The organism is Streptomyces sp. NPDC001796 (genome assembly GCF_042892355.1).
In the GTDB taxonomy this organism is placed as follows: domain Bacteria; phylum Actinomycetota; class Actinomycetes; order Streptomycetales; family Streptomycetaceae; genus Streptomyces.
On the sequence record NZ_JBIAUC010000001.1, the window covers coordinates 1 to 57,671 of the forward strand.

Sequence of the window (57,671 nt, forward strand, 5' to 3'; positions counted from 1 at the left end):
GCCTGGGCGTCGGTCAGCCTCCTCACCGATGCGATCCGCGCGGCTGCCTCGCACTCCTACACCTCGGTCTCCGTCCCGGCCGCTGAGGACCAACCAGCCCGAACCTTCCGCTGGGGCACCCAGCTCGACGTCCGGCCCGTCAAGGCGTTCGGTGACGGCTCCGACATCACCGAACAGGCCGTGGCCTCCTACGTCGCCAAGTACGCCACCAAGGCCGCCGAGAACACCGGCACCCTGGACCGCCGCATCGGCGAACTCTCCGAACTCGACCGCCACCAGGTCCCCGACCACACCCGCCGCCTCATCGCGGCCTGCAAGATGCTCGACCCGCTGTACCCGGACCGCCGCCTGTGGGCCTGGGCCCACATGCTCGGTTTCCGCGGCCACTTCAGCTCCAAGTCCCGCCGCTACTCGACCACGCTCGGTGCTCTCCGCCAGGAACGCGCCGAGTATCGCGCCGCGCAGGAACGCGAAGCCCTCGGCCTGGACGACACCGAGCCGGACACCGTCCTCGTCCTCGCCGACTGGCAATACGCCGGACACGGCCACACCCCCGGCGAATCCGCCCTCGCCGCCACCATCGCCCGCGACCTCCAACTCAACCGTGAAACAGCCCGCGAAGCCTTGCTCAGCGAAGGGAGCGCACCATGACCACCGCCACCGGATCGCGCACGATGCTCACCCTTGCTGAAGTCTGCGAAGAGCTGAGCATCTCGCGCTCAACCTTCTACGACTGGCGAGCGAAGAGGCGTGCACCGCGCTGCATCAAGCTCCCCAACGGCGACCTTCGAATCCGGCGGAGCGACCTCGAGCACTGGCTCGACGACCGTGAGGACGCCGCCTGATGGAGACGACGTACGACGTAAAGGTCTACAAGATCCTGACGTACAAGGGAGCCCGGAAGAACACGTACACGGTGCGCTGGGTGGTCGCCGGGAAGCGCTGGCGTGAGCCCTTCGACACCGTCGCGCTTGCCGAAGGCTTCCGCTCCGAGCTCATCCAGGCCACAGGCAAGGGAGAGGCGTTCGTCGTCGCCACCGGTCTTCCGGTGTCCCATCGCTCCAAAGCGGCTGCCATGAGCTGGTACAAGTTCGCCGTCGAGTATGTGGATGCCCGTTGGCCTCAACTCGGCGGCAACAGCCGCAAGAACATCGCCAAGACCTTGACCGCGACCACCATCGCACTGTTGCGGGCCAAGCCCACCCAGTTCGCCCCTGCGGCCGTGCGTACCGCACTGCGTGAGTGGGCGTTCAACACGAACCGACGCCCGAACGCGCCCCGAGACGTGGTGGCCATCCTCAAATGGGTCGAGCGGAACTCCCTTCCCGTCTCGGCCTGGGAGGACCCGGAGAAGGTCGACCAGGTCCTGCAAGCCATCGACACGCGCCTCGACGGCAAGCAGGCGGCGGCCTGGTCCCGGAAGCGCAACCGCCGGATCCTCAACGTCGTCATGAAGTACGCGATCCGGCGGCGCATCCTCCGGGCCAACCCCCTTCCCAAGGGCAAGGACTCGACGGCCGCCACCAAGACCACGAACGCCGTGGACAAGCGGTCCTTGCTGAATCCCGAGCAGGCGGCGGCGATCCTCGACTGGATACGGCGCCGGCCGCGCGGCGGCAAGCGGCTTCACGCCTTCTTCGCCACGCTGTACTACTGCGGCCCCAGGCCCGAGGAAGCCGTAGCCATGCGTGTGGAGGACGTGACCCTGCCCGAGCCTGACGCTGACGACCAGTGGTGTGAGCTGCTGATCCATACGGCGACCCCGGAGATCGGAAAGCAGTGGACCGACACGGGGGAGATCCACGAACATCGCGACCTAAAAGGCCGCGCGGAGGGCGAGACGCGCACGGTGCCGGGGCACCCGGCCCTGACGCGCATCCTGCGGCAGCACATCGAGGACGAACAGCTTCAGCCGGGTGATCTGCTCTTCCAGGGGGAGTCGGGCGGAATCCTCGCTGGCTCCGTCATCCGCCGGGCGTGGCGCAGCGCCCGCAAGGCCGTGCTGCCCCCGCACGTCTTCGAGTCGCCTACCGGGCGGCGCGTGTACGACAACCGGAACACGCGGCTGACGAAGTGGCTCAACGACGGAATCCCGCCCGCCCAGGTTGCGGAGTGGGCTGGCAACAGCGTCGCCGTGCTCCTGGCGACCTACGCCCGATGCATCGAGGGCCAGCTGCCCGACCTGAAGAGGCGGCTTGAAGCTGCCGGAGATCTCCCCGAGCGGCCGTCCGGCGACTGACCCCTCGGCCCAGAACTTCGACACGCATTCGACACAGCCACCCGCGGAAACCCGGTGACAGCCGGACAGCCCCGGAACGCGCCCTTGATCATCGAAGGGGTGTCCGGGGCTGACTCGCGCCGAGCCGCACCTGCTCTGACCAGCAAAAAGCCCTCCCCGAAGGGAGGGCGGAAACTGGCGCCCCCGGCAGGACTCGAACCTGCGGCCAAGCGCTTAGAAGGCGCCTGCTCTATCCACTGAGCTACGGGGGCCTGTGTGGTGGCCTGTCGTGGGGCCCGGACGGGCTGATCCGTGACCTTGCCGGGGACAAGGATAGGGCTCCCCGGGCCCTTGTCCCTGTTGCTTCGCCTCCGTGGCTCCGTGTGGAGGTTCGGTGAAGCGGTCCGATAATCGCAGGCAGGTGCGAATCCTGCATCGCTTTTGGCGTTCCAGGACCCGGGTGTTGTGCACTCGTTATGCCTGCGCCCCAGTCGCCCCTTCCGTCCCGTCTGTCCTTCGGCGCGCAGACATTGCCATATGCTTCAGAAAGCGTCCAAAATTGGGCATTCTTCGCATGTGGTGACCTTGGACGTACGGCCTCAGCTGCTCGACGCACTCTCCGCCCTGCGCGAACGTGTCGCCGCCGCACGCTTCCCGCTGCCCCTTGCCGGGGCTCCACGCGCGCGTGCGAACCGCGACGAGCTTCTCGCACAGCTCGACGACTATGTGGTGCCCCGGCTGAGAGAGCCTGAAGCGCCCCTGCTGGCCGTCATCGGGGGATCGACCGGGAGCGGCAAGTCGACGCTCGTCAATTCCCTCGTCGGGCGCAAGGTCAGCGAGGCGGGCGTACTGCGGCCCACCACCAGAACGCCCGTACTCGTCTGCCATCCGGGGGACCACCACTGGTTCAGCCGTATGCGCATCCTGCCCACCCTTCCGCGCGTGTGGGTGCCCCAGCAGGAGTCCGGCGACGATCCGCGCGCCGCCGTCGGCCGCGAGGAGCGGGTGCTGCGCATCGAGACCGCCGACACGCTTCCGCGCGGGCTCGCCCTCCTGGACGCGCCCGACATCGACTCCCTGGTCGCGGGCAACCGGATCCTCGCCGCCGAGCTGATCTGCGCAGCCGACGTCTGGGTCCTGGTCACCACCGCCGCCCGCTACGCCGACGCCGTGCCCTGGCACCTGCTGCGCACCGCCAAGGAGTACCGCGCGACCCTCGTCACCGTGCTCGACCGGGTACCGCACCAGGTCGTGTCCGAGGTGTCGCGGCAGTACGGCGCCCTGCTCACCAAGGCCGGGCTCGGTGACGTCCCCCGGTTCACCGTGCCCGAGCTGCCCGAGTCCGCCTGGGGCGGGGGACTGCTGCCCGCCACCGCCGTCGAGCCGCTGCGCCTGTGGCTCGCGAACCTGGTCCAGGACCCCGTTGCCCGGGAGGCCGCCATGACCCGGACTGCCCAGGGAGTCCTCGACTCGCTCAGGGCCCGGCTGCCCGAACTGGCCGGCGCCGCCTCCGCCCAGTACGCCGCCGCCCTCCGGCTCACCGCGGCCGTCGACACGGCGTACGACAGCGAGTACGCGCGCGTGCGGGAGCGTCTGGAGTCCGGAGCCGTCCTCGCCGGCGACGCCCTGAAGCGCTGGCGCGGTCACCCCGTGGACTGCACCGCTGGGGAACTGCTGGACGCCCTCGTCGACAGCCTCGGCGCCCTGCTGCTGTGCGCGGTCACAGCCGCCGACGAGCGCGTCGAGGAGGCCTGGCGGCGAGAACCCGCCGCTGCGGCCCCGGAACTGACACAGCGCGACCCCACACTGGAAAGCGCCGAGCACCGCATCGGGATGACCGTACGACGCTGGCGGCGCGTCCTGGAGGAGTACTCCGAGGAAGCGGTGCGCGACCTCGACAAGAGGGCCGCCCCGGACGCCGAGGAGGTGGCCGCCCTCGTCGCCACGGCCCTGCTCGGCGGACGGCGGGCGCAGGCGGCCGGGGAGGGGCTCGCCGAGCGGATCGGCGCACATAGGGCGCTGCGTTTGCGCGACCGCGCCGCGCGGCTGCTCTCGGAGTATCTCGACCGCGCCCTGCGCACGGAACGCGAACGCCGCCTCGCCCCCCTCGACGGCCTCGACGTCCATGCCGAGCCCCAGGCCGAACTCATCGCCGCGCTGTCCGTACTCGAGAAGGAGAGGTGACCGCGGTGACCGCTGCCACTGATCACACCGATCACACCGATCACACCGATCGCGCAGATCACGCAGATCGCGCAGACCGCGCCGATCTCGTCGCCACCGCCCAGGATCGGGCGGGCGACGGACGGTCAGCCGGCGAGTACGCGCGCCCGGAGCACGATTCCGCGACGGAGGAGACCGGCGCGGACACCGGCGTGCCGCACGGCTCCCCGACGGGCGTCCTGAAGGCGACGCCCCCGACCGGGGGCCCGGCGGACGACGACCGGCACGCGCGTGTGCAGCCCGGCGACCCGGCGGCCCGTACGGCGCATACGGAGTCCCTGGCCGTCTGGGACGACGGACTGATCGCCCGCCGCATCCCCGGTACGGTCGTCCCGCCGGACGGCACCACACGCGGCGAGCCCGGTGACGCGGCCGTACGGCAGCCCGCGCTGCTCGCCTACGACGGGCCCCTGCGCTCCCGGCTGGACGCGCTGCGCGAACTGATGGGTCTGTCGCGGACCCGGTTGGACAGCCGCACGCTCGCGGAGGCGGGCCGGGTACTGGACGAGGCGGCCGCGCGTCGCAGGCTCTCCGGGGAGCACACCGTGGTGGCCGTCGCGGGCGCCACCGGCAGCGGGAAGTCGACGCTCTTCAACGCGCTCGCCGGCGTGCCGCTCTCCGAGACCGGGCTGCGCCGGCCGACCACCGCCGTGCCGATCGCGTGCAGTTGGAGCGAGGGCACGGGCCCGCTGCTCGACCGCCTGGGCGTTCCGGGGCGGCTGCGCCGACGCCCGCTGCCGAGCCCCGACGGCGAGGCGCCGTTGAGCGGCCTGGTCCTGGTCGACCTGCCCGACCACGACTCCGCAGCCGTGGAACACCGGCAGCAGGTCGACCGCGTCCTGGCCCTCGTGGACGCCGTCATCTGGGTCGTCGACCCCGAGAAGTACGCCGACGCCGTCCTCCACGAGCGCTATCTGCGGCCCCTGGCCGGGCACGCCGAGGTCATGTTCGTCGTCCTCAATCAGGTCGACCGGCTCCCCGGGGAGGCCGCCGAGCAGGTGCTCGACGATCTGCGGCGGCTGCTCGACGGGGACGGGATCGCCCTGGGGGAGTACGGCGAGCCGGGCGCGACCGTGCTCGCGCTGTCCGCGCTCACCGGCGAGGGTGTGGGCGAACTGCGCGAGGCGCTCGGACAGTTCGTGGCCGAGCGCGGGGCTGCCGTGCGCCGTGTCTCCGCGGACGTGGACGCGGCCGCCGCCCGGTTGCGGCCCGTCTACGCCACCGCGGGCCGCGCCGGGCTCACCGAGGAGACACGCGAGGAGTTCGCCGGGCGGCTCGCGGACGCGGTCGGCGCGACCGCCGCGGGAGAGGCCGCCGAGCGGGCCTGGCTGCGGCACGCCAACCGCGCGTGCGGCGCGCCGTGGCTGCGGTTGTGGCGGTGGTACCGGGACCGGCGCGAACCGTCCACGGGACGTCTGCCGGTGCCCGTGTCCCCGGACGAGGAGGCCACCGCGCGGCAGCGCGTGGAGCAGGCCGTGCGGACGGTGGCGGACCGGGCGACGGCCGGGCTGCCGGCGCCCTGGGCCCAAGCGGTGCGCGAGGCCGCGGTACGGGGCGCGCGGGGGCTGCCGGAGGCGCTGGACGAGCTGGCGGTGCGTACCACCCTGCCGCCGGGCCGGCCGCCCCGGCCCGGCTGGTGGCGGATCGCCGTGCTCGCCCAGGCGTCGATGACGCTTCTGCAACTCCTGGGGTCTCTGTGGTTGGTGGGGCAAGTCGTCGGGGTCATGCACTCGAGCCTCTGGATGCCGCTGCTGCTGTTGCTGGTCGGCCTGGCCGGTGGTCCGGCGGTCGAGTGGGGCTGCGGGGTGGCGGCTCGCGGACCGGCCCGGCGGTACGGGCTCGAGGCGGAACGGCGGCTGAGGGACGCGGCAGCGGCGTGCGGGCGGGCCCGGGTGCTGGATCCGGTGGCGGCTGAACTGCTGCGGTACCGGGAAGTGCGGGAGCAGTACGCGAAGGTGGCGGGGGCCGGGCTGGGGGCGCGGGTGGGGTGAGTGCCGTGCGGCCGCCTCGCCAAGAGCCGACGGAGGCGTCGGCCAGGCGCGGGAAGGGGCGGAGGCACTCGTTCGGGTGGCGGAGTTTTCCACAACCGTGCGGTAGCCCACAGCACGCAGCGGGCTCGGGCCGACGGAGGCAGTCTGGCTTCGCGGCGATCGCGGACGACGCGGTCGCCGCACGGCGGCGGCAGGCGACGGGCGTGGCCGCCGCGGCAGACGCATCCGTGCGGGACAGGCCCGTACGCGTTCCGCTCCGGCGCGCGGCCGGGGCGAAGGAGGGGATTCGCCATGAACGAGACGATGGTGTGCGTGGTCGGCAACGTCGCCACACAGCCGGTGTACCGGGAGTCTCCGACAGGACCCACCGCCCGCTTCCGGCTGGCGGTCACGGCGCGGTATATGGACCGCGAGAAGAACGTGTGGACGGACGGGCACACCAACTTCTTCACGGTGTGGGCCCGGCGCTCGCTGGCCACGAACGTCGCCGCGTCGGTGGCGGTGGGGGATCCGCTCCTCGTCCAGGGGCGGTTGAAGGTGCGGACCGAGCAGCGCGACGGGCAGGGCTGGCTGTCGGCGGACCTCGACGCGGCGGCGATCGGCCACGACCTGTCGCGCGGCACGTCGGCCTTCCGGCGGTCGTCCCGGCCCGAGGCGCAGACCGGGGGGACGATGCAGTCGGAGCCCAACTGGGAGACGGAACCGGCGAGTCGGACGCGGGAGGAGGCGCAGCCCCGCGAAGAGGCGGAGCAACCGCACGCGGAGCCAGCAGGAGTGACGTGAAGTCAGACACAGCCGGTCGTCCGTCCTGGCCCAACTGCCGCTTATCACCGCAAGTGTCGGTCGATATCCCGACGCTTCCTGCCCAAAGGACTATAGACGCAGCTCACAGGCTGTGTGAGCGATAACGATTACGAGTCGGATCGGCTGTTGGGTCACATGATCGGGGAGCGGGGTGCGCGGCGTCCTTAGGATGCCGGGCATACTCTCGGGGCTTCTGATTCTGCTGGTGGGACCACACCCCCCACGTCAACGGGTCCTGCTCGAAGGGGAATTCTGTGTTTGCTGCGTTCTCTGCGCCGTCCGCGCGCAGGCGAGGAGCCGCCCGTCTCGCTGCCGCGACGCTGGTGTCCGGACTCGTCGCGGCGGGCCCGCTGGCCGCCGCGAGGGCGGCGGCCGCCGACGGGACGCCGCAGAGCGAGGGCGGGGCGACCGCGACCGTCGGCGGCCTCAAGACCTACGGGGCCGCTGTCGTCCACGGCGGCGGCACGGACGAACAGGTGTCGGCGGGCCTGTTCGAGATGTCCGTCGACAACGGCGGCACCCTGCAGACGTACGGCATCGACATCCACAACCCCACGCAGAAGGACGCCAGGTACCACGAGACGTCCTGGAACGGCACCTCCCTGAGCGGCAACAGGAACGCCGGAAAGATCCGCTGGATCGTGCAGAACTCCTACCCGCAGGTGAACGACCTGGCGCGGCTGGCGGCCGAGGCCGGGGCCAAGGGCCTCACCGAGCAGGACGCGGCGGCCGGCACCCAGGTGGCGATCTGGCGCTTCTCGGACGGCGCCGACGTGGACGCGGTCGATCCGCAGGCCGAGAGACTCGCGGACTACCTGGAGGAGCACGCGCGGAACCTCCCGGAGCCCGCGGCGTCCCTGACCCTCGACCCGCCGGCCGTCGCGGGCCACCCGGGCGAGCGGCTCGGCCCGGTCACGGTGCACACGAACGCGGACAGCGTGACGGTGACCCCGCCGGCGGACGCCGCCACCACCAGAGTGAAGATCGTCGACAAGGACGGCAAACCGGTCACGACCGCGGCCGACGGCAGCCGGATCTACTTCCAGGTGCCGAAGACGGCGCAGGACGGTTGGGCAGAACTGACCGTCCAGGCATCGACCACCGTGCCGGTCGGCCGGGCCCTCACCTCCGAGACCCGTAGCCAGGCACAGATACTCGCCGGCTCCAGCGAGTCCACCGTCTCGGCCACGACCACGGCGGCCTGGGCCAAGAAGGGTGCCGTACCGGCCCTGTCGGCCGAGAAGAACTGCGCCGAGGGCGGGGTGGAGATCACCGCGCTGAACAAGGGCGACAAGGCGTTCACGTTCGATGTGATGGGCGCCGAGCACACGATCCCCGCAGGTGCGTCGCAGAAGGTGACCATCCCGTTGCAGGAGGACCAGCCCTACGACTTCACGATCAAGGGCCCGGCAGGTTACAAGAGGTGGGTCAAGGGTGTCCTCGACTGCAAGACGGAGACCGCCACGGGCGGCCTGAAGATCCAGACGCTCAGCGAGCCCAGCCCCGCTGCGGCGGGCGGCACGGCAACGGACACCAACCTCGCCGAAACGGGCACGTCGAACGCCACCCCGCTCATCGCGGGCACGGCGATATCCCTGGTCGTGATCGGCGGCGCGGCGCTGCTCCTGGTCCGCACGAAGCAGACGGGGAGGCATGACTGAGCGACACGACGCGGTCATGGTCATGGGATGTCATGGGGAGACGTCCTGAGGTGACAGATAGGACCAGAAGACGCCGTCCGGGTCGTACGTCGCCCTGAGACTCTGCAGTCGCTGCCAGTCGTCCGCGACGAAGGACCGGCGGGCACGGGACGACGCGGCGGTGAGGTCGGCCTCGGCGATGTAGTGCCCGGTCCCCAGGGGTTCGACCGCGTGCATGGCTTGACGCAGCCAGTTGATGTTGACTGCGTCTTGGCGGGGGTCCTGCCAGACGGCGTACAGAGCGAGGTAGCTGTCCCCGAGCGCGGAGAAGGCCATGTCCTTGGGCGGTCGGCCCGCCGGTGAGACCGGCGCCAGAACCAGCGACCTGCTCGACGGCGCCGCGTCGAAGACGTCGGCGAGCCGCCCGAGCAGCGTGGGGAAGTCGGCGTCCGACCACAGCGTGTCCGCCGCATAGCGGTGCTCCGGACCCCACAGAGTGGCGGAGACGTCGTACAGGGTCTCGAACGTCATTGGCTCGTCCAGCCGGTGGGAGAGGGAGCGTTCGGCGAGGGGGCAGGTCCGGAGCGGTCCCAGCAAGTCGTAGGCCTCCTGCCGTGAACGGGCGAAGGCGGTCCCCGTCACGGTCACCACTTTCGGGCCCGGCGCCGGGCCGGGGTCCGCCGTGGCGAGGGAGAAGCTCAGCTCGACGCTCGGGGGGATCTCAGAGGACGCCCCCATGGCCCAGTGCGTCACCTCGACGACGTCCGCGAGGGGGAAGGTCCATGTGGTACTGATGACCGCCTCGGGGAGCGGATACAGCCTGAGGCGGAAGGCGGTGACCGCGGCGAAGAAACCGGGCCCTGCCCCCCGCGCCGCCCAGAACAGGTCTCGGTGTTCCCGCTCGTTGCAGATGACGGGCTCGCCGTCCGCGGTGACGGCTTCGATTTCCATGACGTCGGCGCAGGCCGGTCCACGGACACCGGAGTTCCATCCCAGTCCTCCACTGAGGAGGTACCCACCAAGGGCGACCGACCCGCAGTGTCCCGTGGGGAAGGCGAACCCGTGACCGCCGAGCTCGGGAGTGAGCTCCCGGCCCGTGATCCCGGGCCGCACCGTCGCCGTCGCGGAGACGGGGTCGACCGCACACGTGCGGAGCCCGGACAGGTCGATCAGCATGCCGCCGTCGCGCAACGGTGACCCGCACCAACTGTGTCCCCCCGACCGCAGGGCGACCTGGAGTCCCTGGGCGCGGGCCAGGCGGATCGCCTCCCGGACGTCGTCGGGCGAGGCCGGGCGGACGATGACGTCCGGGAACCGCGCCGGTGTGAGCCCGTTCCACACCGCGGCGCTGCGGATGTCTTCGTAACCGGCGTCGTCTCGTCGCACCGACATTTCCGCGAGACGGTGAGTTCGTGTGTGCCGGTTCATCACCTGTGCTCCTCACCTCGGCACGTCACGTGGTGAAGCCGAAAACAGCGAGGAGCCCCGCGTAGCACGCCATCACCATGACAGCTCCCGCCAGCTCGACGCGTCGTGAACGCGGCCGGTCGGGCGCCAGCCAGAAGGTCAGGGCGCGGTTCACCAACGGCATCAGCACCCACGTCAGAATCGCGACACTCAACACGTTTCCGATGAACAGGCCGAGGTACCCCGGAACGTCGGCATCGGTGAGGGCACGGCCCACGCTGAGGTTGAGCACCACGACGGTGGGATAGAGGGCGAGGAGAACGGACATGGCCTGCTTCCAGTTGGGCGGGACACCCGCCTCCTCTCCGCCGAAACGGAACCACCCGCTGAAGGCCGACGCGATCTCGCGCACCTCGAAGCCGGCGAAGTAGTCACGCCCCTCGTCCAGCAGTTTCCTGCGGACGTCCGACTCCAGCCAGCGGTCGAGGTGTTCACGGGTGTCGAACCGGAACGCGACGACCCAGCGATCCTGGATCCCCTCGACCGGAGCGAAGAGCTCGGACCCCTTGAAGCCCCGGTACTTCTGCTGAGCCTTCAGGACCTTGTCCTGCCAACGCAGGAAGTCCTGCTCGCGGCCGGGCTTCACATCGTGGGAGACGACCGCCGTCACGGCTTCCCGGGCCGGTCGCCCTCCGCTGAGAACCTCCTGGGAGGGCTGCCCCTCGAACAAGTCGCGGCCGTCGTGCAGAAGTTCCCGGCGTGTCGCAGACTCGAGCCAGGCGCTCAGCTGGTCGACGCCCGAGAAACGGAACACCACGACCCACTGGTTGTCCTCGGCGGATTCGGGCGGGTACAGCTCCGTGCCCTCGAAGCCGTCGAAGTCCCGTACGGCCTGGTTCATCTGCTCCTGCCAGCGCTTGTAGTCCTCCTCACGACCGTGGAGGACCCTTTGCGTGACCACCACGGTCGCTCCGGCTCCACCAGGGGCGCGGTTTGCGCTGGCGTTCATACGGCGTAGCCTAATCTGAAAGGGATTTGAGGGGCAAATTGGAAGAATTTTAATAATGTTGACCGTTGGGCCATGAAATGGCGAGAAGCGGAGGTCGTCATGGGGCACAAGGAGTTCCTGGAGGAAGCGGTACGACTGGCCACGGAATCGGTCGAGCATGGATGGGGCGGCCCGTTCGGCGCCGTCCTCACCCGGGACGGCGAGATCCTCGCCCGGGGGCAGAACCGCGTGCTCCTGACCGGTGACCCGACCGCACACGCCGAGGTGGAGACCATCCGCAAGGCGTCCCAGCTCCTCAACCCCCAGGCGCCCACCATCTCGGAAGAGCACCAGAACGAGGGCACCCTGCAATATGTGCCGCGTCCGGAAGGCTCCCCCGACCTGGTTCCCGAGCGTGCCCGGATGCTCCAGGGCTGTTCGATCTACATCAGCGGCGCACCGTGTCCGATGTGCATGAGCGCCATCTACTGGTCACGTATCGACAACGTCTACTTCAGCTGCGACCTGGACGCCACGCGGAATATCGGCTTCGACGACGCTTTCCAGTACGAGGACTTCCAGAAACCGCTGGACCAGCGTCGGATCCACATCGAGCAGATCCACCCCGAGCTGGGTGCGACGGCATACGAGGCCTGGGAGACGAAGCCCGACCGGCACCCCTACTGAGCGCGCAGGACACACAGCCACGGGTCGCGTACGCAAGTGATCGAGCTGCGTGGCCAGTACCGGTCGGGCCCGCAGCGCGGAGATGGCTTTCCGGCGCGGGCTGAGTGTTGTCAGTGGTCGTGGCGATCGCAGCGATCATGTCGCCCGTCGTGCCCGTCGTGCCCGTCGTGCCCGTCGTGCCCGTCGTGCTTGATCGTGGTGGTGTCGGTGGCGATGTGGGTGATGGTGTCACCGCCTCCAGCGACGGTAGCGGTGTTGGTGACCCGTGCACGGGCGTTGCAGGAGACGTCGACCTTCAGGGTGACGGGCGGGTAGCTGTGTCCGGCAGGCAGGACGTCGCTGCGTGTACAGGTGAGGGTGGCCGGAGTGCAGTGCCAACCCCTGCCGGTGATCCTGTCGGCCCGAAGACCTGCGGGGAGGATGTCGTGGACGGTGACCGTGGTGCCATTGGTCGGGCCGGCCGCAGTGACGTTACCCACAGTGATGGTGTAAACGCCGTCCTCGCCCCGGGTGAAGGTGTCCGCGTGACGCTTGGCGATGGTCAGGGAGGGTTGGCCGACTGGGATGACCGTAAATGTGACACCGGTACTGCCGGTGCTAGCGGTGCTGGTGCTGCTGGGGTCTGTAGTGGCGATGCCGCTGCGTTCGGTGAGGCCGATGGTGAAGGTGTCGTTCACCGGCACCGTCCCGTCCTTGACCTGGATAGGGGCGCGCTGGTCCGTGGCGTTCCAGGCTGCGGCCAGGACGATCGCCGGGACGGCCAGCCCAGCCGCCACGACCGTCCCCGTCTTGGGGGCCCGCACCCTCAGCCACAGTCGAAACATGCCGCCCTTAACTCCCGTGCCGCGGCTTGCTCCAGCCCGCCCGCTTCCATGCCTGAACACGGACATCTCCGCTTCCAAACCGTCGATAACAAGGCGTAGATACTCACCGTGACATTAAGATCACTTTACGCTGGTGCGAGTGGGCGCGCGTGAATACGACACGACGGTGATCGCGGCGAGCACACGAGAGTCGGCAAGCACAGCGGGTGGGCGAGTGGTGCGCCGAGGTCGGAGCGCCGGCGAGGATGGCACCGGCGCAAAAGGAGCGGTGACGCGCTCGATGACGACCGTCATGCGTCGCCCGCGGAGCAGATCAACCGGCTGCGGGGGCGGGGCTCGGTCGGAGTGGTCACCGGCGGCGCCGGAGGACGTTGGACAGCGGAAGGCACAGAGCGGCGAGGACAAGGGCTGAAAGCCCGGCGACCACGGGGGTGGGGAAGTGCCCTTGCTGGGCGGCCGACGCGGCGACCGCTCCAGCGCTACCGGGAGTCGTCGGGAAGGTGATGGTGGCGCGCGTGGTGTGCTCGACCAGGCCGCTTTTGAGCGTGAGCGCCACGGTCCACGGGCCGTCCGGCAGCCGTGCGTCCAGCGGGACGACCGCCTCCGCAAGGTCGCCCGGAGCCAGGGTGGTTCCCTTCCTGGCCGAGAACGGTCCAGCGCGCAGTCCGACCGGCCCGTCGAAGAGGGAGAGTGCCCCACTGATGTCCAGGGCACGGCCCCCCGTGTTGTGGATCCGGGCGCGAACCTCCCCCCGCCCGTCGCGGGCTCGGGTCGGATAGAGCCGCTCGATCTTGAAGTCCGAGGGTGGCTCACCACCTGGACCGACGTCGATGTACATGCGGACGCCCACCCGGCCCAGCATCGTCATGATGTGCGAGCGGTCCGTAAGGGCGCCGGTCTGCGCCCAGATGACGCCGTATCGCTCCCCGGCGGCGGCGTCCCTGGGCACCCGGATGACGGTGCGTACCCGCGCCGTTTCGGAGGCCGCCAGATCAAGGTCCGCCGTATCGAGTGACGTCCAGCCGGTCAGCTCGTTGGGGGTGCGCTCCGGCGCGAAGGTGAACTTACCGTTCGCGATGGTGGCCGCCGCGGCGTAGACGTTGACGTGCATCGGTGTGGACGACTCGTTGGTGACCTCCACCCGCCGCTCGATGGTCGAGCCGGGCGCGACGTGGTCGACGATGTAGGCGTGCGCCCTGGGATCGGCACGGCGGCTTTCTGGAGCGTCGAGCAGCTTGATACCGATGATCCTGCCCGCAGCCGGGTTCCGGGGGAAGGGCGCCCCGTGCCCCGCCGCCGGCATCACCCCGGCCGCCTGTACGAAGGCCAGCACCAGCAGTAGAACCCAGTACCGGCGCGCACCCTTCATTCCGTCAGGCAACGGACTGGGTGAGCGTTCCGTTGTAGACCCCGCCGATGGCGCCGGCGGGCAGGCTGACGGTGACTTTCGGGTTCCAGGTCGCGGTGTTGTCTCCGACACCGTTGCTCCCGGTGACCACCGGCGTCGCGGTGTGGCTCAGCGTCACGGGCGTTCCGGTGGCGGTGATGGTACCGGTCGTCGTAATCGACCCGGGATCGTAGGCGGCGCTGCCGGCGGGTAGCGTCGCCCCACCGGTCGTGAAGTCCGTCTCCGACGCGGTCACCGTCCAGGAGGCCGAGGCGAGGGCGCGATCGTCGGTGACGGCCACGGTGCCGATCTTGCCGCTGATCTGGGTACCGGGCCTTCCCGAGCCGAGGTCGGCGCTGGCCGGTACCGACAGCGTCAACTCGCCGGACGTGATGGCGAACGTGACTGCGGTGCCGGGGTCGGCCGCCGCGACGGTGAGGCCCGGCTGGACCAGGACGAGAGCAGCGACTGCGGCCGCGACAGACAGGCTTTGTGCGCGCACGGTAACTCCCGAAGTAGCCGCCCGCCAGCGGACATCCTGGCCGACAGCGGACATGCTGGCTGACGTGACGCAGACAATCGGGCGCGGCCCGTTCACACAAGCCGACGCGCACCGCGCTCCACCACACGTATGACTACATTTCAGCCGGAGCGAGGTGACCTGCGGCGTTGAACGCCAAGCTAAACGCCGAGCTAAGCGACGAACGAGGCTGTGACGTGTCGATGACAGCGAAGCGGCCGCAGCCCCGCACGTGCGCACGCCTCTGCCTCGCAGCGCTCGTAGCCCCACGGCACAGGCATGGAGTCGTAGGCAGGCCGCTGCCTGCGCCGGCCCGCCCGAGAGATTTCCGCGGACGGGCCACCGGCCGACGGCGGCGGTACAGCAGCGAAGTACAGCAACCCAGCAACCAGCGGCGATTCGCACCGGCCCTCATGGGCGTGGCGGCAGCCCGGATGACCTTCAACGACCGAGCTACGGATCGGAAGGCCTCTGACTGCTGCCGGTCAGGGTCAAAGGTCAGGGAGAGGACGCCCATGATGGCGGTACCGCCCGACCTCGGGAGGCCCTGGGGCCGCTGGGCCGTCTGTGGGCCGTCCGAGGTTCCGCGATGCCGACCAGCGGTGACCGAGAGTGACAGACGAGCCGAGGCCGTCAGCGTCGAAACCCCAGGTCACAGCCCCCGGCCCTAACGGGTTTCCGCCCAGGGGTGGCCGTACGGCAAGATGGGGTGTATCTGCCCACTGCCAGATTTCAAGCTGCCGGACGGTTTCTCTTGGCTGAGTTCATTTACACCATGCGCAAGGCGCGCAAGGCGCACGGCGACAAGGTGATTCTCGACGACGTCACCCTGAACTTCCTGCCGGGTGCCAAGATCGGCGTCGTCGGTCCGAACGGTGCCGGTAAGTCGACCGTGCTGAAGATCATGGCGGGGCTGGAGCAGCCGTCCAACGGTGACGCCTTCCTCACGCCCGGCTACAGCGTCGGCATCCTGCTGCAGGAGCCCCCGCTGAACGAGGAGAAGACCGTCCTGGAGAACGTCCAGGAGGGTGTCGCCGAGATCAAGGGCAAGCTCGACCGGTTCAACGAGATCGCCGAGCAGATGGCGGTCGAGTACACCGACGCGCTGATGGAGGAGATGGGCAAGCTCCAGGAGGACCTCGACCACGCCAACGCGTGGGACCTGGACTCCCAGCTGGAGCAGGCCATGGACGCCCTGGGCTGCCCGCCCGGCGACTGGCCCGTCACCAACCTCTCCGGTGGTGAGAAGCGCCGCGTCGCGCTCTGCAAGCTCCTCCTCGAGCAGCCCGACCTGCTGCTGCTCGACGAGCCCACCAACCACCTCGACGCCGAGTCCGTGAACTGGCTGGAGCAGCACCTGGCCAAGTACGAGGGCACCGTCGTGGCGATCACCCACGACCGGTACTTCCTGGACAACGTCGCCGAGTGGATCCTCGAGCTGGACCGCGGCCGCGCCTACCCCTACCAGGGCAACTACTCCACCTACCTGGAGACCAAGGCCACCCGTCTGAAGGTCGAGGGCCAGAAGGACGCCAAGCGGCAGAAGCGCCTGAAGGAAGAGCTCGAGTGGGTGCGGTCGAACGCCAAGGGGCGGCAGGCCAAGTCCAAGGCACGTCTGGCCCGCTACGAGGAGATGGCCGCCGAGGCCGAGAAGATGCGGAAGCTGGACTTCGAGGAGATCCAGATCCCGCCGGGCCCGCGCCTGGGCAACGTCGTGGTCGAGGTCAACGACCTGCACAAGGCCTTCGGGGAGAAGATCCTCGTGGACGGGCTCTCGTTCACGCTGCCGCGTAACGGCATCGTGGGTGTCATCGGCCCGAACGGCGCCGGCAAGACCACCCTCTTCAAGATGATCCAGGGGCTGGAGACGCCGGACTCCGGTGACATCAAGGTCGGCGAGACCGTCAAGATCTCCTACGTCGACCAGACCCGCGCCAACATCGACCCCAAGAAGACGCTGTGGGAGGTCGTCTCCGACGGGCTCGACTACATCAACGTCGGGCAGGTCGAGATGCCGTCCCGGGCGTATGTCTCCGCCTTCGGCTTCAAGGGGCCGGACCAGCAGAAGCCGGCCGGTGTCCTCTCCGGCGGTGAGCGCAACCGCCTCAACCTCGCGCTCACCCTGAAGCAGGGCGGCAACCTGCTGCTCCTCGACGAGCCGACCAACGACCTCGACGTGGAGACGCTGTCCTCGCTCGAGAACGCGCTGCTCGAGTTCCCCGGCTGCGCCGTCGTCGTCTCCCACGACCGGTGGTTCCTCGACCGTGTGGCCACCCACATCCTCGCCTACGAGGGCGAGTCCAGGTGGTTCTGGTTCGAGGGCAACTTCGAGTCGTACGAGAAGAACAAGATCGAGCGGCTCGGTCCGGACGCGGCCCGTCCGCACCGTGCCACCTACCGGAAGCTGACCCGGGGCTGACCTTGCGGCACATCTACCGCTGCCCGCTGCGCTGGGCGGACATGGACGCATACGGCCACGTCAACAACGCCGTGTTCCTCAGCTACCTGGAGGAAGCCCGGATCGACTTCCTGAGCCGCCCGGACAAGCAGTTCAGGCAGGGATCCGTGGTGGCACGCCACGAGATCGACTACAAGCGGCAGCTCGTCCACCGGCCCGAGCCGGTGGACATCGAGCTGTGGGTGACGGAGATCAAGGCGGCGTCCTTCACGGTCGCCTACGAGGTCAAGGACGGCGACCTGGTCTGCGTCCGGGCCTCGACGGTGGTCGTGCCGTTCGACTTCGAGGCACAGCGGCCCCGCCGGATCACGGCGGAGGAGCGCGCGTTCCTCGAGGACTACCGGGACGACGAGGAGGAGGCCGTCGCCGCATGACGGTGCTCCACCTCGCCGACGACGGGGAGGCGGCGGACCTCGCCGCCTTCCTGGCCCGGCTGCTCCGCTACGACCGCGGCGCCGCGGTACGTCTGCAGGCGGCCGGGACGACGCTGGCGGTCTTCGGGCGGCCGCCGTCGTTCGAGGTGCTCGCGGTCCGCGCGGTGCGGCTCGCCAAGCCGTATGAGGACGGGCTGGAGGTCCAGCTCGATGTGACCGTGTCGGCGGGTGAACTCCTGGAGTCCGTCGACGAGTCGGCGGCCACGGCGGCGGTACCCGCCACCGTCACCGGGCCGCCCTGGGCGGGAGTCCTGCCGCCGCGCGCCGGATGGCGGCCCGAGCCGGGGCTTGCGGCGCCCGACGCGCTGCGGGCGACCGTGGCGGCGGCGGTGGCCGAGTTCAGGTCCCGTACGGAGGAGCTGCCGGCCGAGCGGCGCACCCGTGCCGAACTCGACCGGATCGGCCGGGAGATCTGGTCCCGCACGGTGGGGGACACGGGGCTGCCGGTGCGGGCCGTGCACGCTGCGCAGTCGCTGGGCTTCCTGCGCCCGGCCCCGCAGGCGTCCACCGAGGAACCGGTCGCGCTGCTCTCCTGCGGCGCGTGGCTCCGGTTGCGCACGCCGTACGGGTCGATCGCCGTGCGCAGGGCCGGACTGGGCGCGCTGAACGTCAGCGTCCGCTGACGTTCGGCGGACCCCGACCCCAAGGCTCACCCCGGGGTGTTCACCATCGTCGCGGCGGCGTACGTCAGGTAGTTCCACAGCGTGGTCTCGTGCTCCTCGGAGAGGCCGAGTTCCTCCACCGCGACCCGCATGTGCTTCAGCCAGGCGTCGTGCGCGGCCTGGTTCACGGCGAACGGGGCGTGGCGCATGCGCAGACGGGGATGTCCGCGCTGCTTGCTGTACGTCGTCGGGCCGCCCCAGTACTGGATCAGGAACAGGACGAAGCGCTCTTCCGCCGGGCCCAGGTCCTCTTCGGGGTACATGGGCCGCAGGATCGGATCCTCGGCGACTCCCTCGTAGAAACGGTGGACCAGGCGGCGGAAGGTCTCCTCCCCGCCGACCTGCTCGTAGAAGGTCTGCTCCTGAAGCGTGCCGCGCCGAATTTTTTTCACATGCCCCATGGTCTCAGACACGCCGACCGAGGACGCAAGGCTTAGGACCAGGGGGCCAGAGGGGCGGATTCCGGATCCGGCGCGCGGCGTGCTCGCCTCGGGAGTGTGTGCCGCAGCACAGTGGAGGTATGGCCACGCACGCTCTCGACCAGGATCTGGAGAACCTCGCCGCGTCCGCACGGGCGGAACTCGTGCGGGAGATCGACGCGAGCGGCGTCTGGAGCGCGGATCCCGTGTGGCGTGAGGCGTTCGAGGCGGTGCCGCGCCATCTCTTCGTGCCGTACTACTACATCGGCGTCAGGGGCGGCTACGAACGCCGATGGTGCGGCGACCCGGACCCCGGGCGCAGGGAACAGTGGCTGCGCGGCGCGTACACCGACACCCCGCTGGCCACCCGTGTGCGCGACGGCGAGCTGGTCTCCTCCAGCAGTCAGCCCTCCCTGATGGCGGAGATGCTGACCGAGCTGGAGGTCGAGGACGGGAACGCCGTACTGGAGATCGGTGCCGGCACCGGCTACAACGCGGCCCTGCTCGCCCACCGCCTCGGCGACGACCGGGTCACCACCATCGACCTGGACCCGGAGATCACCGAGTCCGCCCGGCAGCACCTGACGGCCGCTGGACGCCACCCGGCCGTGGTCACGGGCGACGGCGCGCGCGGCGTGCCGGAACGCGCCCCCTTCGACCGGGTCATCGCGACCTGCTCGCTGAGTTCGATCCCATGCGCCTGGCTCGCGCAGTGCGCTCCGGGCGCGCGCATCCTCTCACCGTTCGCCACGGGGCTGGTCGCCCTGCGGGTACGGCACGCGGGGCACGCCGAGGGGCGTTTCCTGCGTACGCCCGCCTTCTTCGTGCCGTTGCGCGGGGGCACCCGTGCCGAACCGGAGCCGCGGGATCTGGGCGGGCTGCCGCAGCGGGCGCGCGGCAACGACCGGTTCCGTTTCCTGCTGGCCCTGACCCGGGGCAGCCTCGATCCGTACGAGGCGTACACGCTGTGGGAGCGCGAGGAACAGCCCGGTCGGGAGCGGTACGGCATCACGGTCGGCGGTGACCGCTCCTGGGCGTGGCTGGACGACCCGGAGGGGCCTTACGCCTGGCCCCTCCCCTGATCGTCGGTTCCTTCAGCCCTTTTCAGCCCCGCCGGATGGTGATCGTCGTCCAGGCGCCCACGTGCACCCGGTCCCCGTCCTGCAGGGGCACCGGCACGAAGGGCTGGATGGGCTCCTCGGATCCGTTGACCGTGGTGCCGTTGGTGGAGTTCTGGTCGACGATCGCCCAGGATCCTTCCGGCTGCTGCACCAGCACCGCGTGCTGGTGCGAGACGCCCGGGTCCTCCGGCGGCACCGACAGGTCGATGTCGGGGGTGTCGCCGGTGGAGTGGCGGCGGCGGCCGATGGTGACCTGGTTGCCGGTGAGCGTGCGCTGCTGTTCCGGGGAGTACGCGGGCAGGTTGAGGCCCGCGGCCTCCGGACCGGAGCGCTGCATCATCGCCATGAAGTACTCGCGGTCCGGACCGATGGTCGCGGTCCAGGTCGCCGGCTGCTGCTCGTACGGGCGCGGCGGGGCCTGGGTGGCACCGGGCTGCGGGTACCCGTAGGCACCGCCCTGACCGCCACCCGGGCCACCCGGGCCACCGGGACCGCCCGGGCCGCCGGGCGCCGGGGCGGACGACGGCGGTGAGATCACCCAGTCGTCGTCACCGCCGCCGAAGGACGGACCGCCCGACTGCGGCGGAGCGGGGGGCGGGAAGCCCTGGGTCGGCGGCGGGGGAGGAGGCGGACCGGGCCGCTGGAAGGCGGAGGGCGGTGCGCCCTGCGGGAAGCCCGACGGGGCACCCGGAGCCGTGGTCTGCGGACCACCGGACGCGCCGGGCCCGCCGGGACCCCCGGGGCCACCGGGGCCGCCCGGGCCACCGGGGCCACCGGGCGTGGGCCCGGGCGGCGGCGGAACCGGACGCGACGGATCGGCGCCGAAGCCGGGCGGACCCGCGGGACCTGACGGGCGTGAGGTGTCCGGGCCGAACCGCGTGGGCCCGGACGGCTCGCTGCCGAACGGCGGCGGCGGAATCGGTTCGGCAGGCCGGTTGACCTGCGACGGCCGGGACCTCTCGTAGTCGTAGGAGTCCGGGCCGGGCCCGGCCGGTCCGCCCTGCTGGAAGTGCGGCGGCAGACCCGGCGCAGGCGGGCGCGGGGCGGCGGGGGTGTACGAGGTCGCCGTGTTGGTCAGGAAGTTCCACCGGCACTCCTCGCAGAACGGGGCGCCGCCCTCGCGGGGTGTACGGCACTGCGGGCACAGTTCCGGCTCGGCATCCGGTACGGCGGACAGCGGGCGTCCCCCCGGGCGGCCGCCCGCGCCCGGAGGCGGCGGGGGCGAACCCGGCGGCGGGTAGCCGTAACCGGCGGCGGGCGGCGGCGGAGGCGGGGGCACGGCACCGGCCATACGGTGACCGCAGACCTCGCACCAGTCGTCGGAACCCGACTGGTGTCCGTTCGGGCAGGTCGGCATGTCGGCGCGTCCCCCTCTCCTTCTTCCGGTCACCGGGACCGGCGTGGTTCTCCAACCCCTGGGGGTCGGGCTGGCTGTTATGTCACTTCTTTACACGAACAGTCTTTGTGGACCGTGTCTCGAGTGTCATCTCGTCGGCCTCAGCGACCTTCGCCTTCAGTCGCACAGTACCTGTCGCGGCATCGACCACGTCCACCACCTTCGCAAGCAGTTTCGCAGTATCCGCGTTCCCTGAGGCATTCGCGAGCTGAACGGCGCGGCCCAGCTTGGCCGTTGCGCCATCGAAATCACCCTGTTTGCGCAGATCCAGTCCCTGTTGGATGACTTGGGCGAGTTCGGCCTGCCCTGTGTAGTGTGCGACCTGGGGGTTGATGGACGTGGACGCCGCCATGTCGTCGGTCCACACGGCTCGTACGAGCCCCTGGGCGCCCAGGCTCTGGGCACTTCCTCCCCCACTCCCCGCCACGCTCGAGCGGGAGGTGCCCCCGGCCTGCGGTATGACCAACGACACGCGCGCGGCCAGCATCTCCTGGCCGATGTTCGCGGACGGGACCTGGACGCAGACGTGGTAGTCGCGGGACTCGTCGCCCCAGGAGCCGGTGGGGTAGTCCCCGGCGCGCGGACCCGCCTCGATCCGTCGGGCGGTCAGGTCCTCGACGGTGGGCGCCACCTGCTTGACGAATTTGATCTCCGTGCCGACGGGTGTCCACAGCCGCAGCGTGACGTCCGCGACCTCCTTGCCCATGGCCGTCTCCATCATCTGGGTGAAGTCGGCGGCGAGGGCTGCCGGATCGGCGACGATGTCGGCGGTGCCGAGCAGCGCTGAGGCGATCCCGGTGACCTCCTTGACCTCCCAGTCGGTGCCCACTCCCCGCGCGTCGCAGGTGAACCGGCCGGCGCAGGCGTCCAGCGTGGCCTTCAACGCGTCGGGGGACTCGTGCTCGTTGCGGCCGTCGGTGAGCAGGATGCCGTGGCGTATGGAGACGTCCGCCGAGGACAGCAGCCGGTCCGCGAGCCGCAGCCAGGTGCCGATCGCGGTGCCGCCGCCCGCGCTCAGCCGGCGCAGCGCCTGCTTGGCCTGGCCGCGGGTGGTCGCGTCGGCGACCGCGAGCCGCCCGCCGCCCGGGTAGACCTCCTTGGCCACATGGGTGCCGCCGATCACCGCGAAGTGCACGCCGTCGCGCAGGGTGTCGACGGCGGCGGAGGTCGCCTCGCGCGCGTTGCGCATCTTGGTCGGCGGGTAGTCCATCGACCCGGAGCAGTCGACCATGATCGCCACCGCCGCGTCAGGGCCCTGTCCCGGCCCGTAGAGGTGGGGCGCCGTGACGGCGCTTCCGATCGTGCCGCCACCGGTCGCCGTCACCGTGACGATGGCGTTGACCTCGCGGCCCCCCTCCGGCAGGTACTCGTTCTGGTAGACGTCCACCGAGAACTGCGGCACGTTCGACTTCGAGAAATTGGCCATGGCCGTATCGGATCCCCCTTGAGAACCCCACCGCGGTGGGTGATGACTGATGGCGGACCGGTCCCCTCCGGTCCTGGGCCCTGCCGTCCAACTCCCACGACAGCACCCAGGGCCGACCCCCGGCCGGCCCCTGGCGTGCCCGGGGGCGCCGTCACGGTGCCCCCGGCACACCTCTCAGGCGGATCCTGCCCCCTGCGGCAGTGCCGGGAACGGGAGGACCGCCACTGTTACGTTGTCGTGCCCGCCGCCGTCCAGGGCGTGGCCCAGCAGTACCCGGGCGGCGTGCAGCGGGCGGAGCCCGGCGTCGAGCGGCACGACCTCGGCCATCTCCTCGGCGGCCTCCGCGTAGTTCCACAGCCCGTCGGTGCACACCACCACGACACCCGGCCGGTCCGGCTTGAACGACGCGGTGTGCGGGTCCAGTTCGTAGGCGTCCGCGCCGAGCCAGCCCGTGATCGCGTGGGCACGCTCGTCGGCGTACGCCTGGGCCTCGCTCATCAGGCCCGCGGCGACCATCTGCGCGGCCCAGGAGTCGTCCTCGGTGAGCCGGGCCGGCGGCGCGGCGCGGTCCACCGGGACCCAGTAGGCGCGGCTGTCGCCGACCCAGCCGACGACGAGCAGACTCGCGGTGACGACGGCGCCGACCAGGGTGCACGCGGGGGCGTTCTGGTGCGGGGCGTGCTCCTGGGCCGTCTCGGGCTCGGCGGCCAGGGAGTTGACGGCGTGCGAGGCGGCGACGATCGCGTCGTGCATGGCCTGCTGCGGGTGAGTGCCGCGCGGCAGGGCGTCCAGGAGCGCCTCGTTCGCCGCCCGGGCGGCGGCCAGAGAGGCGTCGTCGGGGCGGGTCGCCGAGGACACGCCGTCGCAGACGATCGCGACGACCGCGGGCGAGCCGTCGGGCAGCGCGGTGGAGGAGACCGCGAACGCGTCCTCGTTGCGGTGGTGGCGCAGGCCGCGGTCGCTGACCGCCGCGACCGCGCTCAACTCCTGCTCCAAATGGTCGCGTTCGCGCGGCTGGGCGTGGCCGCAGTTCTCGCAGTAGCCGTCGCTGTCCACGGTGCCCGCGCGGCAGGCCACGCAGACCTTCGTGCCGGCGGGAGGCGTCGACGGCACGGCGGTGCGCGGGTCGACCGGCTGAAACGGGGGTCCCCCCTGCCCATGGGGGTCACCCGGCTCGAGCGAAGCCGAGAGTGGGGGAGAAGCCGAGCGCTCGGGGGAGGCGAGGTGGTAGTCGCCGGGTTCCGCGGGACGGTCGAACCGCACGCCCCTGCCGGCGGGCGTGCCGGGCGGCTCCGCGCCGCTCAGGTCCGTGCCCGGCAGGTCGGTCGGCAGGTGCACCGGGGCGGGCGCCTGAGGGCCGCCCGTCGGCGGGGCGGCCGGCCAGTCCACCGGGGGCGCCTCCGAAGAGGGCCGCGGCACCGTGCCGTTCATGGTCAGCGTCGGGGGGTCGGACGGCGGGGCGGGCACCACCGACAGGTCGTACCCGCAGGCGCCGCAGTAGAGGTCGCCCGACTCCAGGGGCTCCTCACAGCTGGGGCACCGCGAAAGCGCCGTCGACCGGGGCATCTGCGACATCGATCACACCCACGTCCGGGGGCGGTAACGGTTTGCACGTTCCACCAGGTCGATCCTCTCCTCGCCGCCCTGTGCGAGCCTGGCCAGCGTCCGGTACGAGCGCTCCAGACCGAAGCGCAGGCCGCGCTCGTCCAGATCGCTGCCGAGCAGCGCCCGTCCGTCGGCCGCGGGCGGCGCGGAGCCCTGGCCACCGGAGAGTACCCAGTCCAGGGCACAGCCCAGGACCTCTGTGGACAACTGCTCGCGCCGCACGGCGTCCAGACCGTACGCCTCCAGCGCCTGCACCTGTCCCGCGGCGGCCACCAGGTCGTCCAGGAAGGCCGGGTCCGGTCCCCGGCCGGTGCGCTGCCGCAGCCGCGCCCGGACGGCGGCGACGCGGGCGGCGGTGTAGTGGATGGACGCCTCCGGCACGGACTCCAGGGTACGCACGGCGCCCTGGCGGTCACCGGCGGCGAACTGGACGCGGGCCAGACCGAAGGCCGCGCTGACGTAGCTCGGGTCGGTCGTCCACACGAGGCGGTAGTACTCGGCGGCGTTGTCGAGCTGGCCGAGGACCTCCGCGCACAGGCCGAGGGCCAGCTTGGGCGCGGGCTCGCCGGGGAAGGCGTCGTAGACCGCGTCGAAGGAGAGCGCGGCGGCCTCGTGGTCACCCGTGACGAGCGCGGTGACGCCCCGGTACCACACGACCCGCCAGTCGTCGGCGTGGTCCGCCTCCAGGGCCACGAGGGCCTGCCCGGCACCGGCCGTCTCACCCATCTCCAGCCGGGCGCGCAACTCGCGCAGCCGCAGTTCCGGGGAGGCGGCGGGTGCGGTACGCAGAGCGACGATCAGCTCGGCGGGCGCGGAGGCCATGAGGCCGGCCAGGAAACCGGCGTTGGGGTCGCCGGGGTCGACATGCGGGACGGGCAGTGCGAGCGCGGCGGCAGCGGCGTCGACCGGCTTGACGACGGCGGGGGCGCCGGCGGCGGCCGCGCCACCCGTGCTCCCGGCCGCTCCCGGACCGGTAGCTGCGGCGGGGGAGCCGGCGACGGTGGGGGCGGAGAGAGGGGCGGCTGCGACGGCAGGGGCGGACGCGGCCCCCACGGCGACGGAGCCCGGCGTGGCGGGCAGCGCACCCACGGTGCCGGAGCCCGCCGTTCCAGGCGTGGCGGCCGGGGCGCCCCCGGCCGCTCGGCGCGGGCGGCGCGCCGGCACCACCCGTGCCCCCAGCCGTGACACCTCCCCGGCCTGCCTCGGGAACAACTCCGTGTCCGTGACCTTCAGTTCCGGACCGAACAGCGTCGACAGCGCGGGCCTGGGACGGCCCGTCCGAAGCGCGACGACCTCCCGCAGCACCCCCGTCAGCTGCTCCGACATCTCCTGCGCGGACGCGAACCGGCGCGCGGGGTCCGGGTCGGTGGCGCGGACCAGCAGCCGGTAGAAGGACTCGTACCGGCGGAAGACCTCGATGGTGTCGGGGTCGGGCAGACAGTCCGCGTAGGCGTTCGTGTAGCCCTGGAAGTCGAAGGTGAGCACCGCCAGGGTGCGAGCGACCGTGTACAGGTCGGAGGCCACCGACGGTCCGACCTCCGCGACCTCGGGCGCCTGGTAGCCGACCGTGCCGTAGATGGCCGACTCGTCGTCGTCCATCCTGCGCACCGCGCCCATGTCGATCAGCTTGAGCTGGTCCTCGGTCTGGATGGCGTTGTCGACCTTGAAGTCGCAGTACAGCAGGTTCCGGCTGTGCAGATGGCCGAGCGCCTCCAGCGCCTCGATGCCGTACGCGCACGCCTGCTCCACCGGCAGTGGATCGCGTCGCCCGTCCGGTGCGCGACGCTCGTTGGCGATCTCCTTCAGCGACTTGCCGCCGACGTACTCCATGACGATGTAGCCGTCGAGCGAGCCCGTGCGCTGGTCCAGGTGCTCGACGAAGTTGTAGATCCGCACGATGTTGGCGTGCTCGATCTCCGCGAGGAAGCGCCGCTCGGAGATCGCCGCGGCCATCGCGTCCTGGTCGCCGGTGTCCAGCAGGCCCTTGAGGACCACCCAGCGGTCGGAGACGGCGCGGTCGACCGCCAGGTAGATCCAGCCGAGCCCGCCGTGCGCCAGGCAGCCCACGACCTCGTACTGGCCGTGCACGATGTCGCCGGCCTTCAGCTTGGGGACGAACGAATAGGGGTGGCCGCACTTGGTGCAGAAGCCCTCCGTGCGCCCGGGCCGGTCACCGCGCGACCGCCCCACCGGGGCCCCGCAGTCCGAGCGCGAGCAGAACCGCTTGCGCTCGGGCACCTCCGCGTGCTCCAGCACCATGGCGCGCGGGTCGGGCCGCGGCACCGCCGGGACCTGCACGAGGCCCAGGCCGAGCCGGCTGCGACCCGAACTTGCCGCCGTGGAACCGGAGCTGCGCACCGACACCGATCGGCCGGTGGACTTCCCGGACAGCCGGCCCGACACCGAGCGCCGCGACTGCGACGACCGCCGGGACTGCGACGACCGGGACGACGCCCCGGAACCGGGCCGCGCGCCGCCGGTTCCCGAGCCCTGGGAGCCCTTGCCGTCCGCGGCACCCCCCGCGGGCGGCGAGCCCTCCGCGCCCTTCGCCGAGACGACCGGCGCGAGCCCGCACGTGTCGCAGTACAGCTCCCCGCCGCCCACGTCCTCGTACGACCCCTCGCAGCCGGGCCGCTGGCACGTCCGCCCCGCCTGGCTCATGCCTCCCCCCTCCGGTCGACCGGTGCGCCCGGCTCGGGCACGCGCGCGCCGAGCAGTTCCGCCGCCGCCCGCTGGTAGCGCAGCACCGCCTGCTCGGCGGCCCTCAGGTCGCAGGGAGCGCTCCACAGCATGCGGCGGGCCGTGTCGTACCGCTCGACCAGCAGCGGGTCCTCCGCCAGGCCGTGCCGGGCCACCTTCGCCTTGTACGCGTCGAGGCGGCCGCGCAGCTCGGCGCGGACCGCGAGCGGCGCGGTGACCGCCGTCAGCGATTCGCGGGCGCGCTGGAGTTCGTCCTCCGCCCGCTGCTCCAGCGAGTCCAGGAGCGGCGAGAGGCGGTGCCACTGGGCGTGCCTGCGGTACTCGGCGGCCGTCGCCAACTGCTCCTGAAGCGCGGTGGGCGGACCGCTGACCGCGGGCACCTCCGAGGCGGCGATCTTCGCCAGCACCTCACCGCGCGCGCTGCGGGCCTCGGCCAGGGTGCGGTCCGCGCGGCTGAGCACGTCGCGCAGCCTGACGAGCCGTTTCTCGGCATCCTGACGTACCGTCAGCACCGCGTCGATCTCCCGGCGTACGTCCTCCAGGGCGCGCGCCTGACGGTCGTACACCGTGGTGTCCGGCCTGCCGCCGCCGGGCGCCGAACTGCCCTGGGCCGGGACCCAGTACGCCAGCGGGTCGGAGACCACCTGCTCGCGCAGCCTGGTCAGGGTGCGGGTGATGCGCTCCAGGTCGTCGCCCGCCGGATGCTCGCCGGGGCGTACGCCCACCGAGTGGGCGAGCTGACGCGTCCGCTGCAACTCCGCGGCCAGTAAATCGATCCGGGCGGGCAGCGCCGACCAGACGGCGTCGGCGGCGACGACCATGTCCAGGGAGGACGCGTACAGGTCGTTCATCCGGTCCACGAGCTGCTCCAGGGTGAACTGCTCGCTCAGCCGGCCGGTGCCCGCCAGGGTCGGCGCGTTCGCCGTCGCCGTGGCACCGCCCGCGACGGTGACGCTCGGGCCGCGCAGCAGTTCGGTCAGCTCGGCCAGGTCCTCGCGGCTCGACCAGCGCCTGCGGGAGCGGATCTCCCGGGCGGTGCGCAGCGTGTCCGTGTAGGCGTCGAAGTACGCCCACAGCAGGGTGATCGACGCCTCCGCCGACGCCCACCGCTCCTTGGTGACGCCGGTCAGTTCGGCGCCCTCGAGGAGTCTGCGGCCCGCGTGGTCCTGCAGGGCCAGGAGCGAGGTCTCTATGGCCTCGTGCTCCGCACCGAGCCGCGCCAGCGCACGGTCCACCTCGTCCCGGTCCAGCACCGGCCCGGTGGGTCCCGTGACGCCCATCGATCACCTCTCGCTCTCGTCGTTCCCCGCGCGCGTGTCCGGTGCGCCGGGGCAACTCTCCAGTGGTACCAGGTCGGTTGCGCCGGTTCAGGTGGAAGGCGGCTGTGACGGCGTCGAGTCCTTGCCCAGCGTCTGGGACAGCCACCTGGTGTACGAGGCCTGCCAGCCGTTCCTGCGGTAGTCCTCGAGCACCTGGTTGACCCGGCGTACCAGATCCTTGTCATCCTTGTTCATCGCCACGCCGTAGTACTCGGTCGTGAAGGGCTTCCCCTTGAGTTCGACGGTCGGGTCCTGGGCGGCCTGGCTCGCGGCGAGCGCGCCGTCGGTGACCACCGCGTCGACCTCGCCGAGTTGCAGTTTCACCAGGCAGTCGAGCTGGTTGGGGACGGTGGTGGAGATGTCGGCGGACGCGGCGAGCCGGCCGGACTTCCTGTCCTCGCCCAGCTTCGCGTTCGCGGTCGAACCCTGCGCCGAGCAGATCCTCCTGCCGGCGAGCGAGGTGTCATAGCCCGTGATCGGGGACGACTTGGGCGCGAGCACCTGCTGGCCGGTCGTGAAGTACGGCTCGGAGAAGGAGACGTCCGCCAGCCGGTCGCAGGTGATCGTCATGGTGCGCACCACCATGTCCACCTGGTGGTTCTTGATCGCCGGGATCCGCTGGTTGGTGGGGATGGCGTGGAAGCGGACGGCGTCCGGGCTGCCGATGATCTGCCGGGCGATCTCGCGGGCGAGGTCGATGTCGAAGCCCTCGAGGTCGCTGCCCTTGGTGTTGGGGTCGCGGTAGCCCCAGTGGTAGCTGTTCTGGTCGACGCCCACCGAGAGATAGCCGCGCTGCTTGATGGCCGTGACCGCCGGGCCGCTCTCGTCGCTCGACGGCGGCGGGCTCATCCGCTCCGGGTGGCCCCCGCAGGAGTCGTCCTTGGCCTGTGTGGCCCTGGCGAGGCCCGGGCCGCCGGTGCCCGTCTGACCGTTCCCGCGCGGGTGGGTCAGCGGCAGCTGAAGCGCGAGGACCAGGGCGAGCGCGCAGGCGACGAGCATCGCCGCCACACCGCCCCAGCCCTTCAGGCTCGCCCGCAGACGCCGTGCGATCATCGCCGCTCCCCCTCTCACCGGTACTCCGACAGCCTGCGCCCGATGCCGAGCACCGCGCCGGACGCGCCCAGCACGGCCAGGACGGCCGCACCCAGCGGGAGCCCGGCCATGGCGTCCCGCCCGCCGCTCGCCGCCTGCACGAACTCACTCTCCTCGTGGTCCAGCGCCTTCGCCAGGTTCGCGTCCACGCTGTCGAAGCACTCGCCGGTGGGCTGGTCCGCCCTGGACCCGATGATCTTGTTCAGGGCCGCCTGGTAGTTGCCGTCGTCGTCGGCCGCCCGGGCCTGCTTGTGGCGCTCCTGCCACACCTTCATGTTGCCGGTGGCGGCCTTCACGGGCTGCTCGCCCGCCTGGTCGTCGGCGAGGGAGGACGCCTTGGCGAGGCTCGTGCCGAGAGCGTCCATGTCCTGCTGGAACGCGTAGTCGTAGGCGTCCTCGACCGCCCCGCTCGGCAGCTTCTTGGTCTCGGCGCCGCGGCTTACCAGGGTCAGGTTCTCGTTGCCGCGCGCGTTCAGGGACGCGATACGGGCGTCGTGCAGCACGTTCAGGGAGCGGACGCCGTGCGCGTACGAGGAGTTCAGTCCCGCGCGGGCGACGCTGTGGCCGGCGACCAGCCACAGCAGGACGATCGCCGAGGCGGCCGTGGCGGCGACCAGACCGTGGTTGAGCACCCGGTTGGTCCGCAGGTAGTGGCGGCGCTGCGCCCAGCCGAGGGCGGCGAGCGCGAGGACGCCGAGGGCCAGGGCGAACCAGGGGTACGGGGTCGCGTCCGCGTAGTCGGAGCGCAGCCGCTGGTTCTCCTTGGTGTACAGGTCCTGGGCGGCCGGCAGCATCTCCTGCTGCATCTTCTCGTTCGCCGCCCGCAGATAGGCGCCGCCGACCGGGAAGCCCTGGCGGTTGTTGGCGCGGGCACGTTCGATGAGGCCCTTGTACTCCGGGAGCAGCGTGTTGAGCTTGGTGATGGTGGCCGCGGAGGGGGAGCCGGGCTCGGCGTTGGCCGCGGCGGTGACCAGCTTGGCGGCGGCCGTCCGGATGTCCTTCTCGTAGCGGAGGGTGGTCGCGGCGGGTTCCTGGCCGCCCGCCAGGAAGCCGCTGGAGGCCGCGGTGTTGGCGTCGGCGAGGGAGCGGTAGATGTCGGCGGCGCCGGCACTGAGCGGCTGGCTGCGGTGCAGTACGTCGTCGGCGGCGCCCGCGCGGTCGGTCATCTGCCAGGCGGCGACGGCGCCGAAGGAGACGACGAGCAGGGCGAGGACGGCGCCGATGACGCGGAGCCGGCCGGGCTCGGTGGCGGCGGCGGCGCGCAGGCGGTCGGCGCCCTCGGCGAAGGCGGTGCGGCGGGGTGCGAGGGGCGTCGCCGGTGGGGCGACGCCCTGCTGCAGCTGTGTCACCTGACCTCCCCCTTGGCCATCCGTCGCGGCAAGTATCGCCGCGGGGGGTGCTGTCCGCACAGGGCTTTGGGTGATCTTGTTGCTGAGCTGTGCCGTTGTGTTGCCCCCCGCTCTTGAATACGCGCCCTGGGGGTGTTCGGTTCCCCGGGGAGGGGTGGGCCGGGGTGGGGTTGCACAGCCCGGCTCCAACGGGGTCCGCTGCGCCCCAGCGGCACGACTGCCCGCAGCTACGGCAGTTACGGCAGCTGCGGTGGCTGCGGCAGCGCGGCGGCTGCCGTAGCCACGCGCCGACCGGCGCCCGCGCTACGTCCCCTCGTAGTACCCCCGTACCCGTTCCTGGGCCTTTCGCGGTGCGCCCTCGTGGTCCAGGCCCAGTAGTGCCGCTCCCAGGACCGGGCGGGCCGTGACCACCTGGGGGACCGCCTTCGGGGCCTTGGACGCCAGGAGGTCCCTCACCGCGTCGTCCAGTTGGGGGTGCTGGGCCGCGAGGATGCTGCCGCCCAGCACGACCGGGGTCTCCTCCTCCAGGAGGCCCAGCCGCCTCAGCGCCACCGTCGCCATCGTGACGACCTCCTCCGCCAACCGTTCCACGACCGCGCGGGCCACCGGGTCTCCCTCCTCGGCCGTCCGGAACAGCACCGGGGTCAGCTCGTGCCGCCGGTCGTCAGCGATGTGCCCCAGGTGCAGCGCCTCGATGAGCGCGTACATCGAGCTGAAACCGAAGTGCGCCGGCAGCGTGCGTGCCAGGGCGGTGGGGCCGCCGCGGCCGTCCTCCGCGCGTGCCGCCCACCACAGGGCCTCCTCCGCCAGGCCCCAGCCGCCGCCCCAGTCACCGGAGATACGGCCGAGTGCGGGGAAGCGGGCGGTGCGTCCGTCGGGGCGCATGCCGACGCAGTTGATGCCGGCGCCGCAGACCACGGCGACGCCTCGCGGTTCGGCCACCCCGGCCCGGAGGATCGCGAACGTGTCGTTGCGCACCTCCACCGTCGTGCCCCACGCGCGCGCGTGCAGCGCGGCGGCCAGCTGCTCCTCCTCCACCGGCAGGTCGGCGTTGGCCAGACAGGCCGAGACATGCGCGACCGAGGCGACCCCCGCCGCCGCGCAGGCTTGCTCGACGGCTTCCGCCAGGGCGTCAACCGCCGGCTCCACGCCCACTGCCGGTGGCCGGAACCCCCCGCCCCGCGCGGTGCCGAGGACCTCGCCGTCGGCGGCCACCACGGCGACGTCGGTCTTGCTGTTGCCCGCGTCGATGGCGAGGACACTTGCGGTCAGGCCCACGCGAGGTGCTCCCGGTTGTGCGCGATCAGTCGGTCGGTGAGGGCGTCGGCGTAGTCGTACTGGCCGATCAGGGGGTGGGAGAGCAGGGCGCGGAAGACGCGGTCCCGGCCGCCGCGCAGGGCGGCGTCCAGGGCCAGCTCCTCGTACGCCGTCACGTTCGCCATCAGCCCTGCGTACAGCGGGTCCACGGCCGGTACGGGCAGCGGGCTCGGTCCGTGCGGGCCGACGGCCGCCTGCACCTCGATCACGGCGTCGTCCGGAAGGAAGGGCAGCGTGCCGTGGTTGTACGCGTTCACCACCTGGTACGGCGACCCGGATCCGCCGAGCAGCGCTGCCGCGAGGTCGACCGCGGCCTCCGAGTAGTAGGCGCCGCCCCGCCGGGCGAGCAGCGCCGGCTTCTCGTCGAGCGCCGGGTCGCCGTACATCTGGAGCAACTCCCGTTCCATGGCGGCGACTTCGGCGGCGCGCGAGGGCTTCGTCCGCAGTTCCCGCACGACCTCGTCGTGCGCGTAGTAGTACCGCAGGTAGTACGACGGGACCACGCCGAGCCGGTTCACCAGGCTCCGGGGCAGTCGCAGATCGGCGGCGATCGCCTCGCCGTGCTCGGTGAGCAGCTTGGGCAGCACGTTCTCGCCCTCGGGGCCGCCCAGGCGCACACCGGTCTCCCAGGTGAGATGGTTCAGGCCCACATGGTCCAGGTGCACATTGGCGGCTGTGACCCCGAGCAGCGCGGCGAACTTCCGCTGGAAGCCGATCGCCACGTTGCACAGACCGACCGCCCGGTGGCCCTCCTTCAGCAGGGCGCGGGTGACGATGCCGACCGGGTTGGTGAAGTCGATGATCCAGGCCTTCGGGTTGGTTCGGCGGACCCGTTCGGCGATGTCCAGGACCACCGGCACGGTGCGCAGCGCCTTGGCGAGGCCGCCCGCGCCGGTCGTCTCCTGGCCGACACAGCCGCACTCCAGCGGCCAGGTCTCGTCCTGCTCCCGCGCGGCCTGGCCGCCGACGCGCAGCTGGAGCAGTACGGCGTCGGCCCCCTCGACCGCCTCGTCCAGGTCGCCGGTCGTGACGACGCGTCCGGGGTGCCCCTGTTTGGCGAAGATCCGCCGGGCCAGTCCGCCCACCAGCTCCAGGCGTTCGGCGGCCGGGTCGAGGAGGACCAGCTCCTCGACCGGCAGCGTGTCCCTCAGCCGCGCGAATCCGTCGATGAGTTCAGGCGTGTAGGTCGACCCTCCGCCGACCACGGTGAGTTTCATTGCGGCTGACTAACCCTTCACTCCGGTGAGCGTGACGCCCTCGACGAACGCCCGCTGGGCGAAGAAGAACACGAGGATCACGGGGGCCATGACCAGCACGGTCGCGGCCATGGTCAGGTTCCAGTCGGTGTGGTGCGCGCCCTTGAACGACTCCAGGCCGTAACTCAGCGTCCAGGCCACCGGATTCTCGGAGGCGTAGATCTGCGGGCCGAAGTAGTCGTTCCAGGCGTAGAAGAACTGGAAGAGCGCGACGGCGGCGATGCCCGGCCGGGCCATGGGCAGCACGACCTTCAGCAGCGTCCGCAGGTCACCGCAGCCGTCGACCTTCGCCGCGTCCAGGTACTCGTTCGGGATCGTCATCAGGAACTGGCGCAGCAGGAAGATGGAGAACGCGTCGCCGAACGCCATCGGGATCATCAGCGGCCACAGTGTCCCCGCCAGGTCCAGCTGCTTCGCCCAGAACAGGTACATCGGGATGATGATCACCTGCGGCGGCAGCATCATCATCGAGACCACCAGCATGAGGGACAGATTCCGGCCCCGGAAGCGGAACTTGGCGAGCGCGTACGCCACCGGGACGGACGACACGACGGTCAGGACGGTGCCGAGACCGGCGTAGACCAGGGTGTTCTTCCACCAGGTGAGGAAGCCGGGCGTGTCGAGCACCTTCCGGTAGTTGCCCCACTCCCAGGTGTGCGGGATCAGGTCGCGGCTGAGTGCCTGGCTGTCGCTCATCAGCGAGGTCAGGAACACGAACACGAAGGGGAGTGTGAAGAAGAGGGCGGCTGCCACGCCGAGGGAGTGGACCGCGACCCACTCCAGGGCGGCCCTGCGCCGGGCGGTGCGTGCGGCCGGCGAGACGGGCGCCCGCACCTGAACCGGCTTGTCGAGTACTTGGGTCATGGTCAGTCACCTGCCAGGTTGAGGCCGCCCCGGCGCCGCATCAGGAACGCGGTGAACACCATGGACAGGGCGAACAGCACGAGCGCGACCACACAGGCGGAGCCGTAGTCGAAGCGCTGGAAGCCGAGGTTGTAGACGAGCTGGGGCAGGGTGAGCGTGGACTTCTCGGGGTAGCCCGGCTCGAACTGCGTCCCGGCGCCCTGGATGACGCCGGAGGCGACCTTCCCGGCGATCAGGGGCTGTGTGTAGTACTGCATGGTCTGGATCACTCCGGTGACCACGGCGAACATGACGATCGGCGAGATGTTCGGCAGCGTCACGTAGCGGAAGCGCTGCCAGGCCGAGGCGCCGTCCAGTTCGGCCGCCTCGTACTGCTCCTGCGGCACGTCGAGCAGGGCGGCCATGAAGATGACCATCAGGTCGCCGATGCCCCACAGGGCGAGCAGGGTGAGGGCGGGCTTGGACCAGGAAGGGTCGTTGAACCAGCCCGGCGCCGGGATGCCGATCTTCTCGAGGATCGAGTTGACCGGGCCCGTACCGGGGTTGAGGAGGAAGGCGAACGCCATGGTGGCGGCGACGGGCGGGGCGAGGTAGGGCAGGTAGAACAGGGTGCGGAAGACGCCCGTACCCGTCTTGATCTTCGTGATCAGCAGTCCGACGCCGAGCCCGAAGACGACCCGCAGGCTGACCATGACGACGACCAGCCACAGGGTGTTGCGCAGCGCCGGCCAGAAGAACGGGTAGTCCTTGAAGACGTACGTCCAGTTCTTCGTTCCGCTCCACGTCGGCGGCCGGAAGCCGTCGTAGTGCATGAACGAGAAGTAGACCGTCGAGATCAGCGGGTACGCGAAGAAGACCGCGAAACCGATCAGCCAGGGCGACATGAAGGCGGCCGTGCGAAGCGCCGCCCTGCGGCGCTTCGAGGCGAGGGTGATCGTGCTCATCGCTACTTCGCCTGCGCGATGTCCGTGTCGATCTGCTTGGCGGCGCTCTCCAGACCCGCCTTGAGGTCCTTGACCTTGCCGCTCTCGTAGTCGTATCCGAGCTGCTGGATCGTCGTGAGGTACACGCCGCCGTTGACCGAGGCGGGCGTGGTCGTGGAGTTCGGGTTCGCGGCGATGTCCAGGAACGTCTTGAAGCGCGGGTCGTACTTCAGCTTCGGGGACTTCAGGGCCGCCAGGGTGGAGGGCACGTTGTGGATGGCGTTGGAGAACTCCACCACCGCATCCGTGTCGGTGGTCATGTACTTCACCAGCTCCCAGGCCGCGTTCTGCTTGGTGCTGGTGGCGGCGATGCCGGCGATCGTCCCGGTGATGTAGCCCTTGCCGTACTGGGAGGCCTGGTTGTCGGGGACGGGCAGCGGGGCGACCCCGATGTCGAAGTTCGGCTTGGCGTCCAGGGCCATGCCCAGGCGCCACTCGCCGTCGAGCTGCATGGCGACCTGGCCGGTCTGGAAGGGGTGCTTGGGACCCCATTCGTCGCCGAGCTTCGAGCGGTACTTCTCCAGCTTCTGGAAACCGCCCAGTTCGTCGACCAGCTTCTTCTGCAGCGTGAAGCCGGCCTCGAACGCCGGGTCCTTGGCCAGGTTCGACTTGCCGTTCTTGTCGAAGTAGGTGGGGGAGAACTGCGCGAAGTAGTGCTCGGTCGTGGTCTCCCAGCCGTGGTAGTCCGGCATGAACCCGAGCTGCTTGTAGCCGTCGCCGTCGGGGACGGTCAGCTTCTTGGTGTCGGTCTCGAATTCGGACCACGTCTTCGGCGGGGCCGTGATGCCCGCCTTCTTGAATGCGGTCTTGTTGTAGTAGAGCCCGTACGCATCGCCCAGCAGCGGCACCGTACAGCGGTTGCCGTCGAACTGGGTGTACTCGTTCATCGCCTTCGGGAATGTCGTGGCCGGGTCGATGCCGGCCTTCGTGAAGAACGGGTTGAGGTCGATCAGGGCGCCGGAGGAGCAGAACTTGCCGACGTTGTTCGTGGTGAAGGACGAGATGACGTCGGGAGCCTTGTCGCCGCCGGTGCGCAGCGCCTGGTTGATCTTGTCGTCGGTCATGTTGGCGACGACGTTGACGTGGATGTTGGGGTGCGCCTTCTCGAAGCCGGCGATCAGCGCCTTCACGGCCTTGGTCTCGTTCGGCGCGCTCCAGGCGTGCCAGAAGTTGATGGTGGTCTCCTTGGACGCGTCGTCACTCGCGCCGGAGGAGGACTGGCCGGTGCAGGCGGTGGTGAGGAGAGCGACCGAGACGGTCAGAGCAAAGGCGACTTTTCGGACTGTTTCGGGCATGGCGGGGTCTCCCTGGGACGGGCGGGGGTGTGGTTCGACCGGAACGGGTGCCGGGGCGGGGCGGAACCGGGGTGGGGACCCGGGGCTTCAGCGCGAGGTGTCGAAGACCTCGTCGCGGGTGGCGGCGAGGGCGCTCTCCAGCGCCCCGCGCAGCACGGGGTGTTCGCGTACGTCGCCGACGACGAGCCGCGGCCGGGATGCGGCCAGCTCCTCCAGTTCGGCCTGGAGCAGGGCCCGCAGCGGCTCGCCCCCGGCGGTGAGGGAGGCGCCGCTGAGGACGACGAGTTCGGGGTCGAGCACGGAGACGAGCGAGGCCAGACCGGTGGCCAACCGGGTCGCGTACGTCTGGAGGAGCCGCCGGTGGGGGCCGGTGGCGCTGTCGGCGGCCCGGGCGACGAGTTCGGCGGCGACCTCGGCGTACGGGCCGGCCGGCACGTCCTCGATGCCCAGTTCGCGGGCGAGCTTCGGGATGGCCTGGGAGCCGGCCAGTTCCTGGTAACCGCCGCTGTTGGCCTTGGTGACCTGGCGGACCAGCGGGGCGCCCGGCACCGGCAGGAAGCCGACCTCGCCGGCGCCGCCGGTCCAGCCGCGGTGCAGCCGGCCGCCGAGGACCAGGGCGGCGCCGAGACCGCCCTCGTTCCACAGCAGCACGAAGTCGTCGTGGCCGCTGGCCGCGCCCAGGCGCTGCTCGGCGAGGGCGACGAGGTTGACGTCGTTCTCGTACTCGACCGGCATCGGCAGGGCGGCGGCGAGTTCCTCCAGCAGCGTGGGGGAGTGCCAGCCCGGCAGGTGGGAGGCGTAGCGCAGACGGCCGGTGGTGGGATCGAAGGCGCCCGGGGTGCCGATGACCACCCGGTGCACGTCGGAGGCGGCGAGCCCGGCGGCCTTCACGGCGCCTTCGAGGGCGTCGGTCACCTGCCGTACGACGGGCTGGGCCGGGCGGCGGCCGGGGGTGGGCAGTTCGTACTCGCCGACCGTCCGGCCGGTGATGTCGGCGACGGCGGCTAGGATGCGCTCGGGGGTGACGTCGAGGCCGGCGACATGGGCGGCGGCCGGGTTGACCACGTAGAGCTGGGCGTTGGGACCCGGGCGGCCCTCGGTCGTGCCGGTCATCAGGACCAGGCCGGCGGCTTCGAGGCGGGCGAGCAACTGGGAGGCGGTGGGCTTCGACAGGCCGGTGAGCTTGCCGATGCGGGTGCGGCTGAGCGGGCCGTGCTCCAAGAGCAGGTCCAGGGCGGCGCGGTCGTTCATGGCGCGCAGCACCCGGGGGGTGCCCGGCGTACCGGCGGATCCTGCCATGCGTGTCGCCACCTGCCTTTCAACCGCCCAGCTTCTCAGGGAGGGCGCGGGGAAGTCCACCGACTGATCGCTATGCTCCGCGATCTGTTAGGAAGGTTTCCTATCGGTGGCAGGAAGGTAGGCGCGAACCGCCGAAGGCGTCAATACCGGCCGCCGGCGGCTACGTAGTCGTTATGCGGGGGAGCGGTCAGCCCTTTACGAACGGTGCAGTGCCGAGGGTGGGATAGGGGGCGGGAAGGGGGAGGGGCTCGCCTGCGCTGCCGTCTTTGTCGGCGGCGCGGAAGCCCATGCCCATGCCCGCCAGCTCGAACCCGGCGACGTGGAACTGAACAGTGAGCCCAACGGCGCTCCTGCTGTGGTTGTAGTCCGGCTGCGGCGGCACGACGACCGTCCCCTCGACGTACTCCGGTCGAATCGGCATCGGTGACGCCTCTTCGAACGCACTCAACAGGTCGATGGGGTCCACCTGCGGCATGACCGGCTCCATGAGGGGTTCGGCGCTCATCGCTGGTTCTCCTTGTCGCACTGGTGCCAGGCTACGCCCACGTGGGGTGACCCAGCGGGAGCATGTGTGACCGCATTGGGCTGCTGACCTGCAAAAACGTTCCAGTTCACTCGAACCAGCGTGCTGAACCGTTCCGCCCTGGCCCGCGCACACGAAGAAGCGGCGCCCGGAACATCCAGGCGCCGCTTCCCTCACACGACCGTGCGACCCGCTACTTCGCCGCCGGACGCGGCGGCGGGATCGGGGACGCCGCCTCCGACTGCGGGGAGTCGGGGTTCGCGTGGGCCGAGGGGGGCGCCACCGGGGCCGCGGGGTCGGCGGCCTCTGCCTCCTCCGTGAGGGTGATGGGCGTGCCCCCCACGATGCGGATGTCCGCCTCGTCGAAGGCCCGCTTGACGCGCCAGCGCAGCTCGCGCTCCACTGCCAGTGCCTTGCCCGGCATGGTCTTCGCCGAGAGGCGGACCACCATGGAGTCGATCAGCACGCTGTCCAGTCCGAGCACTTCGACGGGGCCCCAGAGGATCTCGTTCCAGGGCTCGTCCTTGCTCATCCGCTCGGCCACCGCGTCCAGGGTCGCCTTCACCCGGTCCAGGTTCTCGCTCGAGCGGACGGTCACGTCCACCCCGGCCGTCGCCCAGCCCTGCGAGAGGTTGCCGATGCGCTTGACCTCGCCGTTGCGGACGTACCAGATCTCTCCGTCGGCCCCGCGGAGCTTCGTCACCCGCAGGCCCACCTCGATCACCTCGCCCGAGGCCACACCCGCGTCGATGGTGTCGCCGACGCCGTACTGGTCCTCGAGGATCATGAACACGCCGGAGAGGAAGTCCGTGACCAGGTTGCGGGCGCCGAAACCGACCGCCACACCGGCGACCCCCGCCGAGGCCAGCAGCGGGGCCAGGTTGATCTGGAAGGTCGACAGCACCATCAGCGCCGCGGTGCCCATGATCAGGAAGCTCGCCACCGAGCGCAGCACCGATCCGATGGCCGCCGCGCGCTGCCGGCGGCGCTCGGCGTTGACCAGCAGGCCGCCCAGCGAGGTGCCGTTCGCCGTCGCCTCGGTGGTGCGGTTCATACGCTCGATGAGCTGGGTGATCGCGCGCCGTACCGCCACTCTCAGCACTGCCGCGATGACCAGGATCAGGATCACCCTGAGGCCTATCGCGAGCCAGGTCGACCAGTTCTGCTCGACCCAGCTCGCGGCGTGGTTCGCGCTCTCCTGGGCGTCCTGGAACGTGGGAACCGCCGGAGCCGTCGACTCCGTGGGGGACGGAGCCGGTGTGGCGCCGGCGGCCAGTAGGGCGGGCAGGGACACGGCGGGTACCTCCAGTGCTTCTGCCTCCGGTGGGGGCGGTCAAGGTCTTCGAGGTCACGGAAAAGTCACCGGACGGCAGGAGCACCACACTAACGGGGCATCGTGTGGGGATCATGGCGATGTTCCGTGCAGAGACCGTGTCACCTGGGGGTTCACCAGGTGAAGCAGGGGGGCGCGCGCCCGGCGGCGCCCCGGGTGTGGTCGAAAACACTCCCAGCCCGTTACCGGGACATGGTGGCGCTTCCACCAGGCATGAGGGGAGACTGGCTCTCATATCGTCCCGGCGCGAGCCACGCGCCGCCGGCGTACAAGGAGGGCATCCGTGCCGCACGTCCTGGTCCTCAATGCGTCGTACGAGCCACTCGGCGTCGTACCGCTCCGCCGCGCGCTCATCCTCGTCCTCGAGAACAAGGCCGTCTGCCTCGAGGAGTCCGGCGCCTACATGCACAGCGCGACCGTCACTGTCCCCGCACCGAGCGTGGTCCGGCTGAAGCGATTCGTACGGGTTCCCTACCGGGGGCCCGTTCCTCTCACCCGGCGCGCGCTCTTCGCCCGCGACGGCGGCCGGTGCATGTACTGCGGTGGCGTCGCAACCAGCGTCGACCACGTCATCCCGCGCAGCCGCGGTGGTCAGCACGTCTGGGACAACGTGGTGGCTTCCTGCCGCCGCTGCAACCACGTCAAGGCCGACCGCCACCTCTTCGAGCTGGGCTGGCGGCTGCGCCACAAACCCGCCCCGCCAACCGGTCTGGCGTGGCGCATCATCGGCACCGGCCATAGGGACCCGCGCTGGCTGCCATACCTGCAGCCGTACGGCGCGGACGACGCCCTGGCCCGGATCGACGGCATTTCAGCCTGACGATCCGGGCCTTCGTGTTCCCCGGGGCCGGCCGCTCGGGCCTCGGGGCCCGGCCCCGGGAGTCCCACGCACTACATGTACTGAGTGAATAGTGATCCGGCAGTTCGCCGGAAAATCTCCGGGAAGTCCGGAAGTTCCCCGGGACGGTCGCGTGCGGCAGGGCCCCGCACCGGAGTACGGTCTGTGAGCGACCCCACGTTGTCCACCCTCGTACGTCTGCGCACGCGCCCACTGGGTAGGCCTGCACTCACCCGCAGAACGTCGCACGACGACAAGGAGGCCCCCGTGGCCGCACCGGCACACCATCCGCTCCCCACCCTGTCCAAACGCGACGCGGAACCCTCCGCCGACCCCCGGGTCCGGATCGGCGTCCTCAGCGCGGAGGGCGCCCGCACCCAGGCGCCGCTGACCAGCGAACCGCCGCTGCCCGATGCCGAGCCCCTCACGAGCGAACCCCCGCTCGCCGACGTCGCCCCCCTGACCAGCGAGCCCCTGGCCGCCGGCCCGGACCCCATGGGGTACTAGATGACACCGGCGGACCCCGAGCGCGACGGCACGCCCCTGGTCCGGCTCGCCGCGCTGTACGGCGTCGCCACCTCCTACCGCCCCTCCCCGGACCGTACGGTCACGTCCTCGGACACCGCGGTCACCGCCGCGCTCGCCGCGCTCGGCGTGGACGCGAGCACCCCGGACGCCGTACGTGAGGCCCTGGCCGCCCGTGAAGGGGAGCTGCGGGAACGGCTGCTGCCCCCGACCGTGGTCGGCTGGGGCGGCGAGCCGCCCGCCGCGCTCGCCGCCCTCCCGGACGGCACCCGGGTACGCGTGGAGACCGAACAGGGCGGGACGCGCGCCTCCGCCGACGGCCTCCCGCCCGGCGTCCACACCCTGCACGTCACCGCCCCCGACGGCCGCACGGCCGAAGCCCACCTCATCGCCGCCCCAGCCCGGCTGCCCGCCCCGCCGGGGCGCTCCTACGGACTGCTCGTCCAGCTCTACTCCCTGCTCTCCCACCGCTCCTGGGGCATGGGCGACCTCGGTGACCTGGCCGAGCTCACCGCCTGGGCCGGACGTGCGCTCGGCGCGGGGTTCGTGCAGGTCAACCCGTTGCACGCCGCCGTACCCGGCGCTCCCACCGACCCCTCCCCCTACCGCCCCTCCTCCCGCCGCCACCCGGACCCCGTCCACCTGCGCGTGGAGGACATCCCCGAGTTCCCCTACGCCGAGGACCGCTCCCACATCCGGGCGTTGCTGGAGCGCGCCGCGCGACTGCGTGAATCCGTCCTCGACAAGGGCGAGTTGATCGACCGCGACGCCGTGTGGGAGCTCAAGAGGGAGGCGCTGGAACTCGTGGGCGCCGTCCCGCTCGGGCCCGGACGGCGCGCCGCCTACGCCGACTTCCTCGCCGAGCAGGGCCAGGAGCTGGAGGACCACGCCACCTGGTACGCGCTCGCCGAGCTCTACGGGCCCGACTGGCACACCTGGCCCACCCGGCTGCGCGACCCCCGCTCGGCCGCGACCGGCCGCGCCCGCGCCGAGCTGATGGATCGCGTGGACTTCCACAGCCGGCTCGCCTGGCTCACCGACGCCCAGCTCGCCACCGCCCAGCGCACCGCCCGCGACGCCGGAATGCCGATCGGGCTGATCCACGACCTCGCGGTCGGCGTGCACCCGGGCGGCGCCGACGCCTGGGCCCAGCAGGAGTACCTGGCGTCCGGGATGTCGGTGGGCGCCCCGCCGGACGCCTTCAACCCGCGCGGCCAGGACTGGGGTCTGCCGCCCTGGCGCCCCGACCGGCTGGCCGCCTCCGGCTACGCCCCTTACCGCCGGCTGCTGCGCGCCCTGCTGCGGCACGCGGGCGCCCTCCGCATCGACCACGTCATGGGCCTGTTCCGGCTGTGGTGGGTGCCGCAGGGGCAGCCGCCCACGGAGGGCACCTACGTCCGCTACGACGCCGAGGCCATGCTCGCCGTCCTGGTCCTGGAGGCCTCGCGCGCCGGGGCGCTGGTCATCGGCGAGGACCTCGGGACGGTGGAGCCCGGGGTGCGTGAGGCGCTGCACGAGCGCGGAGTGCTCGGCACGTCCGTCCTGTGGTTCGAACGGGACTGGGAGGGCAACGGGCAACCGCTGCCGCCCGAACGCTGGCGCGCCGACTGCCTGGCCACCGCCACCACCCACGACCTGCCGCCCACCGCCGCCCGGCTCAGCGGAGAGCACGTCGAACTGCGCGACCGGCTCGGCCTGCTCACCCGCCCCCTGGCCGAGGAGCGCGCCGAAGCAGCGGCCGAGACCGGCCAGTGGCTCGCCCTGCTGTCGCGGCTCGGCCTGCTCGAAGGGGGCAGCGGCGGGAACTCGGCGGTGTCGGAGGAGAGGGAGATCCAGGCCGTCCACCGCTTCCTGCTGCGCACCCCCGCCCGGCTGGTCGGCGTCTGGCTGCCCGACGCGGTCGGCGACCGCCGCCCGCAGAACCTGCCGGGCACCTGGGACCAGTACCCGAACTGGCGCCTGCCGATCGCGGACGCGCAGGGACGCCCCGTGACGCTGGAGGACCTGGCGGCCTCGCCGCGGCTGTATGCGCTGATGGACGTGGTGCGGGACGTGGGGGGCCGGTAGGCGCGGTACGGCACTACGGGCGGCCCCGTGCGGGCCCGTGCCGGCCCGTGCGGCACCTCGGTGGCCCGGAACGGCACCCCCGGGCGCGCGGGCCGTCAGGGCGTTCGCTACTTTTGCACCGTGGACAAGAAGAACGCCCTGCGCGCCGGCGCCCTGGCCGCCGGTACGACGCTGATGATGCTGCTCATGTCGTCCCCCGCGCTCGCGCTGACGCGCGACGACGGCGACGACCCCGGCAAGGGCCTGAGCGTGGCCGACACGCTGGGGCTGTTCGTGGCGGCGCCCATCGTGCTGTTCCTGGTCATCGCGGGCCTGGTCATGATGACCGACAAGACCCGCAAGGAGACCAAGCAGGGCTGACGCCCACACGGTCGTACTGTCCGCCGAGGGAGTCCGCGCACCAGGCGGTGCGTGGGGCTCCCTCGGCGTGTTCGTAGGCCCGCGGCTCCGCGGGCCTACCGTCGTTCTCCACACCTTCGGGTCTACGGATGCGGCGCGGTGAGGTAGCGCCGCAGCGTAGGCGCCAGCCAGGCCACCACCTCCTCGCGGGTCAGGGCGACGGCCGGCGGGATCTTCAGTACGTACCGGGCGAACGCCATCCCGACGACCTGTGAGGCGGCGAGACCGGCCCGGGTGGGTGCCTGCTCGGGGTCGGGGCAGGTCTGCCGCGCGACGGGCAGCAACTGGTCCCGGAAGATGTCCTGGAGTCGCCGGGCCCCCGCCGGGTTGGTGACGCCGACGCGCAGCAGCGCGGTGAGCGCGTCGTGGTTCTCCTCCCAGAGGGAGAGGAAGTGGTTCACCAGGACCACGCCCACATCATGGCGAGGCACCCCATTCAGGTCGGGCAGGCGCAGATCGACGTCGAGTACCGCGTCGAAGAGGCCCTCCTTGGAGCCGTAGTAGCGCATCACCATGGACGGGTCGATCCGCGCGTCCCTGGCGATGGCTCGGATGGTGGTGCGCTCGTAGCCGTCGGAGGCGAAGCGCTCCCGGGCCGCGTCGAGGATGGCGCCGCGGGTGGCGTCGGAGCGGCGGGGCGGTGGCTTTTCGGACATGCCAACAAACGTAGGCCAACAAGTGTTGACCGTCCAGCGTTGGCCACCGTATGTTGGCAAACGAGCGTTGGCCTACAGCCGTTGGCCCACACATGTTGGCATCCAGGAGGCCGTCATGGCAGCCAAGACCAGCACCACTCCCACCGGCGTCCTCGTCGTCGGCTCCGGCCCCACGGGTCTCCTCCTCGCCGGTGACCTCGCCACCGCAGGCGTCCCCGTCACCCTCGTCGAGAAGCGCCCCCACAAGATCAGCAACCTCTCCCGCGCCTTCGTCCTGCACGCCCGCACCCTGGAGCAACTGGACGCCCGCGATCTCGCCGACGACCTCGAGGCCAAGGGCCGGCCGCTCTCCGACATCCGGCTCTTCGGCGGGCTCTCCATCCGGCTCGACACCCTCCCCTCCCGCTTCCGCCACCTCCTCGTCCTGCCCCAGTACGAGGTGGAGAAGGCGCTGGAGCGGCACGCGGCCGCCGCAGGGGTGCGGTTCCTGTACGAGACCGAGGTCACCGGCGTCGACCAGGACGCCGACGGCGTGACGCTGCACGTCCGCCGCCCCGACGGCGAGCCCGGCGCACTGCGCGCCGCCTACGCCGTGGGCGCCGACGGCCTCCACAGCGCCGTACGCGCCTCGATCGGCCTGTCCTTCCCGGGCAGGTCCGTCATCCGTTCCGTCGTCCTCGCCGACGTCCTCCTCGACGAGCAGCCCGAGCACACCCTGACCGCCAACGCCGTCGGTGACGCCTTCGCCTTCATCGCCCCCTTCGGCGACGGCTACCACCGGGTCATCGCCTGGCAGCGCGGCCGCGACGTCCCCGACAGCGCGCCGCTCGACCTCGACGAGGTCCGCGAGACCGTCCGCCTCGCGCTCGGCCGCGACTACGGCATGCGCGACGCACGCTGGATGTCCCGCTTCCACAGCGACGAACGCCAGGCGCCCGCCTACCGCGTCGGCCGTGTCTTCCTCGCCGGGGACGCCGCGCATGTGCACACCCCGGCCGGCGGGCAGGGCATGAACACCGGCCTCCAGGACGCCGCGAACCTCTCCTGGAAGCTCGCCGCCGTCCTGCGCGGCCACGCCGACCCCGCACTCCTGGACACCTACCAGTCCGAACGGCACCCCGTCGGCAGGTCGGTGCTGCGCAGCAGCGGCGGCATCGTGCGCCTCGCCATGGCCAAGCGCCCCTGGACCCTTGCGCTGCGCACCGGGCTCGCCGCCGCGGTCACCCACGTCGGCCCCCTGCGGCGGCGCGTGACGGGCCAGGTCACCGGCATCGGCTACAGGTACGCAGCTCCCCGCCGCGCCCACCCCCTGACCGGCAGGCGCATCCCGGACGTGGCCCTCACCGGCGGCCGGCTCTACGAGGCCCTGCGCGGCGGCCGGTTCGTGCTGGTCACCCCGGGCCCGTACGACGCGGACGGCCGCAAGGACCGGCTGGCCGTGGAGCACTGGGCGGGCGAACGGCGCACGACCGTGCTGGTACGGCCGGACGGCTATGTCGCCTGGGCCGCCGAGGCGCCCGACGCCACGCAGATCGAGTCCGCGCTGTCCAGCTGGACGGGCCGGGGCTGACCGTACCGGCGATGAACCGACGGGCCCACCGCGGCCACTTGCAAACCGGGCACTCGGCCGCTGAAAAAGGGGCGCCCGGCACAAGCCGGGCGCCCCTTCCGCGTGCGATCAGGCCGCGGCCGCGTCCGCCGCCTGGGCCTTCAGCGCCCGTTCGATGCCCGCGCGGGCCTCCGAGACCAGGCGCCGCAGAGCCGGAGGCGGTTCGGCGGAGGCCAGCCAGGCGTCGGTCTTCGCCAGCGTGTCCTCGGACACCTGGATGGACGGGTAGAGACCGACCACGATCTGCTGGGCCATCTCGTGCGAGCGGGAGTCCCAGATGTCCCTGACCACCTCGAAGTACTTCTCCGTGTACGCGGAGAGCAGCTCCCGCTGGTCGGTCTCGACGAAGCCCGCGATCACCGCCTCCTGCACGGCGTTCGGCAGCTTGTCGGACTCCACGACCGACGCCCACGCCTCGGCCTTGGCCTCCGCGGTCGGGCGGGCGGCCCGGGCGGTGGCCGCGTGCCGCTCACCGGCCGCCGTCTTGTCGCGCTCCAGCTCGCCCGCGATCTCCGCCTCGTCGAAGCGGCCCACCGAGGCGAGCCGCTCCACGAACGCCCAGCGCAGCTCGGTGTCCACGACCAGGCCCTCCACCGACTGCGAGCCGTCGAGCAGCGCCTCCAGCAGGTCCAGCTGCTCCGGGGTGCGGGCGGTCGCCGCGAAGGCGCGCGCCCAGGCGAGCTGGTGGTCGCTGCCCGGCTCGGCGGCGCGCAGATGGGCCAGGGTCGCGTCCGTCCACCGGGTCAGCAGCGCCTCACGCGCGGACGGGTCGGCGTACAGGTCGATCGCCAGCTTCACCTGGCGGTGCAGCGACTGCACGACACCGATGTCGGACTCCTTGGCGATGCCGGACAGGACGAGCGAGAGGTAGTCGCGGGTCGCCAGCTCCGCGTCCCGGGTCATGTCCCAGGCCGACGCCCAGCACAGGGCGCGCGGCAGCGAGGACTCGAAGTCGCCCAGGTGCTCGGTGACGAAGGCCAGCGACTTCTCGTCCAGGCGGACCTTGGCGTAGGACAGGTCGTCGTCGTTGAGCAGGATCACGTCCGGGCGGCGCCGGCCGGTCAGCTGCGGCACGGCGGTCAGCTCGCCGTCGACGTCCACCTCGATCCGGCCGTCCTCGTCGCGCAGCAGCTTGCCGCTGTCCTCGTCGAGGCCGTACAGGCCGATGGCGATGCGGTGCGGACGCAGGACCGGCTCGCCCTTGGCGCCGGCGGGCAGGGCGGGGGCCTCCTGGCGGACCGCGAAGGACGTGATGACGCCGTGCTCGTCCGTCTCGATCTCGGGCCGCAGGATGTTGATGCCCGCGGTCTGAAGCCACTTCTTGGACCATGTCTTCAGGTCCCGGCCGGAGGTCTCCTCCAGGGCGCCCAGCAGGTCCGACAGGCGCGTGTTGCCGTAGGCGTGCCGCTTGAAGTACGCCTGCACACCGCGGAAGAACTCGTCCATGCCGACGTACGCGACGAGCTGCTTGAGGACGCTGGCGCCCTTGGCGTACGTGATGCCGTCGAAGTTGACCAGGACGTCGTCCAGGTCGTTGATCTCGGCCATGATCGGGTGGGTGGAGGGCAGCTGGTCCTGCCGGTACGCCCACGTCTTCATCTGGTTGGCGAACGTGGTCCAGGAGTGCGGCCAGCGGGACTCCGGGTGGAGCGCCTGGCAGGCGGCCTCGGCGTAGGTGGCGAACGACTCGTTCAGCCACAGGTCGTTCCACCACTCCATGGTCACCAGGTCGCCGAACCACATGTGGGCCAGCTCGTGCAGGATCGTGGCTGCCCGTGCCTCGTACGCCGCGTCCGTCACCTTCGAGCGGAACACGTACTGGTCGCGCAGGGTGACCGCGCCCGCGTTCTCCATCGCGCCCGCGTTGAACTCCGGCACGAAGAGCTGGTCGTACTTCTGGAACGGGTACGGGAAGTCGAACTTCTCCTGGAACCACTCGAAGCCCTGCCGGGTCACCTCGAAGATCGCGTCCGAGTCGAGGTACTCGGCGAGGGAGGGCCGGCAGTAGATGCCGAGCGGGACGCTCTGGCCGTCCTTCTCGTACACGCTGTGCACGGAGTGGTACGGGCCGACGATCAGCGCGGTGACATACGTCGAGATCCGCGGCGTCGGCTCGAAGACCCAGACGTCGTCCTTGGGCTCGGGGGTGGGGGAGTTGGAAATGACGGTCCAGCCGCTGGGCGCCTTCACGGTGAACTGGAAGGTGGCCTTCAGGTCCGGCTGCTCGAAGGAGGCGAACACCCGGCGGGCGTCGGGCACCTCGAACTGGGTGTAGAGGTAGGCCTGGTCGTCGACGGGGTCGACGAAGCGGTGCAGGCCCTCGCCGGTGTTGGTGTAGGCGCAGTCGGCGACGACGCGGAGGATGTTGGGGCCCTCGAGCAGGCCGGGCAGGGCGATCCGCGAGTCCTTGAAGACCTCGGCCGGGTCGAGGGGGTCGCCGTTGAGGGTGACCTCGTGGACGGTCGGGGCCACCAGGTCGATGAAGGACTCCGCGCCGTTCTCCGCGGAGTCGAAGCGCACCGTGGTCACGGACCGGTAGGTGCCGCCCTCCTGCGCGCCGGAGAGGTCGAGATCGATCTCGTACGAGTCAACGGTGAGCAGCTTCGCCCGCTGCTGCGCCTCTTCGCGAGTCAGGTTTGTGCCAGGCACGCGGTCATCTCCTCGTGATGTGTCGGTTCCGTCATCCTTCCACGTCACCGCCACGTTCGGCGATGATCGGGCCGTACAGCAAGGGGCGCGCACCGGTCGTGGTGCGCGCCCCTTCGACGTGAGGGTTTTCCCTATTCGCTGAGCTCCGCCGCCACCAGCTCCGCGATCTGCACGGCGTTGAGCGCGGCGCCCTTGCGGAGGTTGTCGTTGGAGACGAACAGGGCCAGGCCGTTCTCGACCGTCTCGTCGCGGCGGATGCGGCCCACGTACGACGGGTCCTTGCCGGCCGCCTGCAGCGGGGTCGGGATGTCGGAGAGGGCCACGCCGGGCGCGCCGGCCAGCAGCTCCGTCGCGCGCTCCACCGACAGCGGCCGCGCGAAGCGGGCGTTGACCTGGAGGGAGTGGCCGGAGAACACCGGGACGCGCACGCAGGTGCCGGAGACCTTCAGCTCGGGGATCTCCAGGATCTTGCGGGACTCGTTGCGGAGCTTCTGCTCCTCGTCGGTCTCGTTCAGGCCGTCCTCGACGAGGTTGCCCGCGAAGGGTACGACGTTGAAGGCGATGGGGCGCTTGTACACCTGCGGTTCGGGGAAGTCGAGCGCCTCACCGTCGTGGGTCAGCTTGTCGGCCTCGGCGACCACCTTCTGCGCCTGCCCGTGCAGCTCCGCCACGCCCGCGAGGCCCGAGCCGGACACCGCCTGGTAGGTGGCGACGACCAGCGCCTCGAGCCCCGCCTCCTCGTGCAGGGGCCTGAGCACCGGCATGGCGGCCATCGTCGTGCAGTTCGGGTTGGCGATGATGCCCTTGGGGCGGTTCACCACCGCGTGCGGGTTCACCTCGGAGACGACCAGCGGCACGTCCGGGTCCTTGCGCCAGGCGGAGGAGTTGTCGATCACGACGGCACCCTGCGAGGCGACCTTCTCGGCCAGCGCCCTGGAGGTCGCGCCGCCCGCCGAGAACAGCACGATGTCCAGGCCGGTGTAGTCGGCGGTCGCCGCGTCCTCCACCGTCACGCCGTCGAGGATGGTCCCCGCCGAACGGGCCGAGGCGAACAGGCGCAGCTGGGTGACCGGGAAGTCGCGCTCCGCGAGGATCCTGCGCATGACCGTGCCGACCTGACCGGTCGCTCCGACGATTCCGACCCTCACGGCGACTCCCTCTCGTGATCTTTGCGTGCGTGTTGCCTGACCGAGGCTTTTCCATCATGCGGCCGACCCCGGCCCGCCTGTCCAATTCTTTGTACGGCGTGCCCGAGGAATGGGACGCGACGGCCCCGGCGACGGTTGCGGAACTGCGGCGTCCACCCTGCTGAGCTGCAGAAATTCAACCCACGGGGGTCCCGCACCGCAAGCTGTGCCGCCCGGTGCCTGCCCCGCCCCGTCCGGCGCACACGACGATGTGATGTACGCCCCATCGGCCGGGCGGACGAGAGAAAGGGCGGGCGCCCGCACGGACGCCCGCCCCCACAGCCGTAGGGAGCCCTACGGTGCGACCTTCTCGATCTTCACGCTGCCGGTGCCCGCGACCGTGCCGCGCGCGTTCACCAGCTGGACCCGGCCGAAGAACTCCCGGCCCTCGGGTGCCGGAGCGGCCGCGGTGACCGTGCCGGACACCGTGGCGGAGTCGCCCGTGCCGAGCTTGACCGGGGCCGAGCCGTCGACCGTGACCGAACCGAGCGCGGGGGAGAAGAACACGTCCCGGTAGTCGTAGGCGGTCGAGCCGGACGGGACCGAGTAGCCCGCCACCTCGACCCTGTACGTCCCGGGGGCCGGCGAGTCGATGTGCACCGACTCCTCCGAGTCGCCGTCCGCGGACTGCGCGACCTGCTTGCCGCTCGCGTCGTAGACCGTCAGGTCGAGGTCGGCGGCCGTGTCGGACACGTTGCCGATCGCGACGTCCAGCGAGGTGGCACCCGCGGGCACCTCGACGGTGGTGGTCTGCTTCTCGCCGTTCTTGATCGTCGGCCGGGCCGTCCTGGACGAACCGAGCGGGCCGCCGACCAGCTTGCCGTCGAGCGCGGCGTACTTGTTGGTCACCTTCCAGGAGGCGGCGGCCGGGGTGCCGACCTTGGCCTCGGGCACGGTCACGGTCTCGGGGTCGAACGCCGCGCCGAGGACGGTGACGTCCAGTGTGTAGGGGTTGTCGAGCAGCGGCGAGGTGCGGCGCGACTCGACCTCGATCTCCCAGACACCGGCCTGCGGGTCCGCGTACGAGCGCACGTCGGGCTTGCAGCCGTTGCCGGCGAGGTAGTTGTTGTAGCAGTACGGCGTCGAGGTGTTGTCGACCGGAGTGCCGTACGGGTGGATCGCGATGAACCGGGTCTGGCTCTTGTCCTTCAGCCCGCCGATCGCCACCTCCAGCGACTTCGCGCCCTCGGGCACGGTCAGGAAGTACGACCGGGTGCTGTTGCGCTGCACCGAACCCGACGCCGAGTAGGCGTACTTGACGGGGGTCGACACCACGACCGTGGTGAGGATCTGCTTGTCGACGCCCTCGGTGAACGGGTCGTCGACCTCGAGGATCGCGCTCTTGATGCCAGTCGAGCGCGGCGCGGCCTGGACCTTCACGGTCACCGGCTGGTTCAGCGGCAGCTTCACCAGGGGCGAGCCGAGGAGGCGGAAGGTGTCACCCGCGTTGTTCTCGAAGCGCAGCGTGTGCCAGACCGGCCCCTCGGGGCCGGAGGTGCGGGTGACGGTGATGTCGTACGTCTTCTTCTCGCCCGCCTTGAGGCCGCCCTCGCGGTCGTACAGGCCGGTGCCGAAGCCGGGGGTCTTCAGCGCGTAGTCGATCGCGGTGTCGACGGGGGCCTTCACGGTGTAGTCGTGGGAGGTCGCGTCGTCGAGGATCGCGTCCCAGGCGTCGACGATGTTGATGCGGCCCGCGCCCTCCTCGTACGCCTGCACACCCTTGATGTGGTCGGCGGTCGAGGTCAGGGCGGTGCGCAGGTCGGCGGGCGTGAGGTCGATGCCCTTCTGCTTGGCGGCGCTCAGCAGCAGTGCACTGGCGCCCGCGGCCTGCGGGGAAGCCATCGAGGTGCCCTGGAGCATGGAGTAGCCGGCCGGCAGCGAGTAGCCCGCCTCGGCGACCGGGGAGCCCGGCAGCCAGGTCTGGGTGGTGTTGATCGCGGCGCCGGGCGCGACGAGCGTCGGCGTGAAGCCGCCGTCCTCGCGCGGGCCGCGCGAGGAGAAGGGCATCATCTGGTACTTCTTCTCCACGACCGAGCCGTAGTTGGCGGCCCAGGTCTCCTTGGAGATGGCCGCGCCGACCGAGATCACCTTGTCGGCGAGACCGGGGTCGCCGATGGTGTTGGCGCCGGGGCCGGAGTTGCCCGCGGAGATCACCAGCTGGACGCCGTAGGTGTCGATCAGGCGCGTGTACAGCTCGGCGCGCGCGTTGTTGCCGTCGTTGAGCGCCGGCAGGCCGCCGATGGACATGTTGACGATGTCGACGCCGCGGTTGACGACGAGGTCGATCATGCCCTCGGTGAGGGCGACGTTGGTGCAGCCGCCGGTCCAGGTGCAGGCCCGGGAGGAGACGATCTTCGCGCCCGGGGCGGCGCCGTTCATCGTGCCGCCGAACAGGCCGTTGGCGGCGGTGATGCCGGCGACGTGGGTGCCGTGCTCGGACTCGATGACGCCGATGTTGACGAAGTCGGCCTTCTTGCCGACCCAGGACCCGCCGTAGGGGTCCATCGGGACGTCCTTGCGGGTCTGCACGACGAACGGCACCCGCTCGACGACGTCCGTCTTCGGGTCGTCGGTGCCGAAGTAGCCGACCTGGAAGCCGTCCTTGTACGGCTTCATCGGCGTGTCGTCGGTGAAGTCGTTGTTGTTGTTCAGGTCGACGGTGACCGTGCCCGCCGCCGGGTCGTACAGGACTCCCCAGCTGTCGGCGGTGTCGCCGTCGCGGTTGAGGTCGCCCTTCTCGTCGCCGCCGGTGGTCGCGGACTCCTTGAAGGTGCTGATCTCGTACGAGCCCGACGGCGCCGTCCAGGTCTTCTTGTCGTAGGTGAAGGTGGGCCCGGAGACGGCGGTGATCATCGGGCGCCAGGTCGCGTCACTGTCCACGATCGGGTCGGTCGCCGTGACCCAGTCGACGATCTTCCGCTCGCCCGTGGTGGTCTTCTGCAGCGCCGGGTGGCCGAGGTCCACGCCCGAGTCGAGGATGCCGATGGTGATGCCGCGGCCGTCCGCCTTCGGGTGCTCCCGCACGAAGTCGACGGCGCCCGTCTCGAAGGACGGGTTGTACGGGTTCTTCGCCGGGGTGTTCTTGCCGGGGGCCGGGTAAGTGGCGGCCTTCGCGCCGGACTTGGCGCCGTCCGCGCTCGGCGACGGGTCGTCGAGCGGGATCTCCCGCTTCAGGTCGATGGCGTGCACGGAGGACAGCTTCTCGGCGGTGGCGATCGCCGAGTCCGCCTCGGCCGTCGGGACGGTGGCGCGGACGTAGCCGAGCTTGTCGTAGGTGCGGCCCACCGAGCCGCCCTTGACCGCGTCCAGCTCCTTGGCGACCTGCTCGGTCTGCCCGGGGGCGGTCGCGACCATCATGGTGACGTTCTTGGCGCCGTCGGCCTTGGCCTCGGCGAGCAGGTCGGCGTCGTCCGAACCGAGCTTGGCGCTCGCTGACTTCACGGCCGGGTCGGTGCCGGCCGGCGGGTGGTCGGCGGAGAAGGCCAGGGGTATCGGCCCGGCCGCGGAGAGCGCGGCCACCAGCCCCGTGGCCGCGGCTATGCGCGCCACACGTCTTGTGCCCGGTTTCGGGCCGCGCTGGGGGGTGAGGGTCATCGGCATCCCTTGTAGGTAAAGGAGCGTGCAGGGACCGACCGGGACCGATCGGCCCTGGTCGTAGTCGTCCGGTGGGCGACCCCGGACGATCGCACAGCTTTACGCAAGGAACGTGTGTTTGGGGAGTGTTGACCGAATCGAAATGGATGTATGGGGAAAACCCGCGATGGATTTGGGGGAGTTCAGCCCGGACGATGACGGCCCGCCGCCGTTTCACGCACCCCTCGAGCCGTGCCGCGGCGCTGGTCTGTGCCCGAATACTCCCCTGCCGATCCCGAGCCGGCGGGCTAACGTGCCCCGAGTGCGTACACGACTGAGGGTGGCGGCCTACGCCATCTGCGTTCGCGACGGCCGGCTCCTGCTCGCCCGTGGGTGGGCCTCCGACGGCACCCCCGAGTGGACCCTGCCCGGCGGCGGAATGGAGCACGGCGAGGATCCCCACGACACAGTGGTCCGGGAGGTGGAGGAGGAGACCGGCTACCGCATCCAGGTCACCGGGCTGCTCGGTGTGGACTCGATCCGCCGCCGATTCCGCCGCGGCTTCGGCCGCACCGTCGACCACCACGGTGTACGGCTCGTCTACGAGGGCCGGGTGGTCGGCGGTGAACTGCGCAACGAGGTCGGCGGCTCCACGGATCTGGCCGCCTGGCAGGACATGGCCGCCGTGCCCGGGCTCAGACGGGTACGGCTCGTCGACACGGGACTCGCGCTGTGGCGGGAGCGCCCCGCGGCGGGGCGGACCGGTCTGCCCGAGCCGCCCGAGGGATGAGGCCCCCTGCACCACAACGTGAACGCGGACTTGAGCGGTCCCGGGCGGCGGCGAGCAGGTGTGGGCGGGCGCACGCGGCAGGCCTGTCCAAGGCCGCCCGTGGCGCCCGCCCGCGTGGTCACGGCGCCGCGGGCGCAAGGACTGAGCGACTCACTCCGTGCGCGGCAGCACCAGCTCCGCCCTCTCCACGGCCGGCTCCCGTGGCCCCGTCGAGCGGTTCGCGGTCGTCGGGCCCTGCGGGGCCGGGCCCGTGAAGCGGAAGGAGAGCGCGGCGAGGAAGCGGCGGCCCCGGTCCCAGCCCGTCGGGACCGTCGCGGTCACCCGGGCGGTGCCCGAGGCGGCCGTGTGGTCGAGCAGCGCGGTGGCCAGGGGCCGGGCAGCTCCCGTGCCCCACAGGGAGGGGTGCAGCAGGAACAGGCCCACCGCGCAGGCGTCCGGGTCCGGGTGGTGCAGCACCGCGTCGACGATCCCCACCACCGGGCCGTCGGTGTCCTCGGTCACGACCAGGATCCGTTTGTCCTGCCAGTCGGCTCCCGGCGGCAGGCTGTAGTACAGGCTCTGCAGGTCTGCGGGGCCCGAGGGGAGGCCGGTGGCCGCCTCGAAGTACTCCGCGCTCGCCTCGAACAGGGACGTCACGCCCGGCTCGTCGTCGGGCGAGGCCTCGCGGACTGTGTACCGGCGCCCGTCCTTCGTGATCGCGGTGATCGGCTCGGTCATCGGGTCATCGTCACATCGGCCGCCACCCTCTGGCCACCGAAAATACGGTGTGCCACTGGATCACGGTGCACAAGACTGACGAATTACGGCGTAACCCAGTCGACCCGGACATGAGATGCCGTGTTCATCCGCTCGAAACATCTGTGCCGCCTCATAGCGAGCAACCCGCTGTTCACGGGGATGGTTCGACACTTGTGCAAGGCGGGTGGTCACGTGCGCGTAAGGCACGAGCTGCGCGTGCTGTCGGTCTACGACGGCTTCTTCTCCGGGGGCGCCCGGATCCTCCACAGCGACGTCGTCCTGGGGCTGCGCGAAGGCGGCCAGCACCACCGGGTGCTCAGCGTCCACGGGGAAGTGCTCCGTGAGGCCACCCGGCAGGCCATGCGGGACGACGCCTGCTACCGCTCGCTGACCGCGGCCGGGGTGGACGTCACGTCCCTGGGCCGTACCTTCGGGCTGACCGGGGTCCCGGCCGCCGATCCGGCCGTCTTCAGCGGGCCGGAGCTGGCGGAGACGGCACGGGCGATGGCCGGGGCCGACGTCGTCCTGTCACTCAAGGAGCAGCCGCTCGGCCTGCTCAACCAGGCGGGCCTGCCGCGCCGCCCCGTGATCGTCTGCCTGCACCGCTCCGACCCGGAGAACCAGGGCGGGGCGCTGGCCGAGCTGAAGGCCGCCATCGCGGACGGCACCGTGGTCGCCTGCGTCTGCTGCGCCGAGTCCACCCGGGAGGCCTACCGGGCCGCCGGGATCCCGGCCGAGCTGCTGCACGTCATCCCCAACGGGGTCGACCTGCTCCGGTTCCGGCCCGATCCGGGCCTGCGTCTTCGCACGCGGGAGGCGCTCGGCATCCCGGACACCGCACCGGTCGTCGTCTTCGCGGCCCGCTACGACGCCATGAAGAACGTCCCGCTGTTCCTGCGCGCCGCACACGCCTGGCTGCGCCGTGAGCCCGCCGGGCACGTGCTGATGTGCGGCGCGGGCATGACCGGGGAGCAGCCCGGGCTGGCCGCCGACATCCGGGACGCCTTCGGCGAGGACGCGCGGCTCACCGAGCGGCTGCACGCGCTGGGTGTCCGGCGCGACATGGAGACCGTCTACGCCGCCTCCGACGTGGTGGCGCTGACCTCGTCCTGGGGCGAGGCGGCCCCGCTGTGCCTGATCGAGGGCATGATGTGCGGGGCCGTCCCGGTCGCCACGGACGTGGGGGACAGCGCCCTGATCGTGTCCGGGCACGGCTACCTCACCCCGCCCGACCCCGAGGCGATCGCCCGGGCCTGGACCGAGGCCGCCGCCGCGCGCACCGACCTCGCGCCCGTCCTCGCCCGCAGCCGCGAGCGTTTCAGCCGCACCCGCATGATCGCCTCGTACGCCGACCTCATCGACCGCGTCCACGCGGAGGCGATGAGGCCCGCCCTGCCGGAGCCGGAGCCCGCGCTCCCCGAACCGCCCCTCCCGGACCCGCTCTGACGGTCGCCGGCGTCCCGAGCCGAACCGGACCCGCACACGAGGAGGGGCCGCCGACACCGTCGGCGGCCCCTCCTCTCCCCTCCTGGTGCCACCCCGGTCCGTCACCGGGGCAGCACCTCCACCGGCGCGGCCGGCTCCCGGTCCAGGGACGCCATCAGCGCCGTACGGACCACCGTCGCCTGCTGCTCCAGACAGTCGCGCAGCTTCTTCGGGGTCAGGTACACGACCGTGATGCCGAGCCGCTCCAACTGCTCGCGCTTGCGGGCGTACTCCGACCACAGCGCGTCCTCGTCGTGGCGCGGGGCGCGGGTGTCCAGTTCCAGCGCCACCGCCTGCTCGGGCCAGTAGGCGTCCAGGCCGCCGAGGTAGGGGCCGCCCGGCAGCCTCAGGTCCACGTTCCAGACCGGGTCCGGCAGGCCGTGCTCGCGCACCATCCGGTACAGGCGGTCCTCCGCGACCGCCCTGCTCTCCGCCAGGAGCGCGTCCACGGCGTCCACCACGTGCGGGCGGCTCAGCAGCCGCGCCTGGTTCAACTCCCGTACGAGTACGGCCGGTTCGCAGTGCCCGTCGCGGACCGCCTCGGTCAGCAGGCGGCGCACCACAGCCGCGTCCGGCACCTCGGCCACCGCGTCGGCCAGGGCGCGCGCGACCGGGGCGACGGGCACACCGGTCACCAGCCGGGGGTCGGGCAGCGACGGGGTGCGGACCACCCGGGCGCAGCCGGTGCTGCGCAGCCGGCGCGTCCGCGGCACCAGGACGTCGATCTTCTCCAGCGACGACAGCCCGGGCGTGGAGGTGAAGCCGTACAGAGCGAGGGCGGCCGGCCCGGTGACCATCGCGTCCTTGTACGGCAGCGGGCCGTGCGGGGCGCCCGCGCCTGGCTGGGCCGGGACCGCGGGGACGGGGTCGGCGAGCGAGGAACGGGCCGCGTAGAGCAGCACCCCGTGCAGGCGTTCCTCGGAGGTCGGCGGGCCGGGGTGCAGCAGGTACACGCCGGGCAGGAACTGCTGCCAGGGGCCGCCGGGCCGGCACTTCCCGGTGGTCTCGGCGGCGCTCACTCCATGGGCACGCAGCTGGGCGGTGGTCAGCACCCGGCGCTGCACGTCGGACAGATGGCGGAGGGGGCGGGGGGATAGCGGGGTGTTGTGGTTCATGATCCCGGGTTTCCCGCCCCCGGTCCGCTCTCTAACCGCTGTTACACGTCTGTCGACAAATGCGGACAACAAGGGGCTAAAGTACGCGCGTTCGACTGCCGAAAGAGGCTGGTCCGGATGGGGGACGCGGAAGGTTACGGGTTCCGATACTCGTATTTCGTCACCGTCGTCCCGCCGCGCCCGTCAACCACCGTCCCCGCGTCAGTGAGCCGCCCGCGCGTCGCAGGCCTGCCCCCGAAGGGCGCGCGCCAGGTCGTCGCGCGCCTCCAGCACCAGCCGTCGCAGCGCCGGCGGGGCGTCCTCGTGCGCGGCGAGCCACGCGTCCGTCGCCTCCAGCGTCTCCGGCGAGTCCTGCAGCGCCGGGAACAGGCCCCTGACCACGTGCATCCCGATCTGGATGGACCGCTCCGCCCACACCCGCCCGATCGCCGCGAAGTACTTCTCCGCGTACGGCGCGAGCAGCTCCCGCTGGGAGGGCTGCACAAAGCCCGCGATGGTCG

General features: G+C 71.4%; 46 protein-coding genes, 1 tRNA gene and 1 pseudogene (1 of these 48 running past the window's edge). 19 read left to right on the forward strand and 29 right to left on the reverse strand.

Going from position 1 to position 57,671, the window contains the following annotated elements; translation table 11 throughout:
- The 3 genes and pseudogenes from repSA to ACFYZE_RS00015 form a co-directional block, all read left to right on the forward strand.
- Positions 1-651: pseudogene (gene repSA, locus ACFYZE_RS00005) on the forward strand (replication initiator protein RepSA); the annotation flags it as partial.
- Positions 648-845 carry a helix-turn-helix transcriptional regulator gene (locus tag ACFYZE_RS00010; protein WP_388986056.1) on the forward strand — a complete coding sequence of 66 codons (198 nt, stop codon included), beginning with the start codon at positions 648-650 and terminating at the stop codon, positions 843-845. The pseudogene repSA and the gene ACFYZE_RS00010, both read left to right, overlap by 4 nt.
- The gene (locus tag ACFYZE_RS00015; protein WP_388986060.1) at positions 845-2,239 is read left to right on the forward strand and encodes a tyrosine-type recombinase/integrase; all 1,395 of its coding nucleotides are present in this window, start codon (positions 845-847) and stop codon (positions 2,237-2,239) included. The genes ACFYZE_RS00010 and ACFYZE_RS00015 overlap by 1 nt, the downstream gene beginning before the upstream one ends.
- Positions 2,240-2,414: 175 nt before the next feature.
- Here ACFYZE_RS00015 and ACFYZE_RS00020 read toward each other — a convergent pair.
- A tRNA-Arg gene (locus ACFYZE_RS00020) sits at positions 2,415-2,490 on the reverse strand.
- A 304-nt stretch (positions 2,491-2,794) separates the two neighbouring features.
- On the opposite strand from ACFYZE_RS00020, the gene ACFYZE_RS00025 reads away from it, so the two are divergent.
- From ACFYZE_RS00025 to ACFYZE_RS00040, 4 genes are all read left to right on the forward strand, one after another.
- Entirely contained in the window at positions 2,795-4,402 is a 1,608-nt protein-coding gene (locus tag ACFYZE_RS00025) for a dynamin family protein (RefSeq protein ID WP_388986062.1), read from the forward strand.
- Between the two features lie 5 nt (positions 4,403-4,407).
- Positions 4,408-6,432, forward strand: a complete 2,025-nt coding sequence (locus ACFYZE_RS00030; RefSeq protein ID WP_388986065.1) for a YfjP family GTPase — start codon at positions 4,408-4,410, stop codon at positions 6,430-6,432.
- Positions 6,433-6,723: 291 nt separating this feature from the next.
- Positions 6,724-7,215 (forward strand): single-stranded DNA-binding protein, encoded by a 492-nt coding sequence (locus tag ACFYZE_RS00035; RefSeq protein ID WP_388986068.1) that lies wholly within the window; start codon positions 6,724-6,726, stop codon positions 7,213-7,215.
- Positions 7,216-7,490: 275 nt separating this feature from the next.
- Positions 7,491-8,897 carry a TQXA domain-containing protein gene (locus ACFYZE_RS00040; RefSeq protein ID WP_388986072.1) on the forward strand — a complete coding sequence of 469 codons (1,407 nt, stop codon included), beginning with the start codon at positions 7,491-7,493 and terminating at the stop codon, positions 8,895-8,897.
- A 30-nt stretch (positions 8,898-8,927) separates the two neighbouring features.
- Here the strand turns inward: ACFYZE_RS00040 and ACFYZE_RS00045 are convergent, their stop codons facing one another.
- Complete coding sequence (locus tag ACFYZE_RS00045; protein ID WP_388986075.1) at positions 8,928-10,268, reverse strand: FAD-binding oxidoreductase; 1,341 nt, start codon at positions 10,266-10,268, stop codon at positions 8,928-8,930.
- Positions 10,269-10,329: 61 nt separating this feature from the next.
- Positions 10,330-11,292 (reverse strand): antibiotic biosynthesis monooxygenase, encoded by a 963-nt coding sequence (locus tag ACFYZE_RS00050; protein WP_388986078.1) that lies wholly within the window; start codon positions 11,290-11,292, stop codon positions 10,330-10,332.
- 99 nt (positions 11,293-11,391) lie between these two features.
- Here ACFYZE_RS00050 and ACFYZE_RS00055 point away from each other — a divergent pair, with 99 nt between their 5' ends.
- Positions 11,392-11,958, forward strand: a complete 567-nt coding sequence (locus ACFYZE_RS00055) for a nucleoside deaminase (protein ID WP_388987888.1) — start codon at positions 11,392-11,394, stop codon at positions 11,956-11,958.
- 110 nt (positions 11,959-12,068) lie between these two features.
- Here ACFYZE_RS00055 and ACFYZE_RS00060 read toward each other — a convergent pair whose 3' ends face one another.
- From ACFYZE_RS00060 to ACFYZE_RS00070, 3 genes are all read right to left on the reverse strand, one after another.
- The gene (locus ACFYZE_RS00060; protein ID WP_388986080.1) at positions 12,069-12,635 is read right to left on the reverse strand and encodes a hypothetical protein; all 567 of its coding nucleotides are present in this window, start codon (positions 12,633-12,635) and stop codon (positions 12,069-12,071) included.
- A gap of 496 nt (positions 12,636-13,131) precedes the next feature.
- Complete coding sequence (locus ACFYZE_RS00065) at positions 13,132-14,151, reverse strand: peptidase (RefSeq protein ID WP_388986083.1); 1,020 nt, start codon at positions 14,149-14,151, stop codon at positions 13,132-13,134.
- Between the two features lie 4 nt (positions 14,152-14,155).
- Positions 14,156-14,725 carry a hypothetical protein gene (locus ACFYZE_RS00070; RefSeq protein WP_388986086.1) on the reverse strand — a complete coding sequence of 190 codons (570 nt, stop codon included), beginning with the start codon at positions 14,723-14,725 and terminating at the stop codon, positions 14,156-14,158.
- A 718-nt stretch (positions 14,726-15,443) separates the two neighbouring features.
- Here ACFYZE_RS00070 and ettA point away from each other — a divergent pair.
- The 3 genes from ettA to ACFYZE_RS00085 are packed head-to-tail and all read left to right on the forward strand — an operon-like array spanning position 15,444 to position 18,204.
- Positions 15,444-17,108 (forward strand): energy-dependent translational throttle protein EttA, encoded by a 1,665-nt coding sequence (gene ettA / locus ACFYZE_RS00075; protein WP_388986089.1) that lies wholly within the window; start codon positions 15,444-15,446, stop codon positions 17,106-17,108.
- Between the two features lie 2 nt (positions 17,109-17,110).
- On the forward strand, positions 17,111-17,521 hold the full coding sequence (locus tag ACFYZE_RS00080) for an acyl-CoA thioesterase (RefSeq protein WP_388986092.1): 411 nt from the start codon (positions 17,111-17,113) through the stop codon (positions 17,519-17,521).
- Positions 17,518-18,204, forward strand: coding sequence for a hypothetical protein (locus tag ACFYZE_RS00085; RefSeq protein ID WP_388986095.1), 687 nt, complete (start codon positions 17,518-17,520; stop codon positions 18,202-18,204). Before ACFYZE_RS00080 ends, ACFYZE_RS00085 begins: the two co-directional genes overlap by 4 nt.
- 26 nt (positions 18,205-18,230) lie before the next feature.
- On the opposite strand, the gene ACFYZE_RS00090 is transcribed toward ACFYZE_RS00085, so the two are convergent.
- Entirely contained in the window at positions 18,231-18,644 is a 414-nt protein-coding gene (locus ACFYZE_RS00090; RefSeq protein WP_388987891.1) for a globin, read from the reverse strand.
- A gap of 119 nt (positions 18,645-18,763) precedes the next feature.
- Here ACFYZE_RS00090 and ACFYZE_RS00095 point away from each other — a divergent pair, with 119 nt between their 5' ends.
- Positions 18,764-19,744 (forward strand): methyltransferase domain-containing protein, encoded by a 981-nt coding sequence (locus tag ACFYZE_RS00095; RefSeq protein WP_388986098.1) that lies wholly within the window; start codon positions 18,764-18,766, stop codon positions 19,742-19,744.
- A gap of 22 nt (positions 19,745-19,766) precedes the next feature.
- On the opposite strand, the gene ACFYZE_RS00100 is transcribed toward ACFYZE_RS00095, so the two are convergent.
- The 15 genes from ACFYZE_RS00100 to ACFYZE_RS00170 all read right to left on the reverse strand — a co-directional run bounded on the left by ACFYZE_RS00100 (position 19,767) and on the right by ACFYZE_RS00170 (position 39,501).
- Positions 19,767-21,140: an FHA domain-containing protein gene (locus ACFYZE_RS00100; RefSeq protein ID WP_388986101.1), complete on the reverse strand. Its 1,374-nt coding sequence runs from the start codon at positions 21,138-21,140 to the stop codon at positions 19,767-19,769.
- Positions 21,141-21,222: 82 nt separating this feature from the next.
- Complete coding sequence (locus ACFYZE_RS00105; RefSeq protein WP_388986104.1) at positions 21,223-22,605, reverse strand: VWA domain-containing protein; 1,383 nt, start codon at positions 22,603-22,605, stop codon at positions 21,223-21,225.
- A gap of 174 nt (positions 22,606-22,779) precedes the next feature.
- Entirely contained in the window at positions 22,780-24,180 is a 1,401-nt protein-coding gene (locus tag ACFYZE_RS00110) for a protein phosphatase 2C domain-containing protein (protein ID WP_388986106.1), read from the reverse strand.
- A 3-nt stretch (positions 24,181-24,183) separates the two neighbouring features.
- Positions 24,184-26,871, reverse strand: a complete 2,688-nt coding sequence (locus ACFYZE_RS00115; RefSeq protein ID WP_388986109.1) for a tetratricopeptide repeat protein — start codon at positions 26,869-26,871, stop codon at positions 24,184-24,186.
- Positions 26,868-28,190 carry a hypothetical protein gene (locus tag ACFYZE_RS00120; RefSeq protein WP_388986112.1) on the reverse strand — a complete coding sequence of 441 codons (1,323 nt, stop codon included), beginning with the start codon at positions 28,188-28,190 and terminating at the stop codon, positions 26,868-26,870. Before ACFYZE_RS00120 ends, ACFYZE_RS00115 begins: the two co-directional genes overlap by 4 nt.
- Positions 28,191-28,277: 87 nt before the next feature.
- Positions 28,278-29,282: a glutamate ABC transporter substrate-binding protein gene (locus tag ACFYZE_RS00125; protein WP_388986115.1), complete on the reverse strand. Its 1,005-nt coding sequence runs from the start codon at positions 29,280-29,282 to the stop codon at positions 28,278-28,280.
- A 14-nt stretch (positions 29,283-29,296) separates the two neighbouring features.
- Complete coding sequence (locus ACFYZE_RS00130; RefSeq protein ID WP_388986119.1) at positions 29,297-30,670, reverse strand: hypothetical protein; 1,374 nt, start codon at positions 30,668-30,670, stop codon at positions 29,297-29,299.
- Between the two features lie 303 nt (positions 30,671-30,973).
- Positions 30,974-31,948: an N-acetylglucosamine kinase gene (locus ACFYZE_RS00135; protein ID WP_388986122.1), complete on the reverse strand. Its 975-nt coding sequence runs from the start codon at positions 31,946-31,948 to the stop codon at positions 30,974-30,976.
- The gene (locus ACFYZE_RS00140) at positions 31,939-33,204 is read right to left on the reverse strand and encodes a 6-phospho-beta-glucosidase (protein WP_388986125.1); all 1,266 of its coding nucleotides are present in this window, start codon (positions 33,202-33,204) and stop codon (positions 31,939-31,941) included. The genes ACFYZE_RS00135 and ACFYZE_RS00140 overlap by 10 nt, the downstream gene beginning before the upstream one ends.
- A gap of 9 nt (positions 33,205-33,213) precedes the next feature.
- A complete protein-coding gene (locus ACFYZE_RS00145; RefSeq protein ID WP_388986128.1) occupies positions 33,214-34,107 on the reverse strand; it encodes a carbohydrate ABC transporter permease in 894 nt (297 codons plus the stop codon).
- 2 nt (positions 34,108-34,109) lie between these two features.
- A complete protein-coding gene (locus ACFYZE_RS00150) occupies positions 34,110-35,051 on the reverse strand; it encodes a carbohydrate ABC transporter permease (RefSeq protein ID WP_388986131.1) in 942 nt (313 codons plus the stop codon).
- Positions 35,052-35,053: 2 nt separating this feature from the next.
- Positions 35,054-36,385: an ABC transporter substrate-binding protein gene (locus tag ACFYZE_RS00155; RefSeq protein ID WP_388986134.1), complete on the reverse strand. Its 1,332-nt coding sequence runs from the start codon at positions 36,383-36,385 to the stop codon at positions 35,054-35,056.
- An 87-nt stretch (positions 36,386-36,472) separates the two neighbouring features.
- Positions 36,473-37,684 carry an ROK family protein gene (locus tag ACFYZE_RS00160; protein WP_388986137.1) on the reverse strand — a complete coding sequence of 404 codons (1,212 nt, stop codon included), beginning with the start codon at positions 37,682-37,684 and terminating at the stop codon, positions 36,473-36,475.
- Positions 37,685-37,871: 187 nt separating this feature from the next.
- Positions 37,872-38,189, reverse strand: coding sequence for a hypothetical protein (locus tag ACFYZE_RS00165; protein WP_388986140.1), 318 nt, complete (start codon positions 38,187-38,189; stop codon positions 37,872-37,874).
- Positions 38,190-38,400: 211 nt separating this feature from the next.
- Positions 38,401-39,501 carry a mechanosensitive ion channel family protein gene (locus tag ACFYZE_RS00170; RefSeq protein ID WP_388986143.1) on the reverse strand — a complete coding sequence of 367 codons (1,101 nt, stop codon included), beginning with the start codon at positions 39,499-39,501 and terminating at the stop codon, positions 38,401-38,403.
- A gap of 322 nt (positions 39,502-39,823) precedes the next feature.
- Between ACFYZE_RS00170 and ACFYZE_RS00175 the strand changes: the two genes are divergently transcribed.
- The 4 genes from ACFYZE_RS00175 to ACFYZE_RS00190 all read left to right on the forward strand — a co-directional run bounded on the left by ACFYZE_RS00175 (position 39,824) and on the right by ACFYZE_RS00190 (position 43,330).
- Positions 39,824-40,360, forward strand: a complete 537-nt coding sequence (locus ACFYZE_RS00175; RefSeq protein ID WP_388986146.1) for an HNH endonuclease — start codon at positions 39,824-39,826, stop codon at positions 40,358-40,360.
- A 285-nt stretch (positions 40,361-40,645) separates the two neighbouring features.
- The gene (locus ACFYZE_RS00180) at positions 40,646-40,885 is read left to right on the forward strand and encodes a hypothetical protein (RefSeq protein ID WP_388986149.1); all 240 of its coding nucleotides are present in this window, start codon (positions 40,646-40,648) and stop codon (positions 40,883-40,885) included.
- Positions 40,886-42,970 (forward strand): 4-alpha-glucanotransferase, encoded by a 2,085-nt coding sequence (gene malQ / locus ACFYZE_RS00185; protein WP_388986152.1) that lies wholly within the window; start codon positions 40,886-40,888, stop codon positions 42,968-42,970.
- Positions 42,971-43,090: 120 nt separating this feature from the next.
- Positions 43,091-43,330, forward strand: a complete 240-nt coding sequence (locus ACFYZE_RS00190; RefSeq protein ID WP_388986154.1) for a hypothetical protein — start codon at positions 43,091-43,093, stop codon at positions 43,328-43,330.
- Between the two features lie 122 nt (positions 43,331-43,452).
- On the opposite strand, the gene ACFYZE_RS00195 is transcribed toward ACFYZE_RS00190, so the two are convergent.
- Positions 43,453-44,025 carry a TetR family transcriptional regulator gene (locus ACFYZE_RS00195; RefSeq protein ID WP_388986157.1) on the reverse strand — a complete coding sequence of 191 codons (573 nt, stop codon included), beginning with the start codon at positions 44,023-44,025 and terminating at the stop codon, positions 43,453-43,455.
- Positions 44,026-44,140: 115 nt separating this feature from the next.
- Between ACFYZE_RS00195 and ACFYZE_RS00200 the strand changes: the two genes are divergently transcribed.
- Positions 44,141-45,595 (forward strand): FAD-dependent monooxygenase, encoded by a 1,455-nt coding sequence (locus ACFYZE_RS00200; protein ID WP_388986160.1) that lies wholly within the window; start codon positions 44,141-44,143, stop codon positions 45,593-45,595.
- Positions 45,596-45,703: 108 nt separating this feature from the next.
- On the opposite strand, the gene pepN (ACFYZE_RS00205) is transcribed toward ACFYZE_RS00200, so the two are convergent.
- The 3 genes from pepN (ACFYZE_RS00205) to ACFYZE_RS00215 form a co-directional block, all read right to left on the reverse strand.
- Positions 45,704-48,283, reverse strand: coding sequence for an aminopeptidase N (pepN, locus tag ACFYZE_RS00205; protein ID WP_388986163.1), 2,580 nt, complete (start codon positions 48,281-48,283; stop codon positions 45,704-45,706).
- 131 nt (positions 48,284-48,414) lie between these two features.
- The gene (locus ACFYZE_RS00210; RefSeq protein WP_388986166.1) at positions 48,415-49,431 is read right to left on the reverse strand and encodes an aspartate-semialdehyde dehydrogenase; all 1,017 of its coding nucleotides are present in this window, start codon (positions 49,429-49,431) and stop codon (positions 48,415-48,417) included.
- Positions 49,432-49,764: 333 nt separating this feature from the next.
- Positions 49,765-53,064, reverse strand: a complete 3,300-nt coding sequence (locus ACFYZE_RS00215) for a S8 family serine peptidase (protein WP_388986169.1) — start codon at positions 53,062-53,064, stop codon at positions 49,765-49,767.
- A 301-nt stretch (positions 53,065-53,365) separates the two neighbouring features.
- Here ACFYZE_RS00215 and ACFYZE_RS00220 point away from each other — a divergent pair, with 301 nt between their 5' ends.
- Positions 53,366-53,833, forward strand: a complete 468-nt coding sequence (locus ACFYZE_RS00220) for an NUDIX hydrolase (RefSeq protein WP_388986172.1) — start codon at positions 53,366-53,368, stop codon at positions 53,831-53,833.
- A gap of 150 nt (positions 53,834-53,983) precedes the next feature.
- Here ACFYZE_RS00220 and ACFYZE_RS00225 read toward each other — a convergent pair whose 3' ends face one another.
- On the reverse strand, positions 53,984-54,550 hold the full coding sequence (locus tag ACFYZE_RS00225; RefSeq protein WP_388986175.1) for a GNAT family N-acetyltransferase: 567 nt from the start codon (positions 54,548-54,550) through the stop codon (positions 53,984-53,986).
- A gap of 237 nt (positions 54,551-54,787) precedes the next feature.
- Here ACFYZE_RS00225 and ACFYZE_RS00230 point away from each other — a divergent pair, with 237 nt between their 5' ends.
- Entirely contained in the window at positions 54,788-56,017 is a 1,230-nt protein-coding gene (locus ACFYZE_RS00230) for a glycosyltransferase (protein WP_388987894.1), read from the forward strand.
- A 101-nt stretch (positions 56,018-56,118) separates the two neighbouring features.
- Here the strand turns inward: ACFYZE_RS00230 and ACFYZE_RS00235 are convergent, their stop codons facing one another.
- A complete protein-coding gene (locus ACFYZE_RS00235) occupies positions 56,119-57,171 on the reverse strand; it encodes a hypothetical protein (protein WP_388986178.1) in 1,053 nt (350 codons plus the stop codon).
- A 201-nt stretch (positions 57,172-57,372) separates the two neighbouring features.
- Positions 57,373-57,671: the final stretch of an aminopeptidase N gene (gene pepN / locus ACFYZE_RS00240; RefSeq protein WP_388986181.1), read on the reverse strand. 2,287 nt of this gene lie beyond the right edge of the window; 299 of the gene's 2,586 nt are visible here — the last part of the coding sequence; the start codon falls outside the window, past its right edge; it ends in the stop codon at positions 57,373-57,375.

Coding starts and splice junctions, on each gene's coding strand:
- ACFYZE_RS00010 (WP_388986056.1), top strand. CDS start 648: ATGACCACCGCCACCGGATCGCGCACGATGCTCACCCTTGCTGAAGTC.
- ACFYZE_RS00015 (WP_388986060.1), top strand. CDS start 845: ATGGAGACGACGTACGACGTAAAGGTCTACAAGATCCTGACGTACAAG.
- ACFYZE_RS00035 (WP_388986068.1), top strand. CDS start 6,724: ATGAACGAGACGATGGTGTGCGTGGTCGGCAACGTCGCCACACAGCCG.
- ACFYZE_RS00045 (WP_388986075.1), bottom strand. CDS start 10,268: ATGTCGGTGCGACGAGACGACGCCGGTTACGAAGACATCCGCAGCGCC.
- ACFYZE_RS00050 (WP_388986078.1), bottom strand. CDS start 11,292: ATGAACGCCAGCGCAAACCGCGCCCCTGGTGGAGCCGGAGCGACCGTG.
- ACFYZE_RS00055 (WP_388987888.1), top strand. CDS start 11,392: ATGGGGCACAAGGAGTTCCTGGAGGAAGCGGTACGACTGGCCACGGAA.
- ACFYZE_RS00065 (WP_388986083.1), bottom strand. CDS start 14,151: ATGAAGGGTGCGCGCCGGTACTGGGTTCTACTGCTGGTGCTGGCCTTC.
- ACFYZE_RS00070 (WP_388986086.1), bottom strand. CDS start 14,725: ATGTCCGCTGTCGGCCAGGATGTCCGCTGGCGGGCGGCTACTTCGGGA.
- ACFYZE_RS00085 (WP_388986095.1), top strand. CDS start 17,518: ATGACGGTGCTCCACCTCGCCGACGACGGGGAGGCGGCGGACCTCGCC.
- ACFYZE_RS00090 (WP_388987891.1), bottom strand. CDS start 18,644: ATGGGGCATGTGAAAAAAATTCGGCGCGGCACGCTTCAGGAGCAGACC.
- ACFYZE_RS00095 (WP_388986098.1), top strand. CDS start 18,764: ATGGCCACGCACGCTCTCGACCAGGATCTGGAGAACCTCGCCGCGTCC.
- ACFYZE_RS00100 (WP_388986101.1), bottom strand. CDS start 21,140: ATGCCGACCTGCCCGAACGGACACCAGTCGGGTTCCGACGACTGGTGC.
- ACFYZE_RS00105 (WP_388986104.1), bottom strand. CDS start 22,605: ATGGCCAATTTCTCGAAGTCGAACGTGCCGCAGTTCTCGGTGGACGTC.
- ACFYZE_RS00110 (WP_388986106.1), bottom strand. CDS start 24,180: ATGTCGCAGATGCCCCGGTCGACGGCGCTTTCGCGGTGCCCCAGCTGT.
- ACFYZE_RS00115 (WP_388986109.1), bottom strand. CDS start 26,871: ATGAGCCAGGCGGGGCGGACGTGCCAGCGGCCCGGCTGCGAGGGGTCG.
- ACFYZE_RS00120 (WP_388986112.1), bottom strand. CDS start 28,190: ATGGGCGTCACGGGACCCACCGGGCCGGTGCTGGACCGGGACGAGGTG.
- ACFYZE_RS00125 (WP_388986115.1), bottom strand. CDS start 29,282: ATGATCGCACGGCGTCTGCGGGCGAGCCTGAAGGGCTGGGGCGGTGTG.
- ACFYZE_RS00140 (WP_388986125.1), bottom strand. CDS start 33,204: ATGAAACTCACCGTGGTCGGCGGAGGGTCGACCTACACGCCTGAACTC.
- ACFYZE_RS00145 (WP_388986128.1), bottom strand. CDS start 34,107: ATGACCCAAGTACTCGACAAGCCGGTTCAGGTGCGGGCGCCCGTCTCG.
- ACFYZE_RS00150 (WP_388986131.1), bottom strand. CDS start 35,051: ATGAGCACGATCACCCTCGCCTCGAAGCGCCGCAGGGCGGCGCTTCGC.
- ACFYZE_RS00155 (WP_388986134.1), bottom strand. CDS start 36,385: ATGCCCGAAACAGTCCGAAAAGTCGCCTTTGCTCTGACCGTCTCGGTC.
- ACFYZE_RS00160 (WP_388986137.1), bottom strand. CDS start 37,684: ATGGCAGGATCCGCCGGTACGCCGGGCACCCCCCGGGTGCTGCGCGCC.
- ACFYZE_RS00165 (WP_388986140.1), bottom strand. CDS start 38,189: ATGAGCGCCGAACCCCTCATGGAGCCGGTCATGCCGCAGGTGGACCCC.
- malQ (WP_388986152.1), top strand. CDS start 40,886: ATGACACCGGCGGACCCCGAGCGCGACGGCACGCCCCTGGTCCGGCTC.
- ACFYZE_RS00195 (WP_388986157.1), bottom strand. CDS start 44,025: ATGTCCGAAAAGCCACCGCCCCGCCGCTCCGACGCCACCCGCGGCGCC.
- ACFYZE_RS00200 (WP_388986160.1), top strand. CDS start 44,141: ATGGCAGCCAAGACCAGCACCACTCCCACCGGCGTCCTCGTCGTCGGC.
- ACFYZE_RS00215 (WP_388986169.1), bottom strand. CDS start 53,064: ATGACCCTCACCCCCCAGCGCGGCCCGAAACCGGGCACAAGACGTGTG.
- ACFYZE_RS00225 (WP_388986175.1), bottom strand. CDS start 54,550: ATGACCGAGCCGATCACCGCGATCACGAAGGACGGGCGCCGGTACACA.
- ACFYZE_RS00235 (WP_388986178.1), bottom strand. CDS start 57,171: ATGAACCACAACACCCCGCTATCCCCCCGCCCCCTCCGCCATCTGTCC.